We start from the raw sequence: 55,298 nt of genomic DNA on the forward strand, positions 1-55,298 counted from the left end.
ACTACCTTGCCCAGGCTGTCGCAGACCGAAGACCCTTAGCCACCAACGTCTTCCTCGGCCTGTGCGAGCTACGGAAGGCACACGTTGCGCATCTGGTCGAGACAGGTGCGCTGAGCCACGATGCTGACGATCTCCAGACAGTCATCGCCCCTGTGGTGCTAAGGCTGACCTCTTTGTTGTTGCACTCGCATATCCAGCGATGTGCAGGACTGTCGCTGTGGACGCCGGCCGGGGCCCGCCGAATGGATTCTGCCGCAACCCGATTCCTTCATACCGCCGACGACCCCACACGAAACGGACAACCATGAACGAGTACGAGCGCAGGGCGCAAGACCAAAAACACCACCTCACCACGTCCCTGCACAACCTGTGGGTCCGCGAAATACTCGGTCGGGCACTGGAGGCGGCTCGAGGCGGACGCCTGACGCTGAACTGGCGGGAGCAACTGACCAGTCCCGCCGGATGCCCACCCGACGTCGCGATGCTCGCCCTTGAAGAAGTTCGGCAGACGCCCGTCGCCGCGTGGGAGCCCGCAGCGAGAGCCGACTGGGAGGAGGCATTGGGATCGTGGTTTGCCAACACCAGGGAACTCCTGGTCCAGGACTACATCCAAAAGGCCGCCCAGCAGCATAGGGCGCTGGAGACGCGATCGACCCTCTTTCTCCATCCACATGTGTTCCACGACGGCAGACTCGCCGACATGGTCCGCAAGGAGGATTCCGCGTCAGACATTGCTATCGATAGCCTCATCCGGCAGCAGAGCAACCTCTACATCGCGGCCCGCGACCGCGCGTGCGCGTCCTACCTGGCTGGCCTGGCCGCCGGCGGCCAACCCAACGACTGGGTCGGCTGGTTTAGCCAGCGCATCGACACCTGGGACAGCCCAGAAATCGCCAAAAGCAACCGTATGCAACTGGACTGGATCAGCAGGAACTGGGAGCAGCTACCGCTCTACTGGACGTACTGAATCGAGCCGGCCCCGGCGATGATGAACGGGAACTCTGCATCAGCGCGGTCCATCACGGACTGGCCGAAAGCGCCTTATCCACCGTGGTGTTCGCCGTCCTGATCTGCTCCCGTGAGGATGCCTTGAGTGAGCGCCGACGGCGTAGTCCCCAGTGCGGCGGAAATGCGCGCCAGGAGGCCGACGGTGATGTTCCGGCGCCCGTTTTCGACCTGATTCACGTAGGTCCGGTGAACTTCGGCTCGTTCGGCCAGAACGCCCTGCGAGAGCCCCAACTTTTCACGACGCGCCTTGATCTTCGCACCCAGCCGCTCCAGGACGGCGGGGTCATCTTCGTCGGACATGCGGACCTGCTCTCTAGGGGCTGATGTTGCACATAGTCTACGGTCGTCCGGTCTGGCCGCGAACTCAGAACAAGCCTTCACCCGTCGCCTCCTGCCACCATTGCTCAAACCCCGAGCGCTTCTTGGACTGCGCCCCGGCCGGGGCAGCGACGAACAGATGATCGGCGCCGTCCTCGGACCGATCCCGCAGGATGTGGCGCACGATGCCGTCGGCCCCGAGCACTCGCCTGCCCGGGCGAGCCGCGAGTTGATCGGACATGGCCGCGCGAGTGCCGGTGGCCACGACCTCAAGCGCACGAGCTGTGATGCCCCGCCCTCCGTTCTTCGCCGGGCGGACAACCCGACGCACCTCGTACAGGGACCACTGTGCGGAGGCCAGGCGGCCATGGAAGAGTGCCAGTGCCTCGCCCAGCCCTGCGTGCGCCACCAAGTCCGCCACGCTGCTGCCCACGATCAGGGTCTGCAACGGATTGATGCTGCGCGCAACGTATTCCAGGAACAGGGCATCGACGGCCAGCTGCGGTTCGCGGCGATAGCGCTCGACCACCTGGTCGCGGCCCGCCGCGCTTGACATTGAATATGGGCAGAAACCGCAGCAGCTTTTGGGAATCTCAACTCCCAGCACGTCGAGGACATACTGCGCGCAATCCCGGCGTGTCCAGCCCCAATCTTGCAGGGGGTACCAACCGGCCCGTAGAGCCGTGTCGTGCGTGCGATCCTTGTCCGACCGTGACTTCTCATCGGCCTCGAACCCCACGGCATGCCGGTACAGCTGACCCTTGGTGATCCGCGCGATCACCGGGTCAAGGGCATCACCCTTCGAATGCACCGAGCACAATCGCTTACCGCCGAGCTGGGGAAGTGTTGCTGCCGTGAGCATTTCATCACCCAAGGTGTAGAGGCCGTCCGCGTAGAGACGAGATGGCGACCGGGAATCATCAAGGACCACAACCCCGGCTCCGGCGCGCGTGGTGCGCCGCTGCGAGCGTGCCACCTGAATGAACCGCACCGACTGTTCCGCGAGCATCGGAATGACGAGCTGGGAAATGGCGTCGATCGTGGCCCGACTTTCGTGGCCGGTCATCGCCGTCACCACAGCCAGCTCTGAAAGGTCGAAGTCCCGCGAGGCCGGTTCGGTCAGCCAGCGCACGAGCATCGACGTGGAATCTAGACCCAGGCCGAACGAGGCCACAACCGTCGGCGCGGTCGCGCTGTCATCGAGTCCGCTGAGCCGGTCGATTGGACTAGCGGAATTGAAATCAACTGTTGCTAAGTGCATTTCGAAAAGTCCGTTCGTGTGACGTGTTGCCTATAGTCTACATTTAGATGTAGACTATAGGCAACAGCTCGAATGGAAGGCCTCAGCTACATGAGCGATCTCACCACTGACCAGCGATGGCTACTTTTCTTCATGGGTGGATGGATGATCCGCGACTGCCTGATCGACTCCACTGGCACAGACCGCCTGATGCAGTCCATGGCCGGGGGTTGCAACCACCAGCACCCCACCGGTGGGCCGGAATGGATGACCAGCTACGAGACGCGCAACGGCAAAGTGGTCTCCCCCGGACACGGCGATGTGCGCGTCGTTGTCTCCAAAGCTCAGATCAATGCCTACGCCCGCACACTGCCGACCTCGATTCGCGACGAACTCATCGCCGCTCGACGCGAGGAAGCAGACGAACGCAACCGCACGCTGGGCTGGTGCCACTGCCCGCACGCCCACGCCGCTCCGAACGCACACAGCGGCCCGTGCACCCGCTACCACCCCACCGACGCCGAAGACCGCGCGCACTACGAGGAAGCGGACCGGCTTCGCCGCATCACCACGGACATCATGCGCCGCGCCCTGCGCCTCGATGAGCAGGCCGAACAACTCGACCTATTCGCGTCCTGACCGCACCAAATCGCCACCACGACAAAGGAGTACGCCATGACAACAACAACCTACGTCGCCACCGTCGCCCCCTTCGAGACCGCCGCCACCGAGGACAGCGCCCCACTGGCCCGGATTCGCTACGTCAATGACAACCACACATTCGTCCGCGTGACGCGAGTGCAGCACGACGCCCTCGCCGATGTCACCGGCTACGGCATCGACTTCTGGCTGACCGTCGACACCCTGGCCCGGCAGGTGCACCGACACATCCTGGAGCTGATCGCAGCCCGGAAAAGCAACCATGTCACCAGCTTTCAGGAACTGTCGCCCGAACACCGCGAAAAGATCAACACATCACCCGAACTCGCAGACCTCGGCCCCACCGGCCTGATCTACCTCCATTTGCGAGTCACCGATCTGCTTCGGTTCGGCTAGCCCGACGCCAACGCTTCGCTCCGATTACATCGAGCACCACACCGCCCCGGGCGACGACCACCCCTGAACTGCTTCTGACTAAGCCCACCCCTACCGATAGGACCGCCCATCATGGCACTGACCCACCCCGTCGACCCCACCGACATCAACCTCGCCCTCCAGATCGGCATTGGCCCACAGCTGGAATGGCAACTTGACGCATCCGAACTCGAGCGCCGGCTCGACGCCGCCGCCTATGCCGCTGCGGCGATCCTCAACGCTGCGTTCTACGAAGCCGACCTCAGCGCCGCCGAGCGCGCAGAAGCCGAGCGGGCATACGCCCAGGCGCCGTATGCGATCAAAGAGAGCGCCCGCTGACGTCATGTGCACGCTCGACCCCGACATCGACTACACCCATCCCTACGGCGCGCGCGGCTACGGCCAGACGCTCTCGGCCCTGGCCGAGCTGCTCGACGCCGACTGGCACGTCGCTGACTCTGGTGGCGGCTGTCAGCTCATCGTCTCCGGCGTCCCGCTGGAGGGCGGCTACCGCATCCAGGTCTCCGACCGAGACGGCCCACTGTCGCACTACCCGCGGCGAGCACGCGCCTGCCGAGCCGGCCAAACCATCGGTTGGGCAGTTGGAATCTACAGCGCCTCAACCGACTACGCCGAACTGCACGGCTGGGCCGACACCGCCGACAACCACGCCGACATCGCCGCACTCGTCACGGCCGCACTCCAGGACTACCGCCGCCATCGCGGCGCAATCTGCAACTGCCCCACCCCTGAAAGGAACTGATCACCATGTCCCTCGCAGCGTTCGACAAGTGCGCTCGCTGGCACTTCGCCAATCCGCCGGCCACCTGGACCGTGCACAAGATCGACACCCGCACCTGGCACATCCGCACCATCGATGGAGCCGTCATCGACCGCTTCACCACCAAGCGTGCCGCCGAGCAGGCCCTCATCGACGGCACCTATGTGAAGCTGTGGCACGAGAAAACCGCCTGGTACATGGGCACCAGCACCGACCCGCGCGAGCGCGCCCTCACCGACGAGGAACGATCGATCATCAACGAGATTGTCGGCTACCTGAACCGCAACGCGACCACCTTCGAACAGGCCGCCGCCGACCAGGTGCGACGCGTGCGATTCCGCGACCGCGATCCCGACGACAACGAGACCTGGGACGCGACGCTCTTGCCCGAAGGACGCTGGCTGCTCCAAGGCGTGCACTGGTGGACCTTCGACGAGGCCGAACTCGAGTTCCTGGATACGCCGCAAAAAGCGCTGGGAGAGCAGCAGGTGCCCGATGAGCTTGACGAGCTCGTGGCAGCCTGCGACCACTGGGACAAAGTCATCGAGAGCGACTTGGCGACCAATGATGCCGAACACGACGCGGCCTTGAGGGTCATCGAGATAGCACGGCGTGTCGCTTCCCGGTCCCGTTTGGGCGCGAACGCGTAACTCCCCCACCCGTTTCGGGGCCGAACCAACGAGCGGTTCGGCCCCGAAAATGGTGACCGAAACACGACAATTAGCCCCTCTAGCATGTTGCCTATAGTCTACATTGACTGTAGACTATAAGTAACACCCGGTGAGAGTGACCGGGACGAAAGAGGGGACACACCAATGACTTCCATCGCCGAATACCGCCCGGCCCTCGGCAAGCGCCGCTTCTCGCACGACGACCTGGTCGCCGTCGACCTCTTCTCCGGCTTCGGAGGATTGACCAAAGGCATTGCGCAAGCGGGCTTTTCGACCATCTGCGCGGCCAACCACAACGAATACAAGATCTCCTTCTTTGGACACTTCACGGCTGTTTAAGCCTAACCTATCCCAACCTTGTACCGAGTCGGTTCGGTCGCCCCTACTGACCCGCGGTCATTCAAGTGTGAAGCCAGCGTTCGCAACGGTGGTGGCGATCTAACGCCTCGGACAGGTTGCCACTCGGACTTTGTCGTGAGGGAGATCAGTCGGCGGCGCCTGTGCATCGGTGCAGCTCGGTTCGTGACCAGCCGATTGGCAGGACGGTTGCGTGTTGCTCGACAAGGCCTCGCGCCGTGCACCGGGAAGCGATCGCCGGGGCTGGCACCACCGGCCGGCTGCCGATCGAGCCGGTGGCCACCCGCGGCACCCACGACAGTGCGCTGCGCAAAGCCGACCCGAACCCGCCCGGGAGGGTCGTGCTTCTCATAGCCGAGATGCTCGGTCATCTCCTCGTTCAGCGAGGTCTCCAGGACCGTCTTGGTGAGATGTTTGAGGAGCCCCTCCGGACCTGTCAGCGACAGGCCCTTCTCCTGGGCCAGCCGAACCAGCTCGACGGCTGCCTGCTGCGCTGCGGACTGCTCAGCCTTCTTCTTGGCCACATCATCCAGTGTCGTCATCACGGCGACCTTTCCCGCCGAGTTATCAGTAGCTGGTTCGATGGTGTATCCGACTGTTACCGAAGCGGTTTGGCTCTTGCGGGTGATTGTCGGAGTCAGTGTTATCTGTAATGGTGTTACCGATGGTGCATACGTCGAGGGTTCGGAATTCGGATACTGTGTCGGCTCCGGTTGAAAAGTGAGCAGGTAGTTCCGGTCGAAAAGTGAGCACCCTTCTGATTGGAGAGTGATCACTGTGGAGGATTGGGCGGAGATTCGCCGGCTGTATCGGTCGGAGAACCTGTCGCAGGCTGCGATCGCGAGACGGCTGTCGCTGTCGCGGAACACTGTGGCCAAGGCGATCAGTGCTGAGGCGCCACCACGGTATGAACGCGCACCGTCGACGGTGTCGGCGTGGGCGCAGATCGAGATGGCGGTGCGAGTGCTGCTCGGGCAGTATCCGACGATGCCGGCTACGGTCCTGGCCCAGCGGGTGGGCTGGACGGGCGGGCATTCCTGGTTCGCCGAGAACGTGGCTCGGATCCGCCCGGAGTACGCCCCGTCATAGCCCAGGTGCTCGGCCATCTCGGCATCCAGCGCCGTTTCCAGCACGTTCTTGGTCAACTGGTTCAGCAGCCCATTCGGGCCGACCAGCTCGACGCCTTGTTCCTTCGCTTGTGCGAGCAGCTGCTCCGCTAGCTGCCGTTGATCCAGGTCAATCGCCATAGATTCGAGTGTTTCTGACATCGTCAGTCCTCCCCGCCAAGCTCACGCTCGGCGTGTCAGACCAAGATCAGATCCACCGTTGTTCGGACAGTCCCCCCTCAACTCGCATAATCACGGCTCGAAACGGCGGGGATAGATCAGGTGGACTCAGTATCGGGGACTCGCCACTACCTATATGGCAATAGGTACAGAGGGCACTTTGTTCAACTCTCAGAATCATCTGTATTTATCTTAGGATACATGTATCTTACATTGAAATGCCTTGAAAATAAAGATATTTGAGTCGTTTTGAACATGTTCTTACTGATAATCTGCGCATCGCCCAGCGTGTCAGGGAGCAATGATCAGAACCTGTGGATGAGCCTTGGTAGGGCGGCGTGAATGTGGGCGCGCCTTCCCGGGGATGATCACAAGTCCAGTTCGTTTCTGATCAAGACCGGCGTTGGCGCGCTGGTTGGGAAGGCACGCCCGTGCTCACCGTAGTTCACGATGTCGCGCAGGCCAACGACACCCGCAGCGGTGCCGGTCGGTCGTTGTTGGATGAGATTGTCCGCGACGGTGCCCGGCAGATGCTGGCCGCCGCTTTGCAGGCCGAGGTCGCCGCCTATGTCGACCAGTTCGTCGATCAGGTCGACGAGAATGGGCACCGGCTGGTGGTCCGCAACGGCCACCACAACGTCCGGGAGGTGCTCACCGGCGCTGGGGCGATCGAGGTGAAGGCGCCGCGGGTCAACGACAAACGGGTCGATCCGGAAACCGGTGAGCGGCAACGATTCTCGTCGAAGATACTGCCGGCGTGGGCGCGTAAGTCCCCGCAGATGGCCGAGGTGCTGCCGTTGCTGTACCTGCATGGCCTGTCCAGCAGCGACTTCGGTCCGGCGTTGGAGCAGTTCCTCGGCTCGGGGGCGGGGCTCTCGGCTCCGGCGATCACCCGACTGACCGCGCAGTGGCAGGACGAGGCCGCCGCGTTCGGCCGCCGGGACCTGTCGGGCACCGATTATGTGTACCTGTGGGTGGACGGCATCCATCTCAAGGTCCGCCTGGAGCAGGACAAACTGTGCCTGCTGGTGATGCTGGGGGTGCGCGCCGACGGCCGCAAGGAACTGGTCGCGCTGACCGACGGGTACCGCGAATCAGCGGACTCGTGGGCGGATCTGCTGCGGGACTGCCGGCGCCGTGGCATGCGCGCCCCGGTGCTCGCGGTCGGGGACGGTGCTCTGGGGTTCTGGAAAGCGGTCCGTGAGGTGTTCCCCGATACCCGTGAGCAGCGGTGCTGGTTTCACAAGCAGGCCAATGTCCTTGCCGCACTACCGAAGTCGGCGCATCCGGGGGCGATCGCGGCGATGCGGGAAATCGCGGGCGCCGAGGACATCGACCACGCGCAGGTCGCGGTCAAAGCCTTCGAACTGGACTACGGCGCCAAGTTCCCCAAGGCCGTGGCCAAGATCGTTGACGACCTCGATGTGCTGCTGGAGTTCTACCACTATCCCGCCGAGCACTGGGTACATCTGCGCACCACCAATCCGATCGAGTCGACCTTCGCCACGGTCCGGTTGCGCACCAAGGTCACCAAGGGGCCGGGTTCCCGCGCGGCGGGTATCGCCATGGCCTACAAGCTCATTGACGCCGCACAAGCCCGCTGGCGGGCGGTGAACGCCCCGCACCTGGTCGCCCTGGTCCGGGCCGGAGCGGTGTTCCACAAAGGCAAACTGCTCGAACGACCCGTCGACATCACCCCACCCGAACCGGCCGACAACCCGGCCACCCCGACCGGAACGGAGGTCGCCTGAAAAACACCAATCCACAGGTATTGACAATTACTCCGTGTCAGGCCAGAAACACCGTTAGATCCACAGTCCCCACCCCTGACAGCAACCCACGCTGGGAGTGCTGCTATAGCGATGCGCAACCAGTATTGACGTGCGGTTCGTCGCTACGTGACCGCCGATGCCTCGGTGATTGCGTGCCTGCGCCGGGGATCGTGCCGGCTGTTCTTCTACTGACCGGCTCGCCTAAGGTCATCAAACGATGGTGGCGCGATCGGTGGTGTTGTTCGTGGTCGCGGCGATCGCAGAGATTGGTGGCGCCTGGTTGGTGTGGCAGGGCGTCCGTGAGCACCGCGGCGGGGTGTGGATCGCCGGTGGTGTTGCTGCCTTGGGCCCGTACGGGTCAGCGGATAGTGGTGACGGCTGCGTCGTGTTCGCTAATGCCGTCGGTGGTGATGTGCCATACCTGTGCTGATGCGATGTCGAAGAACAGCCCGACGACGTGTAGGTTTCCGGCGCGCATGGCGGTTGCCAGGAGGGGGTGCTGGCGGAGGGTACGCATCTGGATAGCGACGTTGACCATGGCGAGTTGGTCTGCGGCAGTATCGAATCCAGCCGCCTGTGCCGCCCGGGCTACGGGGTGGTCGGCCTGGTATTCCAGCATGGTGGGCGTGGCGTGGCCGAGCCAGTCGTAGATGGAGTCTGAAACCCCGGAGCTGTTGTCGAGCAGGGTTGCCATCGCGGCGCATCCCGAGTGACCGCACACGATGATCGATCCGATATCCAGTTTTTCGACGGCGAAGGCGAGGGCGGCTTCGATCGAGTCGTCGGAGTGGTCTTCGGGGATCAGATTGCCGATGTTTCGGATGGTAAAGAGGTCGCCGGGTCCGCTGCTGGTGATGATGTTGGGCATGACGCGTGAATCGGAGCAGGCGATGAACAACGATGTGGGTCGTTGCTCGGTGTGCAGATCCTGCAGGTGCTCACGCAGCAGGGGTGCTTGCCGCCGGTGGTAGTGCGAGATTCCATCGAGCACCGGGCGCAGACCAGCGGGAATGTCGCTGGGCGTGGCTGCGGCGTTGTCGTTGGTGGGTTGGCGCGTTTTCCAGGGGGCCAGGCCGTGGGCGAGGGCGGCGCGCACGTGACGTCGTGGGGGTTGTTGCGTGGATGCGGCCAGGGCGGCCGCGCCGATATCGTCGATGAGGATGATCCCGCCGGACTGCTGGTGCCGGCGTACCCATTCTTCGATGACCTCGGCCGCCGCGTGATCGATGTAGTCGGCGGTGAGTTCGATTCTGACTGTCGATCCGGGGGGCACGGTGGCGAGCACCCCCGAGAGCTTGGGCAGTGCGAGGAAGCTACACGTTCCTTCGATGACCAGGTGCCAATCGGTGCCGGTATGAGAGCTGACCGGTTCGGCATAGATCACAGCGCTAGCCGCCCGCCACAGGACCAGGCCCACGGCCACGGCCAGTCCAATGAGGACGCCTTCGAGCAAGTTGAGGAACAGGACACCGGCGATGGTGCTGGCGTAGACCCACAGGTCCCCGGTTCGATGGGCGAGACGGATATGTGCGAGCTTGACCAGTTGCGCGCCGATGACGATCAGCAGACCAGCCAGGGCGGCTTTGGGGATTTGTTGCACCACGCCCAGGAGTAGGACGGAGAACAGCAGGACCCAGATGCCGTGCAGGATCGTCGATGCGCGGGTCTTGGCGCCGGCGGCGACGTTGGTGGCGCTGCGCACGATGACCCCGGTGATAGCGAGCCCGCCCAGCGCGCCGGACACCATGTTGGCCGCGCCCTGCCCGATGAGTTCGCGATCGAGGTCGGATTTGGGGCCGGAGTGCATTTTGTCGACCGCGACCGCCGACAGCAGGCTTTCGACGCTGGCGATCAGCGCCACGGTGAGCACGCCGGTGGCGAATGCGGCCCAGTTTCCGTCGGGCAGGCTGGGCAGGGCGATGGCATCGAAGATGGAGCCGTTGAGGGTGATGCGTTCGCTGCTGACCGGCAGGATCAGTGACAGCACGGTGGCGGTAACAACGGCGACCAGTGCTGCTGGGATTTGGGTGAGGCGGCTGGGCAGTCGTTTCCACACGACCATGATCGCGATCACGGTTGCACCGATGAACGCGTCGCTGAGGTGCATGTTGAGCAGCTGATTGGGCAACTGGGTGAGATTGAGCCATACCGAACTGCGGGAAGTGCCGCCCAACAGGACGTGCAGTTGCTGTAGGGCGATGGTCAGTCCGATCCCGGCTAGCATGGCATGAACCACCACCGGTGAGATGGCCAGCGCGCCGCGGGCGACCCGGCTGAGCCCCAGCAGGATCTGTATCGCCCCGGCGGCCACTGTGATCGCGCAGGTGACGCCCCAGCCGAATTGGTTGATCAGTCCGGCCATCACAACGGTCAGTCCGGCGGCAGGGCCGCTGGCCTGCAGCGGAGACCCGCCGACCGCTCCGGCGACCACTCCGCCGACCACCGCCGCGATCAAGCCCGCCATGATCGGCGCGTTGGAGGCCACGGCGATGCCCAATGACAAGGGCAACGCGACCAGAAACACCACCAGCGACGCCGGCACGTCGTGGCGGATGATGTCGCGCAGGCGCGCGCCCACTGACCGATCGTCAGAGAACGACGACGGGTTTGTCCGCGACGAGCGATCGTCGACTTTGCTTAGCATGGTCGTCCTTCATGGTCGGTTGGCCCCGGGCGGCGGACCCGTCCGTATTCGGGGACAACGCGTTGGATGCTGAGTGTGCTTACCGGCCGCGCTGGGTTGAGTGAGGCCGTGTGACTGTCGATCTGCGTCCAACGTGCGTTGGACTATGTTGCAAGACAGCGGATTTAATCTGCGTGTCTGTGAAAGATGTTGGAATGCGGTCAATCATCGAGCACAGTCAGCGTTGAATGCGCCGTCTTACTGCTGTGCGCGAGCGTATTGACGGCCCGCCCCGGGTGTCAATACTGCTGCGGCGAGCCCATAGCGAACCCATATCTTCAGTCCGCACAGGTCGGCGGAACGCGTTGCCGGCATACCCGGTGGGTGGGTCGAGTTTGTATGTATCCGACATGAGCTTGGCGTCGACGTTAGCGAAACTGCTTACGTTAGAAGCGCATAACGTGAGTTGGCTGACTGCTCACGCTCAAGTAGCGACGAAGGATGTGCATCGGTGCGCGTTGCGGGAACTATTGGCAAGGGTGTGGCCGCCGCCACGCTGATCGGGGCATTGGGCATACCGATGGCCGCGTCCGCTGCTGCCGTGCCGACGGCGCAGTCGTCGTCGGCGGAGACCATTAGCGAGCTGCAGGCCGATGGCTACAACGTCATTGTCAATAAGGTCGGAGATGCGGCTATCGGTCGATGCAACGTCGCTGCCGTGCGGAAAGGCCAGATTATCAAGGGGACGTGGTTGCAGCGCATACCCGGACGGGTCAGTAGTTCTGGCCGCTACTCAACGGTCTACGTCGACCTGATGTGCAAAGCCTGATCACCGCCTGCGTGATATGGAATTCGTACGGCCGCGGCACGTGATAGACGGAGCGGCAACGCTTTTAAGGCGATGATCGCCGGGGGCTGGACGCTGAGGGCGGTTACTGCTCCGTGTTGATGGTCCTCAAATTTTCGAACAGACCGGCTAGCCCTGACGCGGAATGTAGTGCGCAATACGGGGTGCGCCACGGCAGTGGTGTTCGTGTGCGGAGCTGGCGAAAAAACACCACGCCGCTGGCCGGGACGCCGAAAAAGTTCCATTTAAGCGGCGAAACCCATTGTCCGCGGTCACCTCTCGCTCGCCCCATGACGATGGTTGTCGAGCCGATGCGATCGGCCTGGACGGGACCTGCGTCGCGGAGGGCTTGGGTGGTCACGGCCCGAGCCCTCCGCTGCGATCAGTGATGACCGCCGTGGTGGCCACCGTGATGACCGTAACGTCCTGTGTCCCCGAATAATTGGCCGAAAAAGCTCTGTCGAGGACGTTCGTAGCCGGCCGGTGGATATTGTTGTGGGGCATATTGGGGCGTGGCTGGCTGTTGCGGGGCGGCGTAGAACCTGCCCTCCGCTTCGACAAGTGACTCTAGCTCGCCGCGATCGAGAAAAATTCCGCCGCAGCCGGTGCACTGATCGATGGTGACGCCGAATCGCTGCAGCGGCAGCATTTGTGACACACATCGCGGGCACAGCAGTGGTGACTCAACATCCCTCGCCGTCTTGTTGTCAGCCATTGTTCGTCGCTCCTTCGGTTCTATTCGTGTTGTCACCACAGTAACCATTCCTGTGGACCTTGCCAGGGTCGGAGCGGCCAGCAGCTGTGGTGCCGTGATCAATGCGGCGCCAGGGAGTTTCACGCGCGGGGCGAGCTGCACACGTGGCAACTGCTTGAGAGGTCAGGGGTCGGCGTCGAGTCCGAGCCTGGTGGTGATCGATTCGAGTTCTCGTGCCAGCACACTGGTCCATACTTTGAAGTTGCGCCCGCCGGGCAGCTCGAGAAATTCGAGGTTGATGCCTGCGGTGCGGGCGACCGGTATCACCGTCGCCGCGGCGGCGCGGCTGGTCGCGTCATCGGTGCCGACCACCACGGCACTCGCCGTCGCGGGATAGCGGTGGGTTGTCATCAAGGTCAGCGGAGCCACACGGTCGAATGCGGCGCCATCGCCGCCGAAGAGCTCGCTGATCGTGTCACGGCGGTCGCCCAGGCTCGGCTCGGCGTCGCCGGACAGATCCAAAAACGTCGGATAGACCAGCGGAAAATTGGTGGCCAACTGCAATGAGCAGGTGCCGCCATAGGAATAGCCGCCCACAGCCCATGCCCGGGGCTCGGTGTCGACCTGCGGGTGCGTCTTGATCCAGGCCGGCACGTCGAGAGCCAAATAGGTAGCCGCGCGGCCGCGGCGGGAATCCATACACAACGGATTGGCGAATTGGCTACCGGTGCCATCGGCGATGACAACCACCGGTGCCAGCCCGTTGTGCAGTGCGGCGTACCCGCCCATCGTCGCAGTCAGACCCCCCGCTGAGCCAATCCCGCGGGCCGCCGGGCTGGCTGGCGATGAGCACGAGCACTGGCAGCTGAGGCCGCGGATCATTGAAATACGCTGGAGGCAAATAGATTTCGGCGGGACGGCCGGAGAATTCGGAAATCGCGCCCGGAATGAGCGCGGTCGCCACCGTGCCACGCACTGGCAACCCGGCGGGTTTATCCCAGCGGGCGAGCAGCGGGTGGACGTCGTCGGAAGGAGCTGACCGCGACGGCGGTAGCGCGGTCAGCGGTATCTCCTCGTCCCGGTCGATCTGCAATGCATCGCGCACCGTCACGTAGGCGGCGAAGGAAGCATCTACCTGGTTGGCGCACTCGGTGACAACCATCAACACCGCAGCGACGCTGAGCAGACCCTCCCATGGGGTTGGGTGGGGCGAGCGCCCACACCAGCCCACATCAGCACCTGCGGATCCAGCTCATCGGGGAAGGGGCGCCATACCCGCGTGAACACCAACCCGAGCACAGCGGTGACCACGGCCGTTAGCAGCAGGCACGCCGTAGCAGTCCGCCACTGGCGCCGTAGCTCCCAGACAACCAGCCACACACCGGCTGCCATGCCCGCCGCGGCGATTGCGGCAGGAGTCGGCCCGCTGAGCAAGGACAGGTCCAGCAATCGATTCGCAGCCGAACCCATCAGAGGCGAAAACCTTTCCGGCCGCGCATCGCAACAGCTGGCGGCGGGGTCACACTCACCGGCGCCATGGTACGGGCGCGCGTACCGACCCCGATGGGGTCCATGGTCAACGCCGCGCGCCGGTCGGCGTCGACGGTGGGGCACCGCCGTGTCTTGGGGTGGGGGGTAGCTGACTTACGCAGCTCGCCGCCGAGAAAGGGCCGGCTGCTCCGGTCGCGCGGACCTCATCGGACCCCTAGGATGCACATCTGAATACATATTCAGTTTAAGGTGGGTACTGGTGAGCGTCGCGAACATGGACGGGTGTGCGCTGCGGGTAGTCGACGCCGAGCGCGTCGCCATGGTGCGCTCGACGATGCCCGGCCAGGCCACGGTCACGGCCCTGGCCGATGTGTTCGCTCTGCTGAGCGATCCGGGGCGTCTGCGGTTGATCGTGAGTTTGTTGGAAGCCGGGGAGCTGTGTGTCTGCGACCTCGCAGCGACCTCAGACATGACCGAATCGGCCGTCAGTCATGCCCTGCGACTGTTGCGGGCCAACCGCATCGTTAGCGTGAGCCGACGGGGTCGGATGGCCTACTACCGCCTCGACGACCCCCACGTACGGACGCTGCTCGCGCTGGGACTGAGCCACACCGCACACACCACCGCCATCGACCAGATCTGCATCGACCTGCCCCGCCCCCACCACCAGCAAGGATCGCGATGACCACAGACGCCCACGAGGACAGCCACGGCCACGGCCACGACGACAGCCACGGCCACGACGACAGCGACGGTCACAGTCATGGCGGCGATCAGTTGACCGCGCCCGGTAGAGGGCATGCTCACGGCGGCCACGGTGGGCATTCCCATGGCGTCAGCGCCGACGCTGACCGCCGGTTGTTGTGGATCGCACTGGCCCTGTTGGTCGGTTTCATGGTGCTCGAGGTCGTGGTGGCGACCTTGTCCAGTTCACTGGCTTTGTTGTCGGACGCCGGTCACATGCTCTCCGATGTCGGCGCGATCGGCGCTTCGCTGTGGGCGATGAACCTAGCCGCCCGCCCAGCCCAGGGACACATGACATTCGGCTACAAGCGCGCCGAAATTCTGTCAGCGGCCGGTAACGGCATCACCCTGCTGGTGGTGTCCGGCATCGTCACGGTCGAGGCGGTTCAGCGGCTCATCAAGCCCCCGGCCGTGGAGGGCGGCCCGGTGCTGATCGTGGCCTTGGTCGGCGTGGTCGTCAACATTGTCGCAGCGTGGGTGCTGGCCAAAGCCAACCGGTCTAGCCTCAACGTGGAGGGCGCGTTCCAACACATCGTGACCGACCTCTACGGGTTCATCGGCACCGCGATCGCCGGTGTAGTCGTCCTGACCACCGGATTCACCCGCGCCGACGCGATCGCCTCCCTGGTGGTGGTGGGATTGATGCTCAAAGCAGCCTGGGGCCTGCTGCGCGAATCCGGGCATGTCCTGCTCGAAGGTGCACCGAAAGGTATTGACCTCGACGAGATTCGTGCCCATCTGCTTGGTGTCGATCATGTGCTCGATGTGCACGACCTGCACGTGTGGACTCTGACTTCAGACTTGCCCGCTCTGTCAGCACATATCGTGATCGAGCAGGCCTGCTTCACTGACAGCCATGCCCCGCAACTGCTCGACACCTTGCAAGATTGCCTGATCGGCCACTTCGACGTGGAACACTCCACGCTGCAGCTTGAGCCCGCGGGCCACTCTGACCACGAGGTCGGCGCACATCCCTGACCTCGGCCGCGCAGGCGCCACACGGTGGGCAGACGCCGACCTTGGCAACCGTGACGCAACGTACGACACAGCCGGGTAGGGTTGATCGATCCGGGGCCGAAGACCCTCACGCCAGCGTCTGAGAGACGCCAACCCCGCGCTGGCGCGGGTGCCTAACAACAAGAGCACTGCATTTGGAGGATCTGTTGGTAGCCGAAGCGCCCCCAATCGGAGAACTCGAGGCTCGTCGCCCGTTCCCGGAGCGTATGGGACCCAAGGGCAACCTGATCTACAAGCTGGTCACCACCACCGATCACAAGCTGATCGGCATCATGTACTGCGTCGTCTGCTTCGTGTTCTTCTTCATCGGTGGCCTGATGGCGCTGTTCATGCGCACCGAGCTGGCCTTGCCGGGACTGCAATTCCTGTCTAACGAGCAGTTCAACCAGCTGTTCACCATGCACGGCACGGTGATGCTGCTGTTCTACGCGACCCCGATCGTGTTCGGGTTCGCCAACCTGGTGCTGCCGCTGCAGATCGGCGCCCCCGACGTGGCGTTCCCACGTCTGAACGCCTTCTCGTTCTGGCTGTTCCTGTTCGGCGCGATGATCGCCATCGCCGGCTTCATCACCCCCGGTGGTGCCGCTGACTTCGGCTGGACCGCCTACTCGCCGCTGACCGACGCGATCCACTCGCCCGGTGCGGGTGGCGACCTGTGGATCGTCGGCCTGGCCGTCGGTGGTCTGGGCACCATCCTCGGCGCCGTCAACATGGTCACCACCGTGGTCTGCATGCGCTGCCCGGGTATGACCATGTTCCGTATGCCGATCTTCACCTGGAACATCCTGGTGACCTCGATCCTGGTGCTGCTGGCCTTCCCGTTGCTGACCGCCGCGCTGTTCGGCCTGGCCGCCGACCGCCACCTGGGCGCTCACATCTACGACCCCGCCAACGGCGGCGTCCTGCTGTGGCAGCACCTGTTCTGGTTCTTCGGGCACCCCGAGGTGTACATCATCGCGCTGCCGTTCTTCGGCATCGTGTCGGAGATCTTCCCGGTGTTCTCCCGTAAGCCGATCTTCGGTTACACCACCCTGATCTACGCGACGCTCGGTATCGCCGCCCTGTCGGTCGCGGTGTGGGCGCACCACATGTACGCCACCGGCGCCGTGCTGCTGCCGTTCTTCTCCTTCATGACGTTCCTGATCGCGGTCCCGACCGGTATCAAGTTCTTCAACTGGATCGGCACCATGTGGAAGGGCCAGTTGACCTTCGAGACGCCGATGCTGTTCTCGGTGGGCTTCCTGATCACCTTCCTGCTCGGTGGTCTGTCGGGCGTGCTGCTGGCCAGCCCGCCGCTGGACTTCCACGTGACGGACAGCTACTTCGTCATCGCGCACTTTCACTACGTGCTCTTCGGCACGATTGTGTTCGCCACCTACGCGGGCATCTACTTCTGGTTCCCGAAGATGACGGGCCGCCTGCTCGACGAGCGCCTGGGCAAGCTGCACTTCTGGCTGACCTTCATCGGCTTCCACACCACCTTCCTGGTGCAGCACTGGGTCGGTGACGAGGGCATGCCGCGCCGTTACGCCGACTACCTGCCCACCGACGGCTTCACCACGCTGAACGTGATCTCGACCATCGGTGCCTTCATCCTGGGCCTGTCGACGCTGCCGTTCGTGTGGAACGTGTTCAAGAGCTGGCGTTACGGCGAGCCCGTCGTGGTCGACGACCCGTGGGGTTACGGCAACTCGCTGGAGTGGGCCACCAGCTGCCCGCCGCCGCGGCACAACTTCACCGAGCTGCCCCGGATCCGTTCGGAGCGCCCGGCGTTCGAGCTGCACTACCCGCACATGGTCGAGCGGATGCGCGCCGAAGCGCACATCGGTCGATCGCACCACTAGAAATCAGCCGACCCGCCCGCGCCTAAGGCGCGGTTGCCTGCATTGCGGCGGTGGTTTTTCGCTGATGGCGGGCGGCCAGTCATAGGCTGGCCCGCAGCGCTGTCAGCGTCGCGCGTTCGCGTGAGGCGTCGGCGACCATCGTGCGTGCCAACGCGATCGCCGGCGGATACTTGCCAGCCCGGATTTCTTCCTGAGCCGGCGCGGTCACGGAGTCTCCGAACGTCAGCATTCATTGGATGAACAACGCCCCGGCGGTACCGGGGTCCGCGGAGGCCAACGCGCGGAGATCGTCCTGCCCAGATGTCGCGCCGGGGCCAGCAACTGGCGCAGGAGCAGCTGGCGTAAAGCCCCACTGCAGCATCCAACCCTGCAATTGCCGCGGTTGCCCATCTTGGGTTGCCCGCACCCTCCGGGCCAGATCACGAATCCGGGGGTCGATGCCTGGTTTACCGAGAACGATGTCGCTGGCCGCCACAGCCGACGCGGTCAGCGTCAGTGCTTCCCGCGCGAACAGCACATCGGTGTGATCATGGCTTTCTCCGGCGGGGAGCGACACCGGCGCCGGCGCCCCGCGGTCGGCGGGCGCCGAACGCTCGCAACCCAGCACCGAGCTCGCCACCCCTAACACGGCCGCTGCCGCGGCGCAGCGATGAATCACCGATGCCTCCGTCATCGTGGGCGGGCCGATGGACGCCGGGGCGATCCACCCGGGATCGGCCAAGACCCACTGTGGTCGGGCAGGGGGGTCATTGGAGGTGTTTGCCTGAGCGCCCGTGGCGCGCCAGGATGATTCCAACTGCCGCCAAGCCGATCATGGCGCCGACGATAATCCCCAGTGTCGGGGCGCTGATCCCGCGGGCATTGCCGATGTCGGCGTCGTCATAGCTATGGGTGGTTGGCCGTGCCGGGATGCCTGCTGGCGGCGCAGGTGATGACGGCGCGGTTGTGTGCACACCAGGATCGGCTGCGACCGGTGGCGGCGCGGCCGCCGGCCACAATGCCAGCGTCGCCGCGAGCGCGGCCGCTGCCAGTACTCGCCCAGCCGGCCGGGCCGCGGGGGGCATCCTCGCTGATCTCACCGGTCCAGCGTAGTGCCGGCGGGTTTATCTGGGGTCGGATCGATCTTGGTGTGTACGGCTGTTCCCTGTTGGGGGTGCGGCGTTGTTGAGGCCGAATCGGAAACAGTTGGCGCCATAGGTGTTTCCAATTAGGTGTGTGCTGACCTGGAGAGGCGCCATGAACCAGTGCGGCTGGAGGTGTCTTACTTGGTTGGTTCGGGCCGGCGTAGGTGGTCTTGGTCGATCATGAAGGTATGGACGTGCTCGAACACTCTGTCACCGAGATGTGTTGCGTCGTGTCCGAGGTGGTCGTCGCTGGTTGTGGCGGAATCGTGCGTGTGGGCGATTTCTTCGGGATCGTGGCGTGGCCAGGCGAAGATGGCGGCGATCGCGTCTGCTGTGGCGATGCCGGCCAGGATCGACCAGGTGGTGGTGAAGCCGAGAAGCGATGCGCCCCAGCCGGCGATCGGATAGGTCAGTAGCCAGCACAGGTGTGAGAGCGAGAACTGGGCAGCGAAGATCGCGGGTCGGTCCGAGGGCGCCGATGATCGGCGCAATACCCTGCCGACGGGCGTGAGGATCAGGCTCATGCCTGAGCCGATGAGCCACCAAATGACCAGGGACATCTCCGAGAGGTGCGGGCCAGCGGCCATCGATAGTTTGATGGCGCCGGTAGCTCCGATGAGTAACGGTGCTGCGCCGCAGAACATCACGGTCTGTTCGGGGATGCGTTGTAGGACCGGTGGCAGCAGCAGCGCCACGATCATGGTGCCGGTGCCCGATGCGGCCAGTAGTCAGGCGACGTCGGCTTGTGGGCGGCCGAGAGCGTCGCGGACGTAGTTGACGGTGGTGACCATCACGATGGAGCCGCATCCGGCGACCACCAGGTCCAGGCTGGGTACTCCGCGCAGCCTAGGGGTGGCGGCGAAGATGCGGATGCCGGCGGCGGTGCGCTCCCAGATGTTTCCGCGGCTGCTGGGAGTGGCGTTGGGGATGTGGGAGCTGATCACGAGCGCAGCGGAGAGTAGGAATCCGACGACGGTGCCGGCGAACAGCCAGTGGAAACTCATCACGGTCAGCGCGAGCGCGGCGAGTACGGGGCTGAGCAGGCTTTCGATGGTCGATGCCAGTTGGGAGGCCGACAGTGCTTGGGTGTAGTCGTTTTCGTTGGTCACCACATCGGGGATCACGGCCTGGAAGGTGGGGACTAACCCGCGATGAGCACGAGCACTGGCAGCTGAGGCCGCGGATCATTGAAATACGCTGGAGGCAAATAGATTTCGGCGGGACGGCCGGAGAATTCGGAAATCGCGCCCGGAATGAGCGCGGTCGCCACCGTGCCACGCACTGGCAACCCGGCGGGTTTATCCCAGCGGGCGAGCAGCGGGTGGACGTCGTCGGAAGGAGCTGACCGCGACGGCGGTAGCGCGGTCAGCGGTATCTCCTCGTCCCGGTCGATCTGCAATGCATCGCGCACCGTCACGTAGGCGGCGAAGGAAGCATCTACCTGGTTGGCGCACTCGGTGACAACCATCAACACCGCAGCGACGCTGAGCAGACCCTGCCACAGGGTGGCAGGGTCTGCTCAGCGTCATCGCCAACGGCGTGCGCGCCGGCCGCGTCAAACCACTGACGACGATCCAATCGCGCGTCCCAGCGACAACGGTTTCTCAGGATCAATATGCGGGGTGAACCCAGCGCCCGTCACCGCACCCGTCCTCCCGGAATCCACGCTCTGGTGATGGCACGGACCATCAACCTCGGCACGCCGCGCAACCAGGTACCTACGCCCGATCACTCCCATTGGCCGGCTGCGATACCGTCCATCATCGTGGCCGCATCCCTGCTGGTGGCTGTCGGAACGGTTCTCGGGCCCAGCTCCTCATGGTCACGTCTGCTGATCGCTGTCGGCGGTGGATTGGCTGTGGTGGCGGCCAGTCGGCACGATGACGACTGGGCAGGTCGAGCCTTGGGCGCATTGTTGGCTGACGGAGCCCAGCATCAGTCCGGTGAATCCGCCATGGCCGCGCGACCCGACCACCAGGAGATCGGCGTCGGCGGCTGCGTTGATCAGGACCTGGGCGGGCGGGCCCTGCTGCACTATCGGTGTGACGCTGACGCCTTCGGTGTCGATGGAGGCGCCGGCGAGCGCTGCGCTCAGGGTTTGGTGGGCCGCCTCGGAGAGCGGTTCGTGAAGCCGCTCGAGCGCTAGGTGGCCGAGGTAGCCCTGGTGATAGGGCAGCTGCCAAGAGAGCACGGCGCGCAGATCGCAACCGCGGCGCCGGGCCTCATCGAGAGCCCAGCGTAGCGCCGCCAGCGAGCCGGGCGATCCGTCGACACCTGCCGTAATCGTAGACATCAAGTCTCCTCTTCCTCTGCGTTATCGAGCTGGATGCGGCGTGGGCTTGGCCGAGCCGACGCTGCTCATCGTTCGAAAATTCTTGCGGCTCAACGGTTATCCGGTGGAGCGGTGGGTCGGGCCCTGCGGGTCGTCGCAGTACGGGTCGGCGGTGGTGTCGCCGAATGGGATGGAACCGGGCTCGACGTGGTCGACCTGCTGCGTGGCAGTCGCGTCCGGGCTCGACAAGTACGTGCGCCGACAGTGCCGGTGAGCCCGAGGTGATCTCCCAGATGTGCAGGTCGTGCACCTCGACCACCGAGTCGCGCGTGGCCATGGCCTGTCCGATCGTGGTGGGGTCGAGGTGTTTGGGGGCGGGCCTCCAGGACGATCCGGGTGGACGCGCGGACCAGCCCGATGGCCCGATGCCGGCTTTGACCATCAGCGCGACCACGATCAGCGTGGCGATCGCGTCGGCCCGCCAGAATCCGGTGAGCAGGATGATCCCGCCGGCGACTGCGGTGGCCATGAACGCGAACAGGTCGTTGAGGATGTGCTGGAAGGCGCCTTCGGCGTTGAGGCTGGTGCGGTTGGCCCGCCTGATCATCCAGGACGCGGCGATCTTGACGACGATGCCCACCAGTGCGGTGATCAGCACCAGGGTGCCGGTCACCTCTGGGGGGTGGATCAGTCGGCGGATGGCCTCATAGTCAAGCCACGCCGCCAGCAGCAGCAGGGTCAGTCCGTTGGCTTGGGTGGAGAGGATTTCGACTCGTTTCCACCCGTGGGTCATCTGCCCTGCCGCCGGTCGTGCGGCAAGCCGGATCGCCCGCAGCGCCAACACAATCGAGGCCGCGTCGGTCAGCATGTGTGCGGCATCGGAGATCAACGCCAACGAGCTGGCCATCACACCGACGACCACCTCGCCGAGCATGAACGCCACGATGACGACCAGCGCCCCGGTCAACCAGCGTCGATCAGCATCGGCAGAGGCCCCGTGCGCATGCCCGCGCTCGGTGCTCACGGCCGACGCCCAATCCTCGAAACCACAGACACAAACTATGCATGTATTGCTATATATGCAATAGCTGGTTGGTTGATCTTCCGGCCGGTGGTCGGAATGTTTGTCGCCGCGGCGAGCCGACATCCCAGGTCAGATCGAGTAGGAATTGCACATGGGCCACATCCCTTCGATAGCACGCGGGATATCACGATGAGTAAACATCACACTGCGGCGGGGTCGAACCGGTGGAAGAAGCTGTTGACGCTGTTGGCTGCCGCGTCGTTCGCGGTCGGCCTGATCGCCAACGTGCTGAAACTGTCCCATGCCGACTGGGTGTTTGTGGTGTCGCTGGCCACCGGGGGTCTGCCGGTGGGGCTGGCGGCCACGCGCGGCCTGGTCCGGGGCAGAATCACGATCAATCTGCTGGTGACGGTCGCTGCGCTGGGGGCGTTGTATCTCGGCGAGGTCGTCGAGGCCGCGGCGGTCGTGTTCTTTTTCGCGTTGGCCGAGGCGTTCGAAGAGTTCGGGGAAGCGCGGTCGCAGCGGGCCGTGGCCGCGCTGATTGAACACTCTCCCACCGTCGCCCGCCTCACAGACGGTCGTGAAATGCCGGTCGATCAGGTCCAGCCGGGCACCATCATCGCCGTTCGCCCCGGCGACACGGTGCCGCTGGACGGCGTCGTGGTTGCCGGTGAGTCGTCGATCGATGAGGCGGCTATCACCGGAGAAGCCGTACCGAAGGAAAAGTACCGGGGGCAGACCGTGTTTGCCGGCACGTCGAACCAGAACGGCTATCTGGAGATCGAAGTCGCCACCAGCGCCGCGAACAGTGTGTTGGCGAGAATCGTCACGCTGATCGGGCAGGCCCAGAAATCGCGGCCGGACATACAGAATTTCCTGGACCGGTTCGCCAGTTACTACATTCCTGCCGCCGTCGGCGTGGCGGTGCTGGTGGCGGTCGTGCCGCCGCTGCTGTTCCACCAGCCCTTCGGCGCGTGGTTTACCCGGGCCTTGATTCTGCTGGTGCTGGCCTGTCCGGACGCGCTGGTCGTGTCGGCGCCGGTGGCGGTGGCCGCAGCCATCGGCGGTGCGTCCAGGAAAGGCGTTCTGATCAAAGGCGGCCGTTCCCTGGAGGTCCTGAGCAAGGTCAAGGCCGCTGCCTTCGACAAGACCAAGACGTTGACTGTCGGCGTACCGGCCGTCAGCGACGTCGTGGCCTTGCACGGCGCTACCGAATCTGACGTGCTCGGCGACGCCGCCGGCCTGGAGAAGTTCTCATCGCACCCGCTGGCCGAGGCCATCGAGCAGCGCGCCGCAGAACGGGGCGTGACGGCGCACGACATGGATACGTTTGCCAACGTCGCCGGGCGCGGGGCGAGCGCCAACTGCCTGGTCTGCACCACCACCGAACACGCCATCGGCAACCTGGCCCACATCGGCGCCAACGCCACCACCTGTGAGGAGGTGCTGCGGGAAGTGGACCGGCTCGAGTCAGCCGGGCAGACCGCTGTACTCGTCAGCGAAGGCTCAACCGTCATCGGCGTGATCGGCATCACCGACGAGCTGCGGCCCGAAACGCCGGCCGTGATCACCGCGTTGCGCAAGCTCGGCGTCACCCCGGTCATGCTCACCGGCGATAACCAGCGCGCGGCACACGCCGTGGCCCGACGTGTCGGCATCAGCGACGCGTACGGCGGGCTGCTGCCTGAGCAGAAGGCCGATCTGATCGACACCCTGCAAACCACCTACGGCACGGTGGCCATGATCGGCGACGGGGTCAACGACGCGCCCAGCCTGGCCCGCGCCGACGTGGGCATCGCCATGGGCGGCGGATCCGATGTCGCGATCGAGACCGCAGACATCGCCCTGATGAACGACGCGATCGCGGCCATCCCCTACCTGCTGCACCTGGGGCAGACCACGTTTCGGGTGATCAAACAGAACGTGTACGGATCACTGATCGTCAAAGCACTGATACTCATCACCGGCATCGCCGGCCTGACCGGGTTGAGCCTGGCCGTCGCCATCGACGCTGTCACAGCGATCCTCGTGGTACTCAACGGATTACGGCTCTTCGGCACCGGTAGTACGCCAGTCCGCGGACTGGCGGCTGTTCCTCAATTTCGCCAGCTATAGCAAAGGTTGGTGTGTTGCGACCGTGGCTGGTCGCGACTGGCGGTGGGATGGATGTCGTGGTTGGTGTCCGCCTGCGCGGATTCAACGTCGCAGTTTTCGCGAGCCGTGGCGTTCTCAACATAGACCGACGGCGTGCAGGTCGTTGGGACCGCGAACAGCTCATCGGAGGCAAGCCCCTTGGGGCTCATAAGTAGAGCGCTGCGTACCCACGCGCGTCAACGCCCGAATCCCTATCCGTAACAACCGCGTTGGAGGTAACCGTGTTAGGGGCCGCGCCCTGGTCGCGCAGGAAGGCCAGGTACTCGCGGGCCGGGGAAACGAGCATCTCGTCGGTGCCCACCACCGGCTAGGTAGGTGGGCGGTCGGCGAAGCACATCCGCTGTACCGCAGCCATCGTCAGCAGCGCCCCCACGCCGAGATGGTCACCGCGGTCGGCCCTTGCGGAAATCATCGAGCCGCACTACCCGCGACGGCTGCCGTGGCGCCGTGCGCGGCCCACCGATATGGCCGCCACCTGAGGCGCTCCGACTCGGGAGCGGGGCGCTGGGTGACCAGGAACCAGTCCAGCACGTCCGCCGGGTAGATCATCGACTCACGGGCCGCCAGCATCGGCACCGACGCACCGCTAAAGCAGCGCTCCACCCACTTGCGCAGCAGAACACGGAAAATCAGGCAAAAATTTGAACTTAACGCCAGATAAACCTGGAACCGCTGGCATCGTTGCTCGTGGTGTTCCACGAATGCATCGCCGCAGTGGACAACGTCACGGCGGTAAGCGCCCGCGCTGCGGGTAGCCTGTGGCCGACAGCCGGGGCCGGTCCAAGCTCGGTTCTACCCGCGCAGCGCCGCTAGGGCTGTCGGGTGTGACGCGGTGATCCACGAGCAGGACGGAGCATGTGTGAGTGACGGGTTGATGACGCCTCCACCGGCACCGCCGAGCATCACCTCGATGCTGACGTGGGACCCGCCCGCGATTCCGGTATTGCCGACGATCGCGGTCCTGATGGCGCTGTGGTACATGTGCGCCGCGGCGCGGGTGCACAAGAGTGGGCGCCGCTGGCCCTGGCCGCGCACTGTCAGCTTTATCACTGGCTGTCTGGTGCTGGCGGCGGTGAACGGGTTGGCCATCGAAGGCTACGGGCTGCGCCTGTTCAGCGCATTCATGTTCCAACAGCTGACCTTGACGGTGTTGGTGCCCCCGCTGCTGGTGCTCGGCAGCCCCGGGCGGCTGCTGCTCCGCTCCACCGCGCACCGCGGGCTCGGTCGGCTGGTGCTCATCGCCGCGCTGGCGGGATTGCGCAGCCGCACCGCCCGCATATTGCTGAACCCCGGCTTGACCATCCCGCTGTTCCTGTTCAGCTATTACGGCCTGTATTTGTCGGACCTGTTCGACCACCTCGCCGCCACCTGGCTGGGCCACACCGCGCTGGAGGTCTTCTTCCTGGCTACGGGGATCCTGTTCATCGTTCCGATCCTATCGACCGATCCGCTGCCTGTCCGCCAGTCCAATCTCGGTCGTCTTTTCGACGTGTTCGTCGAGATGCCACTACACGTGTTCATCGGCGTGATCTTGATGATGGCACCGACGCCGTTGGTCGCTACGTTCGCCGATCCGCCCTCCACCTGGAACGTCAACCCGGTCAAAGATCAGAGCATCGCCGGAGCCTTGGCATGGTCCTACGGCGAGCCCATCGCTCTGGTCACCACCGTGCTCCTGGCGATGCGGTGGCGCCGTGACGAGGAAAGAGAAGCGACCGTCCGCGAAGCATTCACCGACGACCACGACCCCGATCTAGCCGCCTACAACGCCTTTCTGCAGCAGTTGCACGGCCGACCACCTCAGGCCCCGCCGGTGTCGTCCCGATGGGCGCGGTGGCGGTGACGGCAACCGCAGGCACCCTGACCGAGGTCACCATGCTCGACGAACGGGGCCACCCTTGCGGGGTTGACGACGGGCGCAGAGATCAACTCTGCTAACACGGACCCGCACGCGAATACCCCTGCCCCGCCGGACCAACCGGGGCAGGTCAATCCCCCAGGGGGCCAACCAAGTTCACCTGACAGGACCCGATGAGCTCTGGGGGAGTTGGACGCTGGGACCGCCAAAAGCTCGACATCGGGCACCGCGCCGCCGGGTCCTGGGCAGTCCTAGACCTGCGACGATCGTGGGGTTTAAAACGCGAAACCTCGCTACAGATATCCGCACAGCTCGCTGCGGTCAAGATGACCGGCGACGCGCTTGGCGCGGCTTGGGCGCTCCGTAACCTCGCTAAAATGCGGCCCGGCATGCCGCTTCGGAAGTCTCCATCGGGGTGCGTGCTGCGGCCGGCAACGCATATCTGCAGGTGTGCGAGGACGGTCCGGGTATCCCGCTCGCCGAGCGGGATCGGGTGTTTGAGCGTTTTGTCCGGCTGGATGCCGATCGTTCCCGACGCGGCGGTGGGAGCGGGCTGGGTTTGGCGATCGTCGCTGAAATCCTTGCCGCCCATGGGGGCACCGTGGTCTTTGGGAACCCCGTCGGTGGTGGGACGACGGTCACCGTTCAATTGCGGTTGGAGTACTCACCCGAATCAAGCCGGTAGCCCGCACCACGGACGGTTACGATCAGGTGGGCGCCGATCTTGCGGCGCAGATGCCCGACATAGACTTCGACTGCGTTGTCGGGGCCGCCGTAGTTGGCTATCCCCAAACATTTTGCAGGATATCGGTTTTCGTGACCGCGGCACCTTTGTTGCGCAGCAAATATTTCAGCAGGCTGTATTCCGCTCGACAACCTCGCGCGTGGGATCGAGCGAGATCTCATGAGTGTGTGGCCTTTCTGTCGAATGCTGGCCCGTTCGGGGTGCGTCGTTCACCCAGTGACGGCATCAGAGCCGCATCCGGGTGCTGAGAAGAGGCCGAGTGACAGGATGCAATAGCTAAGCGCCGTCACGGGAGGTGTGCTCTCAGGGAGCTTTCAGCAGCACACGGGTAGCTGTTAAGGCATGCCTTGGAACACTCTGCCGAAACATGAAGCGACTAAAGACGTTAACGCACCTGCTTTGCGATCTCGTACCCGTGCACATCTCCGTCTCATGCGGATGGGAATCGAGAAATAGTCAAATCCTGTGGATCGAGGGTCGTCAGGCGACCTCGGACACTGGGGTGTCGGGCGATGGTTCCGGGGTGATGTCGACCGGACGTTCGAGGAGCTTGCCCTGGTGGAACACTGCGCCGGCCCGCACCAACGCCACCAGGTGTGGTGCGTTGACCGCCCGCCACCGCGACTGCGCTGCTTCGATCAGCTTGTAGGCCATCGCCATGCCCGCCGCCCGTGATCCCGGGCCCTTGGTCACCCTGGTCCGAAGCCGAACCGTCGCGAAGGTCGATTCGATCGGGTTCGTGGTGCGTAGATGCACCCAGTGCTCGGCGGGATACCGGAAGTACTCGAGCAGCACGTCGGCGTCATCGACGATTTTCTTCACCGCTTTCGGGTACTTCGCGCTGTAGTCACGTTCGAACGCTGCGATCGCCAACTGCGCCTTGTCGATGTCCTCGGCCCCGATGATCTCCTTCATCGCCGCCAACGCACCCGGATGCGCCGATTTCGGGAGTGCAGCAAGAACGTTGGCTTGTTTGTGGAACCAGCAGCGTTGTTCGCGGGTGGCGGGGAACACCTCCCGCAGTGCCCGCCAGAATCCCAAAGCTCCGTCCCCGACCGCGAGCGCCGGCGCGCGCATCCCGCGGCGGCGGCAATCCCGCAGCAGGTCCGCCCAGGACTCGGTGGACTCTCGGTAGCCGTCGGCCAGGGCGACGAGTTCCTTGCGGCCGTCCGCCCGCACCCCGAGCATCACCAACAGGCAGAGCTTTTCCTGCTCGAGCCGGACTTTCAGGTGGATGCCGTCGACCCACAGGTACACGTAGTCGACCTGCGAGAGGTCCCTGGTGCCGAAGGCCTTCGCCTCGTCCTGCCACTGGGCCGTGAGCCGGGTGATCGAGGATGCGGACAGTCCGGCGCCGGTGCCGAGGAACTGTTCGAGCGCCGGCCCGAAGTCACTGGTTGACAGGCCGTGCAGGTACAGCAGCGGCAGCACCTCCGATACCTGCTCGGACTTGCGAGCCCAGGCGGGCAGGATCGCCGAGGAGAACCGCTTGCGCTCGCCGGTATCGGGGTCGATCCGCTTGTCGTTCACGCGGGGCGCCTTCACCGCCACCGCACCCGCCGAGGTCACGACCTCACGTTCGGCGTGGTATCCGTTGCGGACCACCAGTCGGTGGCCGTGTTCGTCGACCTCACCGGCATACCGGGCTACATAGTCGGCGACCTCGGCCTGCAACGCCGCGGCCAGCATCTGCCGGGCACCGTCGCGGACGATCTGGTCGAGCAACGACCGGCCCGCACCGGCCGCATTGCGGGTCTCGTTGGAGTCGTCGTTGTTGTCTACTACCGTGAGCACGGGCGTGCCTTCCCGCCAGCGCGCCAACGCTGGTCTTGATCAGAATTCGGATTCCTTGCAGATCATCTTCCGGGAAGGCACGCCCGCCCGGGATCCACAGGTTCTGATCATTGCTCATGGGAATCGTAGCGATCCTGGCGGGAGCGGCGTTCTCTAGCCCGATGATCAGCGGGCCGCTAGCTGCGGCCACCCCGTCACCGCCGGAGGTCTGTTACGCCGCCGAAACCGGCATGAGAGTCCGCGACATGACCGCGTGTCTAGCTCCGGGTGGTATCGAGTATCAGCAGGGTGCTCATCAGCCGACCTACGACGGAGCCAATCCTCTGGTTCCGTATGGCACTAGTCCACACGTCCCGTTGGGTACCAACACCAACAACGCTGGGTAGCGGCCTCCTCAGCGGATTCTCAGGCTTTCCCCGTTACGTTGCGGGCGAAAAACGTTGACACCTACGACAGATTTGGCGGGTTCATGTCTGCATCGAGTTACAAGCTGCCTCAGGTCACAGCTGTGTTCTGGGTTCTGAAGATCGCAGCGACTACGCTCGGGGAGACAGGCGGGGATTTAATTGCCCAAACTCTTGGGCTCGGCTACGCCGCCGCCTCGATCCTGTTCCTCGTGATCTTCATCGTGAGCCTGCTTGCGCAGCTGCGGGCCCGCCAGTTCCATCCAGCGCTCTACTGGACGGTGATCGCCGCCACCAGTACCGCTGGCACCACGATGTCGGATCTGATCAACCGTGGTCCTGGCTCGGACACCGCCACGGACGGCGGTCTGGGCTACGGGGCGGGTGCGGTCCTGCTGGTGACCGGTTTGGTCGTCGTGTTCATCGTCTGGAAGCTGACCCGAGAAACCTTCGACGTCGCCAACATCAGCACCGTCCGCGGAGAGGTGCTCTACTGGGCTGCCATCCTGCTGTCCAATACACTAGGCACCTCTCTGGGCGATTACCTGGCCGACAGCTCTGGGCTGGGCTACTGGGGCAGTGCAGCACTTATCGCTGCGATCATGGCTAGCATCCTGGCCGCCCACTACCTCACCAACATCTCTGGCGTGCTGCTGTTCTGGGCGGCGTTCATACTCACCCGACCCCTGGGTGCCACCGTCGGCGACTTGCTGTCCAAACCGTTGGAGAAAGGCGGGCTGGCGCTCGGTACATGGGGCACCTCGGCCGCGCTGCTGGCTGTGCTCATCGTCGGAATTGGCTTCGGATACCGCAAAACTCGCGCCACCACACTCGCGGATGGCCCAGAGCCGGAACTACGAGATCTTGTCCGCGACTAGCGCCAACACGATCGCGGCAAGCTTCACCCAGACGGGGCTGGCATCGCCTTGGAAGGTTTCGTAGCCGATCTGTTGCTCCAGGTTGCCGTAGACGTCTTTCAACTCCGCGGCAGTGGAGGCGTCGTAGTGGTTACCGCCGGAGATTTCAGCGGCTTTCTTCATAGTCTCGTTGTCCACGGGCACAGGTTGGCGCAGGACCGCGCCGGCGAGGTAGGCGCACAACAGATTCTGCGTTCCTTCACTTGAGGTGGCCACCGATCCCAGCTGCGTGCCGAGGCGGCGCTTGGCCCGGCCCAGGATCGGCATGACGATCAGTGAGGTGATCGACAATCCGATGCCGACCCAGCTGGTCTGCGGGTGCTCACCCGCGACCAAGGTAGTGATGGCGTCGTAGGCGATGTACGGGGCCAGCAGGAAGAACGTGATGGCGACCGCTTTCTGGGCCCGCGCCTCGGCATGTTCAGATAGGGTGCGTGACCCGGTGAAGCGCCACACGATGATGATCGACGCCAGGCCCTCGAGATCGTCGACTACACCACTACAGATAATCCCGCTCTCGACGGATCGCCACGGACAACTCGACATCGTCAGCGACAATCGAGTACGCCCTGAATTGACCTACAGATAAGGGGTCAGTCCAATGAAATCTTGCTCTACCCGCCGCGAATACCCGAAGAGTGATACCCGGCGCGAAGAAGGAGCGCCGCGGGTTCCCCCAGCACCACGGTGACCAGGGAAAGCATCGCTTCTCGGAATTCCGTTCCATGCCAACGGGTTCCGCTCCGTGTGGAACTAAGCCCAGCGCTCACCGAGAGGTGGTGCGCCAACTCATGCAAAACCGTGCTCTCGCGGCCAAATTCCCTGTTCGCCAATGGGATTGCAATGGTCGCTGTCGAAGGCGCGTAATGCGCCTTGCTTTGCCCACGGCGTTCTCTGACGCGGACGGGGCCAGCATTCGGGTAGGCCTCTCGGATGGCATTTAAGGCCAGCACCGCATCAACGTACCTTTGCACCGACGTTATGTCGGCGAATCGTTTCTGCAAGGGAATGTATATGTGCGAACCGTGGAAGTTCACCAGTCCGCCCCTGTCGAGCACTGCGGACCACTGGTATTCGGCCCCGTAGACCGCCGATGCACTCACTTCCGGGGCCTGTTGACAAGGGGAGAGACATTGAGGCCCAGCTCCGGTGCGAGGTTTTCCCGGGCAGTATCGGAGATGATGGCGTCCAATCGTGCGCTGGCTGTGGTATAGAGCATTTGAAGTGCCGCAACAGTTCTCGCGAGGTCGCGGGCAGCACCCTCCCAGTGAGTGGCACGCGTCTGAAGGTCGCGGTTCCGTGCCTTCAGTTCGTCGACCTGCTCTTCGAGAGCTGCCTCGTTCGGGGTACGACGGTCTCGCGCCTCCTGTTGCCGCTCTGCGACACAATCGAGGAATAGGTCCTTGAGATCAATATGCCTGTGGGTGAGAGCCGACCGGGTCACGCCCGCTTCCCGGCGAAGCGTGTCAATCACGAGACGGTTCTCGGGCGCTACAACTCGGGGCTTCCCGATGATGAGGAGTCGGCGCATAGCAGCGACGATTTTCTTCCGTTCAGCATCGTTTTCGGCCGCGACCAAGGGGATTGTGTCGCGATGGAGCGTCATCTCCGGCGACCAGCCTTCCTATTGCGTGCCAGTGGAATCCCCGAATCGGTGATCTGTTCCTCGTAGGCGTTTATGAGGTGGTCAGCCCGAATCACCTCTTCGGTAGTGGCGCCTTGCTTAGATGCTTCCAGTTCCTGCTGGCGCTGCCGCAGCCCTCGGACAGAGTCCATCGTCAGCGCCTTGTTTGGGCACGCAATCTTGCAGCCGGCAACATCGGGCTCCTCGCCCTCCTTAGTGCAGGCCGACCACGGCAGGTGGAAGATGCAGTAGGCATGCGCGCCACCGGCGAGCGGAACCTCGTAGACGGATTGTCCGACCGACTTGGTGATCCGCTTCCATTCGTTGCTGAGTACCGGGGTCATCAGGTTGGCGGGATCGACCAACTCCAGCTCCCCGGCTGCCAGGTTCGCTACGCCGAGGGCGCGATCTGCTGCGGGTCCACCGACAACGCCTTGGCGCGACTCGACAACCAAGTGCGCCAGTGCCTGTCCGGTGCGGTCTGACGTGCGACGTCCCAACTTTGATTGTGTGGCCAGTCCGCCGTAGCCCTCTGTGACCCGGCTGTCGTAGGGGTCGCGAAGGCGGTGTCCTGCCTGATGCGCGCCCGCAAGGACGCCGCCGATCTCTTGCTGGGTGAGAACCTGGGAGGTGCGGCGAAGCACGCGCAGAGTCATGAAATCTTCGGCGTCCTCAGGGAAGTGGTACTCCTCGGGAAGCGCTAGTTCTGTTGCGAGGCAGCGCATTCGCCCTATGAATTTTCGCAGATTGTTGATTGCCCACATCGTTGTCGGTGATTGAGCCGGACCGTCTGTGGTGGATGCCCGGGAGGCCACGAAGAGCCGTCCGTGCCGTTCGTTGAGCCGCTCAAGGACCTTGACGGCAGTAGCGCCTAGCTCAGTGATCGCCCATGTGCGTACGACGCCATCCGCCCGTTGTTTTCCGTCCACGCCATCCTGGCCTTTGAATGTCCTCCCGTACAACAGGTGTCGGACCTGACCGTCGGGGGCTTCGATACGTTCAGTCACGGGCTTGCATACCCCGTCATCGTGCCGCGTTTCCAACTGGAGGTTGAGCAACTCATCGGCTCTCATTGATGAGTTCAGGCCAATTACAAACATGCAGGCGCTTTGTAGATCGATCTGGTGCGTCGTCAGGCGGTAGTAGTCCAGGCCTGTGGCCTGCCAGGACTTGCCGTGAACTTTTCCGTTGACTGGAGTCGGAACAGGACATGAAGGGGACTTACTGACCGAGATCTCCGGGTACCCGGTTAGGAACCTGGGTAGCCCACTGCGTTGAAAGCGGATAGGCCAATTCAGGATGAAGCTCATGTAGCCCACCGCTATTCCCGTACCACTGGTGTCGGTGCAAGGCAGATAGTTCCCATGGTGCTTCCTCCACGCGAATACGATCTCGTTGGCCTGCTGTGCATCCATAGGGGCGTCCTGCACCGTGGCGGGCGTGTAGGCGTTCACAGCATCCCGTGCCGACAGGATGTCCTCGGCGAATTGCTCAACGAACGCCACACACCACAGAAGCATCGGTGTAAGGACGTTGTCAGGCATGGGTGGCGTGGCGTTGTCGGAGTGGCCGCCACGGTTCACGAACACCTTGTCATCGACCCATGACGGTGCCGTGAGTCTCTCGCTTGCGGAAAAGTGCGCTGTGAGGTCGTGGAGAAGTCGAATGCTGCCGTAGTGCGCAATCGCGGAAACCTTTCCTTCGAGGCTATCCACATACCTATCCATGGTTTCGCGGACAATCCCAGCCAGCGAGCGGACCTCGGGGGTCTCCTTTGTGACGTAGGTCAGAAGCGTTCGGATGTGAGATACGAATTGCGTGATGGCGCCCACGGCAACCCATCTTTTGGTCCTCGTGCCGCCCCGACGAACTGTGTGGCCTGGCTTTCCTTCATTGATCAGGAGCCACACGGCCTTCTTGACGGGAAGCCTGAACTGGCGAGGGATCGAGTCGAAGTTGCAAACGAGAGCGTGGCGCAGCCGCGGTGGTGCCATTGCCTCCAGGTTCCACACGTTCTCGTTGAAGGTGGGGATCGGTGCGCCCTCGCGGAGGATGCGCTTGGCATTCGCGATAACAGGGGCGCCCTGGTTCCAGGATGCAGGCGAGCCAACAGCAGAAGGTTGCACAGTCATGATTCGCCCCCGTTCACAATGACCGTTGTCCAGACGTGTGACCGCAACTCCGGACTGATTTTTGCCCGTGCCGTAACGATGGTCTCCGGATCTACGTCGGCCAGAATCGCCCTGAGTTGTTGCCATGGAGTGAGGTACTCCCTGCGCCAACGCTCTCGGTCGTCATCGTCCCGCTGCTTAGCGTCCAGCAGATCGAGCAGCGCGATGAGCGGGGGAAGATTGCTCGTGACGATGTAGGCGTTCCTGCAGCCCAAGCAAGAGAGCCACGATTTCGAGCAGTAGGTGCCTGTCTCCGGGTTGTGAAGTATGTCCTGACATCGCGTGCGAGTAATTGTCAATACCTGTGGATTGGTGTTTTTCAGGCGACCTCCGTTCCGGTCGGGGTGGCCGGGTTGTCGGCCGGTTCGGGTGGGGTGATGTCGACGGGTCGTTCGAGCAGTTTGCCTTTGTGGAACACCGCTCCGGCCCGGACCAGGGCGACCAGGTGCGGGGCGTTCACCGCCCGCCAGCGGGCTTGTGCGGCGTCAATGAGCTTGTAGGCCATGGCGATACCCGCCGCGCGGGAACCCGGCCCCTTGGTGACCTTGGTGCGCAACCGGACCGTGGCGAAGGTCGACTCGATCGGATTGGTGGTGCGCAGATGTACCCAGTGCTCGGCGGGATAGTGGTAGAACTCCAGCAGCACATCGAGGTCGTCAACGATCTTGGCCACGGCCTTGGGGAACTTGGCGCCGTAGTCCAGTTCGAAGGCTTTGACCGCGACCTGCGCGTGGTCGATGTCCTCGGCGCCCGCGATTTCCCGCATCGCCGCGATCGCCCCCGGATGCGCCGACTTCGGTAGTGCGGCAAGGACATTGGCCTGCTTGTGAAACCAGCACCGCTGCTCACGGGTATCGGGGAACACCTCACGGACCGCTTTCCAGAACCCCAGAGCACCGTCCCCGACCGCGAGCACCGGGGCGCGCATGCCACGGCGCCGGCAGTCCCGCAGCAGATCCGCCCACGAGTCCGCTGATTCGCGGTACCCGTCGGTCAGCGCGACCAGTTCCTTGCGGCCGTCGGCGCGCACCCCCAGCATCACCAGCAGGCACAGTTTGTCCTGCTCCAGGCGGACCTTGAGATGGATGCCGTCCACCCACAGGTACACATAATCGGTGCCCGACAGGTCCCGGCGGCCGAACGCGGCGGCCTCGTCCTGCCACTGCGCGGTCAGTCGGGTGATCGCCGGAGCCGAGAGCCCCGCCCCCGAGCCGAGGAACTGCTCCAACGCCGGACCGAAGTCGCTGCTGGACAGGCCATGCAGGTACAGCAACGGCAGCACCTCGGCCATCTGCGGGGACTTACGCGCCCACGCCGGCAGTATCTTCGACGAGAATCGTTGCCGCTCACCGGTTTCCGGATCGACCCGTTTGTCGTTGACCCGCGGCGCCTTCACCTCGATCGCCCCAGCGCCGGTGAGCACCTCCCGGACGTTGTGGTGGCCGTTGCGGACCACCAGCCGGTGCCCATTCTCGTCGACCTGATCGACGAACTGGTCGACATAGGCGGCGACCTCGGCCTGCAAAGCGGCGGCCAGCATCTGCCGGGCACCGTCGCGGACAATCTCATCCAACAACGACCGACCGGCACCGCTGCGGGTGTCGTTGGCCTGCGCGACATCGTGAACTACGGTGAGCACGGGCGTGCCTTCCCAACCAGCGCGCCAACGCCGGTCTTGATCAGAAACGAACTGGACTTGTGATCATCCCCGGGAAGGCGCGCCCACATTCACGCCGCCCTACCAAGGCTCATCCACAGGTTCTGATCATTGCTCATCGCGTGCCCTTGGCGGTGGGTGCGGTGTTGAGGCCCTCTTTCGCAGCTTCTTCTTCGGTTAGGAGTCGTACCGCGAGGCCTCGCACCGCATCGAGGGCTTTTTGTTGCGCGGCGCGGTGAATATCCTCCAATTCTTGAATCCTCTTGGGGTCCTTGAGGATATAGGCATCAATCCATGTGAGATACCGATTGTCTACAGGGTGCTGCGCCACCCGCGTTAGGTACGTTCTGTGAAGCCGTCGGAGGTCAAGATGCAGCCCGGACGGCATCCAGTCGAGAGACTTGGGAACGTGAGAGACACTGTTCACTAGCGCTCGGGCCTTGACCCCGCGGGTTGGACACGCTTGATCCTGGTCTCAGACCAGGGAAAGCGAGAAGATCTAACCCGATGGCAAAGAAAAATTACTCCGAAGAATTCCGCCGCGACGCAGTCGAGCTGTACCGCGACACCGGCGGCGCGACCGTAGCCGGGATCGCCGCCGATCTCGGCGTATCCCACGGCTCCCTGACCACATGGCTGAGAAATGCGGGTATCCCGATCCGCAGACCCGCCGCCACCGCTCCGGGGCCCGGCACCGGCGAGACACCCGAGCAGGAAGCCGCCAGGCTCCGCGCCGAGGTCGCACACCTACGCGCGGAGAAAACCAAGCTCGAAACCGAACGAGACATCCTGCGGTCGGCGGCCAAATATTTCGCCGGAGAGACGAACTGGTGAACCGCTTCCAGTTCGTTGCAGACCACTCCGACACCTACCCGGTGAAGCGGTTGTGCCAGGTCATCGATATCGCCCGCTCGTCGTACTACGCATGGATCAACGCCGCCGAGAAACGAGCCGCCCGGGCCGCAGCCGACGCTGAACTCGCCGACAAGATCCGCGCCGTCCACACGGTGGACAACACCTACGGGCGGCCCCGGATCACCGCCGAGATCAATCACGGACAACCCGCCGACCAGCGGATCAATCACAAACGGATCGCACGGATCATGCGCGCCAACAACATCGAGGGCCTGCGACTGCGCCGAAAACACCGCACCACCATCGCCGAACCAGCCGACACTCCGTCGCCGGACCTGCTCAACCGTGATTTCACCGCGATCGCACCGAACACCCGATACGTCGGTGACATCACGTATCTGCCATGCGGGGACAATGAGTTCTTGTATTTGGCCACGGTGATCGACTGCTTCTCCCGCCGCCTGGTGGGCTGGTCGATCGCCGAGCACATGCGTACCGAACTCGTCGAAGATGCCTTAGGTGCCGCAGCACTGACCCGCGGCGGTCTTGCCGGTGCAGTGTTCCACGCCGATCGCGGAAGTCAATACACCTCAAAGGGTTTCGCGATGATCTGCGCGGATTTGGGTGTTGCGCAATCGATGGGAGCGGTGGGCACGAGCGCGGACAATGCCCTGGCCGAGTCGTTCAATGCGACACTCAAACGCGAAACGCTGCAAGGCGCAGCCCGCTGGGAATCGCCCCGGGCGGCAAGGCTCGCGGTGTTCCGGTGGATCACCCGCTACAACACCCGACGCCGGCACTCGTACTGCAACTATCTCAGCCCTGCCGACTACGAAAACGCTCACACATCCGATAGCCTGCAGAAAGCCGCGTAATCACAAACCCCGTGTCCAGTTTCCGGGGTCAAGGCCCCTCCGTTTCGCCTCATGAACAGGATGAGGCTTTCGCTCGAGGAGTCCTTCACGGACTGGTGTGCACCCGCATGACTATCCAGCAGCGCTTCCGGATTGAGGTGAGCTGAATGCCGTGCCGGCGCGGTGCAGTCCATGACCAATTGCAAGAGTTTGCCGAGGGGCGAGGTGACGGCTGCATTCTCCGCCATCAACGACTTTCCGCCGCTTCGGCGGCGCTTGTCCCGCTCAGATGTGAAGATCGTGATGCTCTCAGAGCCGGCCGACGCGGCGGTACTGGGTGTCCTGCGGCGTGATGTTGTCGATGAGTTCTCGCCTGTCGCAGCAACGATTGCGCCATAAGCTGCCAGCCCTTCGTTCGTCGCGAGGAAGAGCAAGCACCGTGCTTCCTCCATTTGAACATTGCGGTGCTGATCTAGCACGCCGAGTGCGTGACCGTCTTCTTTGCGCAAACTTTTGTGGGGTGCGCGAAGCAGCGCCTGGAGTGCCTCCCACCGGGCGCGTTGTTCTGCGGGAACCGATTCCTTCGGCCGTTGTGCCAGTGCCCAATTGGGCTCGATCCGGCGCCACGCAGTGCGTAAGGCCCGAGTGGCGGCGGATCGAATCTGCTGAAGCTCGCTCGCGGTGTAGTGATCAGGGTGGACGTTCTCGTTGATCTCCGAATACCGTTGGGCGAGAGCCTGTCCGAATTCATATGACAGCGCGCCGTACTGAGCGAGCAAGACACGCACCGCAGCAAGTCTGGAGTTGCGGGACTGCGGCGTGGTGTCGGGGTACGCGTCACGGACCCACGAGACGAAGTTGGACCAGTCGTCGGCCGTCAGCGAATCAAGGCTGCCGATTCCCTGATCAGAAGCCCACTTGAGAAACACGCGACTGCGTGAGGAGCCGCCGCGCGCACTTTCGATGGAACGCCATGAGCCGGCTGGCCCGTTGGCGCTGGCTATGCAGGAAACCCATTGCTTGCGAAGCTTTTCGGAGCCAGCCTCGGCCGCGAAGTCCAGCGGCATGTGTTTGGTACCGTTCTCGTCCCAGATCGTGACGCTCAGTCCGTCTGCGCTCACACGATTCTTGCGTTGTCCGTCAGGTAACGACGCGAAGCGCCCCTTAGCCATCAAGGCCTGCCCGATGGTCCAAGCTTGGTAGGACGCTTTCATGGCGGGAATGGAGCGCCTCGTAGACGGACTTGAACGTCGCTTCGCGGAAGATGTTGATGCCGCGCAGTTCCTTCACTGCGAGTAGGTACGCGTCCATCGTCGTTTGTAGGTCGCGATGGCCAAGTTGCCATTGGACAGCGGTGTAGGCGTCCTCGTATCTGCTTGGGCTGTAAGCGACAGGCGGTGATCCCAGCTCCTCATCAATGACCTTGTGCCAAGCGATGAGCCAATTCAACGCGAACGAATACCGTAGGGTTTTCGCCGTCAGATAGGGGACGCTTCCTGTGAAACCTACTGCCGTGCAGAGGCTTACCCATTTCCTCGTGGCGCGTTGAATAACCTTGATCATGTTGCGCTCATCGGCAGGTAGTCCGCTCTCGGTGAGCCACAACATCGCCGGCTCCCAACCATCCTCTGCCTCCACGAGCAGCCAACGGCGTGCAGGGCCGAGCAGTTGGTCATGGCTCACCCAGGTGTTGCGGCCGTCGAGCTGGGTCTCGAGTTTTCCTCGTTTGACCCGGTGGTCGGTGATCTTGTGCCATCTGGCGTCGTTGTAGCTTCCGTGCCGCCGCCCCAACGCGACGGCTCTGCGTCGGTCTTGCTGGATGTACCGCCGAAGTAACCCGTCGACCAGCCACGGCACGACAATTGTGCGCGAGCGACCCGTCTTGGTGATAGAACCAGGCAGGCGCATCTCAGCGAATGCGTGAGTGCTTTTCTGCGGCAACTCCAAAGTCAGTAACAGGCTCGTTTCGCCTTCGCGTGTGCCACAGAAGTACAGCGTTTCAACGAATGTTGCATTGCGTTGGGTGTTACGGCCTCGGAACGATGGGTTCTCGCCCGCGCCGACGAGCTTGCCATCACCGGAGGTCTTTACTGCGTATCCCCGGAACGCCACGTTGGACCAGAGGCGGAAAGTCTCGGGCTCTATCCAATCAATGCGGCGCACGCGTGCGTTCTTGCTTTTCCATCCGCCTGCCGTGGCCCGATTGGTGTTGTCGCCCTTGAACTTAAGTTCTGGTCCATACTCTTCGATCGGGTTCTCGACGGTGTATTTCTTTGTCACTGCCCATTTGAAAAAGAGCGACAGCGCTGCAACCTCCTTGTTCCACGTCGCACCGCTGATCGATTTCTCGTTCGCGATGGGATCGGTGCGCCATTCCTTCCACTCGGCGATGTCGTTGGCGTCCATCTCGTGGAGCGCCTTCGGAATAGAACGGCTGGCGAGCCATCGAATAATCGGGGGATACACGGTCGCGTAGGTCGTGCGCGTTCCCTGCTTCAGCCGTGACCAACGGGAGGTTCGCAGAAACTCGGTGAAGACACGTTCCGTTCGGTAATTCTCTGGGTCGGCGTGCAATCGGCCAAGGTCGATGACAACTGGGGTGCCGGGCTTGATGCCTGCTTTGGCTTCTAGACCTTCGAGTGAGTCGAACCATGCCAATTCGGCCAGAAGCTTCGGCGGGGCGGACGGCGTGCCACCGGAGAGCACCGTCAGCCATCTCTCACCCATAGCACCCCGTTCGTCGCAGGTAGATAGTTTGTCCGTAAACACCATGTATGTCCACAGAAGTCGTCGTTCACGAGGCCAACCACCCAGAAGCGGAACACTGGATCGCCGACCTGGTCGACCGCAAGTCCACGGCCTACCACTCCGTGCGTGATCTGCCCAAAGCCGATCTGCTGGCCGCAGGCGTGAGCTGCGTGAACCACTCCCAGGCGAACACCAAAAAGGCCTACGAGCAGGGCCTGTCGCTGTTCGATCTGGAGGACACCGAATTCGAAGAGAGCGTTACCCGCTCCGAGCGTGACCGGGCCACCGCGAATTGCGTTCTGCACTACGCTGCCCAGCACCACCCGCGCCTGATCCTGGTCGAGTGCACCACCGAGCTGACCTCGTGGGGACCGGCCATCCAGGGCAAGCGCAAGGTCGGCGACGGCAGCACCTACCGCTGGTGGCTCAAGCAATTCGACCTGCTCGGCTACAACCACCGCGTGCTTATCCGGACTACCGGGGCGGGATTTGTGACCATCCACGACCGACGATGCGGGAGCAGACCCCGGTATCGGTCGATCCACACCTTGACGCACTTGCGCGATACGCCGGTGGCGGCGTGCGATGTGCGCCTGCTTCCATCCGATCTGGCGGCGTTGCACGATGAGGAGCCGACCGTGGGTGGTCAGACGTGCGCTCGGTGGGACATGAAACCTCCGAAAAGTTCAGGCGGGAAGGTGCTCTGGTCATGGCACGCCTGAGCCGGGAGCCCGTGCGGGACGCCCGGCTCTGTTTGAAATGGGTGATGTTGGTCGGTGCGCCGGTGATCAGCTGGCGGTGTGCCACGCTTTGTGGACGAACTCCAGTTGGTTTCTAGGTCCAGTTGCGTACGTCGGCGCAGTGCCGCAGGAAGCCGAGCGGAACGGTCGGCTGCAGCACGGACGGTTTCCACCCCGTCGCCTCCTGCACGAAACCGCCCTTGTCACCCCGCCCCGGCCGCCACACCTTGTCGGCGACGGGGAGACAGTTCCAGTTGATCGGGCCACCATCAGCCGTCGACGTCGGCGGATCAAAACTCGCGTCGTACCGGCTCGCGTTGTCGGCGCCGTGGTCACCAAAGGCCGGCGCACCCGTGAGGAACCCGGAGCCCTCAACGAACCAGTGGATCGCGACGAGGCCGTACTGGCTCACGCCATGCCTCTGCAGATACTTGTCCCACTCCCGGAACAGGTCGTAGGCCGAGATCTCATCGGGTGTGTACTCGTCGGAAATCGGGTGGCAGTCGGCCTCCCAACGCCACCGCAGCGGGAAGTCGGAGCGGGTGTATCCGGTGTCCAATGACACGACGTTCCAGCGGTTCTCGGCTTCGGTGTACAGGCTGCTCTCATCGCTCATGTCCACATCCTGCCGTGGTGCCATGCCGCGTAGACCGAAGTTCACTCCAAGCGCAGTCGCTCAGTCCCCCGGCTGGACCTGTGCGAGTCCGATCCAGATGCGGTACTCCCACTCCTCCGGCTCAGCGTGGCGACCGACGTACATGCTCCGGACCCGCTCGATCGTGGCATCAGCGGACAAACCCCAGTCGGGGACCTCATTCCCGTCGCCCGGCAGATCCCCGACGCTGACCAACCCCTCATCCAGCAGCGCACGCAACACCGTCGTCACCACGTCGAACCGTTCGCTGTCGCCCGCCGCGAGGCGCTGCTGCGTCACGATCTGATCGACCTCGATCATGGGCACCCAGTCGTAAGCCGCGGCGTTCAGGATCTCGCTGCGCAGCGTGTCCTGCGCACCACCCACAGGTTCCGTCATCGCTGGCTGCTCCTCATGTTCGCCATCATCTCAGTGCCCCTCGAAGTCACGGGGACTCTCATTCGGGTTGTCCTCCCCGAGGATCGGAAACGGGTGGTTGATGCTCCCCGGCGGGTGCACCGGCTGCGGCCCGAACGGCTCCGCGGACGGCCCGCCCCAGCCCCCGATACCCGGCGTGGGTTTCACCGCGGGTGCAGGCTCGACGACCGGTGCCGGTTTGGCGGCGGGACCGCCTTCCACTGCTGGCGGTGATGCCGCCCGCGGCGCTTGCGGTTCCGCCACCTTCGGCGCCTCGACCGGTGCCTTCGGAGCCGGGATGCTCGGTTCGGCGCCCTTGTCGGGGTTGATGTGCACCTTGATGTAGCCCCGTCCGGGCACGTTCACGTCCAGCGCCGACTGGCCAGTGGACCGCGCAGCGGCACGCTCGCCCACTGACGTGCCATCGGGCAGGTCCACCGAAACCCCGTTGGTGCCGCCGTACCGCCCCGGATTCTCCACCCCGTTCTGCTTCATCCACTGCCAGAGCCGATCGATATCCGCCTGTGAGCGCACCACCTTGATGTTCGGCCTGCTGTCACTGGGCAGCTGATCGAGCACCTTGGCGATGTCCTGCCCGTTCGGCCCGGGCGGCGGCGGAGGCGGGACCGGACTGTCCTGCTTGAAGCTGTAGTCCACCATCTGCGTCGCGGGATCACCGTGCTTCCCGTCCTCGGGGAACTGCAACGTCTCCAGCGGCGCGAGCGCCGATGTGATCTGCGCGGCGACCTTCTTGTCCAACGCGGCGAGGGCCTGCACTTTCGCGTGGATGTCCTGTCCGAAGGCGATCGCCTGCTGCCGCCGCGACGGAGGACCGAACACCGTCGAATCGCGGACCGACAGGTCCTGCTCGACGATGAACCCCGCGGCTTCAGCCTCCTCGATCGCGGTCAACGCCTGCTGCTTCGCCCAGGTGAGATCGCCGGCGCCCACGGTGGCGTGCCCCGCGGCGGTGTAAAGGGCGTCACCCACACCACGCACCTTCACCACGTCGCGCCAGCTGCTCTCCACGGCGGTGTCCGCCGCGGTGCCCGCCCATTCGGTGCCGCCGGGGCGCAGCATCCCGGAGTGGATCGTCGTGAACTGGCCCTCCGCTTCCCGCGCGGCGGTGGACCAGTGGGTGGCAGCGGTCTCGAGGTGGGTGAAGTCCCATGCCTCGATGTCCGAGCGGGTCAGTGCCCCGCTGCCCCACGCAGCCATCTCAGACTTGCAGCGTGCGGATCGACTGAGCCGAGTCATCGTCGGTGGCCGCATACGCGCCCGCGGCGGCCCGCAGCGTGTCACCGGTCGACGTGGCCCGGACGGCCAGCGCGGTGAGCACGCCCCGCACGGATGTGTGGCCGTGCTGAACCGCGGAGACGGTCGCCTGCGTGAGATGACCGGTAGGCGCCGGTGCCGCAGCGGCGGACAGCGCGGCGGCGGCAATATCGCACATGGCAGCGTGCGAACGGAGACCTTCCGCGTCGACCTTGATGGCTTCTGCCACGACCGATCCCCCTCCCCAGGAGATCCAAGGATAAGGCCAGATCCGGTGCGGCTCCGACGCTGATTTCGATGGAAACCGGGGCCAGGCCGGCGAAGTGGAACCGATTCGTCGGTGCGGCGCTGTAGCGTCCCGACCGTGCGCGCCGACGAAGTAACGGACCCGCTGCCCGAGCTCAGCGCTGACCAGATCGATGAGATCCGCCGCGGGGTCCGTAATGCTGCGGCCGCATCCCACACCGAACGAGAAATAGTCAAATCCTGTGGATCGAGGGTCGTCAGGCGACCTCGGACACTGGGGTGTCGGGCGATGGTTCCGGGGTGATGTCGACCGGACGTTCGAGGAGCTTGCCCTGGTGGAACACTGCGCCGGCCCGCACCAACGCCACCAGGTGTGGTGCGTTGACCGCCCGCCACCGCGACTGCGCTGCTTCGATCAGCTTGTAGGCCATCGCCATGCCCGCCGCCCGTGATCCCGGGCCCTTGGTCACCCTGGTCCGAAGCCGAACCGTCGCGAAGGTCGATTCGATCGGGTTCGTGGTGCGTAGATGCACCCAGTGCTCGGCGGGATACCGGAAGTACTCGAGCAGCACGTCGGCGTCATCGACGATTTTCTTCACCGCTTTCGGGTACTTCGCGCTGTAGTCACGTTCGAACGCTGCGATCGCCAACTGCGCCTTGTCGATGTCCTCGGCCCCGATGATCTCCTTCATCGCCGCCAACGCACCCGGATGCGCCGATTTCGGGAGTGCAGCAAGAACGTTGGCTTGTTTGTGGAACCAGCAGCGTTGTTCGCGGGTGGCGGGGAACACCTCCCGCAGTGCCCGCCAGAATCCCAAAGCTCCGTCCCCGACCGCGAGCGCCGGCGCGCGCATCCCGCGGCGGCGGCAATCCCGCAGCAGGTCCGCCCAGGACTCGGTGGACTCTCGGTAGCCGTCGGCCAGGGCGACGAGTTCCTTGCGGCCGTCCGCCCGCACCCCGAGCATCACCAACAGGCAGAGCTTTTCCTGCTCGAGCCGGACTTTCAGGTGGATGCCGTCGACCCACAGGTACACGTAGTCGACCTGCGAGAGGTCCCTGGTGCCGAAGGCCTTCGCCTCGTCCTGCCACTGGGCCGTGAGCCGGGTGATCGAGGATGCGGACAGTCCGGCGCCGGTGCCGAGGAACTGTTCGAGCGCCGGCCCGAAGTCACTGGTTGACAGGCCGTGCAGGTACAGCAGCGGCAGCACCTCCGATACCTGCTCGGACTTGCGAGCCCAGGCGGGCAGGATCGCCGAGGAGAACCGCTTGCGCTCGCCGGTATCGGGGTCGATCCGCTTGTCGTTCACGCGGGGCGCCTTCACCGCCACCGCACCCGCCGAGGTCACGACCTCACGTTCGGCGTGGTATCCGTTGCGGACCACCAGTCGGTGGCCGTGTTCGTCGACCTCACCGGCATACCGGGCTACATAGTCGGCGACCTCGGCCTGCAACGCCGCGGCCAGCATCTGCCGGGCACCGTCGCGGACGATCTGGTCGAGCAACGACCGGCCCGCACCGGCCGCATTGCGGGTCTCGTTGGAGTCGTCGTTGTTGTCTACTACCGTGAGCACGGGCGTGCCTTCCCGCCAGCGCGCCAACGCTGGTCTTGATCAGAATTCGGATTCCTTGCAGATCATCTTCCGGGAAGGCACGCCCGCCCGGGATCCACAGGTTCTGATCATTGCTCACACCGAACTCGCCCGCGTATGTGCGGGCTACTGCGAGCACTTCAATATCAGCTACCAGACCATTCGGAAACTCGCCGATGTGCCACTGCCGAACTACCTCGACATTGGTTCAACGACCCGCGCTCGGCAACCCGTGCAGCCGCCCACTTCGTCGCTGACCGCGGAGCAAACTGCGGCTCTACTGGACGCGTACCGCGACACCTTCTTGACGTCGAAACCGACTGCGGCCGCACGGGAGTGCATCGAAGCGTTCGCACTCCAATTCGAGGTGCCAACGGCGGCGATCAGGGAGGTACTCGCGACCGACGAGCGTGCTAACCGCCAGCAGTACGGGGCGTTGCGAGAAGCCGGGAAGCGCCAGCGTGCGGCGGCGGCCGAGAAGGAGCAGCAGCAGCGCGCCGAGGCGAAGCGTCGCGCAGCTGAGGAGGCACAGCGGAAGAAACAGCTGAAGGACATGCCCAAAGGCATGCGCGTCGAGGACTACGTGAGCAGGGCGACTCACTGCCCGGTGTGCGCCCGGGACTTCGGCACCAACCGCATCCCGCCGCACGGCAAGCCTCATGCGTGCCGAGGATCAGGACGACTCGGAGCGACTCTATGCTCGATCCACCAGGCCCGCCGCGAGAACGACAAGTCACGCCGCGCAAGCGGTAGCCGTAGCGTACGGACCGTTGGGGGCGGCCTGCCCGGCCTGGGCCACCGGGCTTAACGGCGACCCGGGAGGCCGCAGCATGACACCAACCGAGCGACTTCTGACGATCCTGCGATTTCTCGGCGAAGCGCGCGGGGCCGACGCGGCGGACGCGCAAATGATCCGCGACGAGATGGGCATGTACGACGGGATCGCCGGTGCCCGTAAGTGGCGCCGTGACATCCGCACACTCCGGGACCGCGGACTCATCGAAACCGACCTGACGAAACCGATGACTCCCAACAGAACCGGCATTCGCCTCCGTGTACCCAAGAAACCGGACCGTCTTCACCTCACCAGTGACGAGCTCATGGCGATCTGGCATGAGTGGCGAGCACGACGATCTGGAATCGGCAGCGTGTCTCCGTTCCTGACCTCGCTAGACAGCGCTACTCACGAGATCGACGACGTGGGCCGTATCCTGCGCTTCCTGGAGCACAGCGAAGACGAGATCGAACTGGTCCAACTCGCAGAATGGATGCAGGTCCCCGAAAGCCGCGCGGTCGAACTTCTCAACGTCTTGAGCATGGAGAGCGTCTTCAACGGTGGACTGGTCGTCAGTGTCGAACTCGCCTCCGGAGACGATGACGGCGATGATCCGCAGGTGACCGCCGTGCGAGTCTTCCGGGGACGTCCGTGCGCCGGGAGCCCGATACGCGGCCGCGGCATGGATGAACTCGGATTCTTCCCTTACTCGCTGTCCGAGACTGTGGAGCGCCTGGCACTCATCGAGCAAGCTCTCGCCTCGGACGACGTCGGCGAGGGGCGACGCCGCGTCCTGCGCAACGCGCAACACAAGTTGTTCGAGTGGCGCGACACCTTGACCGACAGGCCGATGTCCTAACTCTCCGGATCGTGGTGTGAGTCAGGAAATTCCACACCGAATCGAGGACCGTCATGCCTACCGAAGTCACCGCGAACATCATGATCGGCGCTGTGTCCAACAGCTCCCACCACGGCGCACCTTCTAGCGGCGCTACTGGAAAGTTGTTCTGCCCCAGCCACATTCTGGTCCTGATGGAGGGGACCCGCGCTACGTGGGTGGTTCAACGCTGCCCGTCAGTGGGCCGGCCTACCCACGGCCCGCAGACCCGGCGCATCTGCCCGTCCTCCCCCGATCATCTGCTGGCCGCCGCTGTGCTCGGGTACACCGCGATGACTCAACCCGACGCGGTGAGTGCGTCAGCCGAACTGCGGGATGCCGTCATCGAGGATGCTTCCACCGGGGACGTGCGCATCGTGCCGCTGGACCGCGATCTCGCTTCGCAGGTGTTCGACACCTGCGGCGCGTATGTGTACGCGATGGTCACCGCCCTTCCCGGCAGCTCGATCAACGATGACGAGCTGCGACTCGCCGCAGATGCAGGCATGCAGATAGCCGTGGCCGCACGTTCCGTTGACAACGCGGCGGTTATGCAGTGAAAGTCGCCGGTGCGGAACCGATCATCCGCGGCGTGCGTCTAAATGGTCATGGACGAATACGCGGAGGACCTGTCGGGACCGCGGCTACCCGACGACGTGGAGCAGTTCTTCGCACGGGAGCGGGCGTGGCACCGGCAGCTGCGCGGAACGGGCTTGGTGACGCCGGCGGAGTCGACCGCCGAACTCCTACGATGGGTAGAGCGATGACAGCTACTCGTGCTGAGGGTTGAGCCGGCACTGGTGTGTGCCCGCGAAGCAGTCGAACGGGTCGTAGGGCTTGGTGGTGACCTGTTTGAGCAGCGGAACGTGTGACTCCCAGTCCCAGCTGAGCCACCGCGCGACGCACAGCCCTGTGACACTGACGGCCCCGGCAGCCTTGAGTGCAGCGGCGGTCGACTGGATCGATGTACCCGTCGCCCACGTGTCGTCGACGAGGAGGACCCTCTTCCCTTCGACCCTGGACCGCCACTTTTCGGGTACCGCGAAGCGGTCGGCGTTGGCGACGCGCGGCAAGTTCACGGGACCGGGTTCGAGGGCCACGCGCTGGATCTCGTGCGGACCGCCAGAAGCGGGGTCATCCACCGCGAGCCGTGCCACGTTGCGCGCGATACCGGCGACCGGGTGCAGCCCCTCCCGCGGTGTTCGCGACGGAACGAACGCGGCGGCATCCCACCCGCCGTCCACGGCAAGCATGCAGGCGTCATGGATCCAAGTGACGACGAATGCGAGCTCGTGCACATGCTCCACGCAGAGCTCGGTGGGAGGGATCTCCTTGTAGAGCCGCATCGTCTGCGCGCTCTGCGACCAACCTCCGGGATTCTGTCCGTCGGCGTACGCGAGGAAGAACGTCTGATCACAGGTCGCGCCGTCCAGGGCCGCCTCAGTGGACTGGCACCGGGAGCACACGTCGGAGCCCGACGCGGGTCCGCGGCAGACACGGCAGATACCGGGACCGGCTGCGATGTTGTGGAAGTACGCGACTTTGCCCAGAGCGACGGCGATGTCGTGACGCAGCTGCACGTCGGTCTGCCGGTCGGTCACCAGGCGGTGCCCACCGGCTGACGAGCCAGGTGGGATCGCACCGTCTGATCCGCGGCGGCGATCTGTTCCAACTGCGCAACCGCTTCACCTGCGGTGCTCGCCACGAACACATCAGGCCGGTCACGGAGCTCCCTGCCCCATGTCGTGCCGGTCGCGACACTGCTGTGCAGCACCAACCTGCGACCATGGGCGACCGCCTCCGTCGCCTGGTGCTTGGTACCGGACTTCTCGGAGGCCTCGGCGATCACCGTCACGCCGGAGTAGGCGCTCATGGTCTTGTTGCGAGCAGGGAACGCCCACGGAGCGCCCCGGAATCCCGGAAGGAACTGCGTGAGCAGCAGTCCGCGTTCAGCAATGGTGGCCTGCAGCTTGGCATTCGGCGCCGGGTACGCATGGTCGATACCGGTGCCGATGACACCCACCACACGGCCGCCCAGTTCCAGCGCGGCGGTCATCGCGGCCGTGTCGATTCCCTCAGCGAGCCCGGACACCACAGTGACATCGTGAGCCGCGAGACCAAGCGCGACACCGCGGGCGAAGTCGATGCCGGCGGCTGACGCCTTGCGAGAGCCGACGATTGCAACGCTGTAGGCATCCGTAGCGAGGGTGCCCTCTGTCATCAGCAGTGCCGGCGGACGCCGTGCTGCCCGCACCCGATCCGGGTAGGCGGTATCGAGAACCGTCAGAGCTCGCCAACCGCGCGCAGTCCACTGCTCGACGTCACGGGCCGCAGCATCGCGATCCGGCTCAGTTCCCGGTACCGACACGAGGGTCGTGGCAACGTGTTCTTCCCACAGCTGATCAGCGGAGCCGACGTCGAGTAGCGCCTCTCCGATGCCGGCCAGCGTCAGCGTCTTCGGCAGATCGCGCATCAGGGCCACCACGGTGGAGGCAGCTGAATACGCCATGCTGCACCTCCGTTCCCTGATCAGCATGCTAGGGCGAGGCTATCCCGCCCTGCGGGTGACGGCACCCGACACTCCGTCTACGACCAGCAGTGTAGAGAGCAGGTCTGACAGATCGCGGTGGTCGACGAACTGCCGGGTTACGGGTATGCCATGCCTTCCGCGGCGAACAAAGCCTCGATCAGGATCCCGTTAGTCGCTCCCAACAGCCGTTCGTCGATACCGTCGATCTTCAAGTCGAGCGCCTGCAGCGCCCCACCGACCTTGATGACGGCCAAGCATCGACGGACACGATCGGAGTGGTCCTGCGCGTAGCGCGCGAGCGCCGACCACTTCGCGGAGGTGTCGGCGAGGTCGTAGCGATGCGGGTCCACGATGTCCATGACGAACTCGCCGCTCGCATCGTCGTGCCAGAACAGGAAGTCCGGGTGCATCAGCTGGTACTTGTCGCCGAACAGGTACGGCACCGCAAGCGCGTGCTGCCCCGACGACGGGTTCCGGTACCAGCCCACCAATGTCTGCGCGGAGAGCTCCGCTTTCAGCACGGCGGACTCCCACGACGACCGGGACGTGTCCACCGGGAATCCGCCGGCGTCCGGCTTGCTGTCAGGGATCACGTACAGGTGGTACGGGTATGTGGTGATCGGTTCGGTGGTCTGCCCGCGCACCTTCTCCGTCGCCGCCGGGTACACGTCGCGCACCTCGACCGTCGTCGGCAGCATCGGCATCCCTCCCAGATGCCAGAGCGGCTCGATCTGATCACGCACATGTCGCGGACGCCGCGACACCTCCGATCGGTGCTGCTCCTTCCAAGAGCTGATCAGCGCGGCGGCCTGCGTGTCGATGATCTCCTTGAAGCCCAGTTCGGCCATGGCGGTCAGGCGTGCGGCCGCGTCGACCTCATCCTCTCCGGCATCGCACAAGTCGTTGTAATACCAGTTGGCCGAGCCGTCCGGCAGGACCCGTTGGGCGCGGCGGAAATACCCATCCAAGTCGCGTTCGTTGGTCGCAGTGTCCGCCTTGCCGACGCTCTCCATGATCGTCTCGCCGTACGCGACCATGGTGGTACTTACGGTCAACGACAGGATGTCCGCGACCTTGGCGTCGATCTCGTGGCTCCGCTGGCCGTCCGCTGCGCGCATCTGGTCGACGATCCACTGCTTGGCCTTCGCCGAACCCTGAGCCACGAGGCCGTGCTCGGTAAGCGCCGCAGCGAGACGCAGAAGCTGCGCCGTGCGGGAGCTGAACGTCGCCCTCTGCCGGGTGTACGACGGCGTCGTGTCGAGCAGGTCGAACACCTCCGACGGAACCTTCGACGAGCGTCCGCACATCACCGGGGCCACGACGACATCGACCTCGACTGTCTCGTCCTCAGTGAGCGCGTTGACGACTCGCGCCACGTGCTCGGTGCGGAACCCGGGCAGGTACGCGGCCACCTCGTTCAGGCGGTCATCGCCGCCTTCGATCCGCTTGGCCAGCGGCGTCCGGACTAGTCGCCCGATCAGCTGGGCGATCTCGGTGTAGGAGTCCTTGCCCTGAAACGAGACCAGCACCTCGGCTCGTGGGCAGTCCCAGCCGGTGGTGAGTGCTGACTTGAAGAGCACCACCCGGGCACGGTCGTCGTCTGAGATCGCCTCGGGTGGCAGGTAGCGGACGGTGCGATCTCCCACCTTCAATGGGCCGTGGGGGTCGCCGAAGGCGTGCGCGACGGCGTAGTCGCTGAGCTCCGGCCACGTGGACTCGATGACGGAAAGTATCTCCGGCAGTTGACGATTCGCAGGGTCCTGTGCGACCTGAACTACCAGCAGCGGCTCCACCAGCCGGTCGCCGGTGGTCTCGTGGTGCGCCCTCCAGGCCGCGTCCGCGCTTTTCAGATCCTCCACGGCGAGCGCCAGCATTGTGTTGTTCGCCGACTGTGACTCCCCCAGGCTGCGAAGCAGAATTCGGTCCTTGAGGAGTCCGGATTCGCGCACGTCCCCGGCCTTGACCTCGACCAGTCGCATGGTGCGGTCCGCGGCCTGCATCGCGGCTTGGAACCGGTCCGGGGTGGCCGAGATTCCGAGCACCACCGGTGCGGCGGGCTGCGTGGTCCCGATGTTCGTCACGCCGCCGCCGACGATGGTGCCGGCGATCGACTTCCGCTCGGTACTTCTCGTCCCCGAACCGCGGTGCGCCTCGTCCCAAATCACAACTAAGTCTTCGCCGCGCTCCCGGACGGTGTTGGCGATCATGTCCCAGCCGCCGTACGTGCGCCGGTCGTTGTGAGTGCCGTCGGGTCGGGTTGCGTGCAAAGTCGAGTTCTTCTGCATCGCCTGGATGTGGACGAAGTAGATGAAGCCTGGAGCGAGGGTGCGGTAGTCCTCTTCACCCAGGTACCTGATCTGGGTGAGGTCGATACCACCACCGGACGCCTGATGGATCTTCTTGATCGTCTGCGCGTTGAGGGAGCGGTCGTCGGTGATCCACAGCACCGTCATGTTCGGGTTAGCCAGCCGCGTCGGGGTGCCCTTGTAGATGCCTTCCAGCACGGCGGTTGCGATGACTGTCTTGCCCGCTCCAGTAGGGGCTGTGAGGCCAACAGCTGTGCGTTCACCGTCGTCGAGGTACCCGGCTCGGGCCTTCGCCAGGTTCGAGAGCACCGACTCCACGGCCTTGGTCTGATACGGCTCCAGCGCGAATCTCACCGCGTACCGCCGACCGTGTTGATGGTGTAGTTCGACAGGTAGTCCTCGTACAGCTGGACCGTTTCGATGCCGACCGGGAGTCGTTCGGCGGCCTGCTGGTACTCGGCGGGCGAGTCGGTGATGATGAACAGCACCGACGGCGCGCAGTCGGCGATCGAGGCATCGGCCACCGCGGTAGCGAACCCGGTGAGCGCGTCGATGTCGAAGAGGACCCCGTAGTTTTCGGTCAATGCCCAGCCCTCCGCTGGAAGCTCTTCAATCCGCTGGCCCCGGGCTCCGCCTTCCAGCCAGAACAACGGAGCCACGGCGGGGAACTCCTGGCCGCGGCGCACCGAAGATGGGTCCAGGTAGGTGAGGTCGAACATCTCCACATTCGCAGCGAACCCGTCGGAGTACACCGATCCGTCCGGGCGCTTACCGGTGACCACTGTTGAGATACGCGGGCGGCAGACGTACTCGAACACGCCGCGAGCCTCCCACTCTTCATCACCCGGATGCAGACCGGCCGTTCGAAGTCTCCTGGCCTCGCCGGAGCCGACCTCGTTGTTGGTGACGAGGATCGACTGGCGAGTTCCACCGTCCTGCTCGTTGAGTCGCATAACAGCTTCGGTCGTCGTTCCAGAACCGCCGAAGAAGTCGAGCACGACCGCATCCTCGGACGCGACTATCCCGATCCACCGAGTGATGATTTCCACGTCCTTCGGGTTTGGGAACCGGCGATCACCCAGCACAGCCTCCAATCGTCGCGATCCCGGCATGCGCGGCTCGGAAAACGTCGGGTACGGCACGCGGTCTTGCTGATCAGCGAGGTACCGCTTCAGTCTCGGGGTCGTGGATTCGTCGGCGCCGAACAGGATTCGACCATCGGCGATGAGCTCCGCCATCGTGTCTTTCGCGTAGCGCCAGCCGTTCATCGGGGTGGGAACCGGGCGACGGGTTCGCGGGTGCTTGACCTTGTAGATCAGGTTGGGTCGGCGGTTAGGGCTGGTCAGGTTATCAGCTTGGAACACCCGTCCTTCCGCGTCGATCTGGTCGTAGCGGAACACCGACGGCTCCAGCTGTCCGCGCAACGGTCGGAGCGCTGCGCGGTACAGCCGGGTGGCTTCCTCCGGATCACCCGCTGCCTCGGTCCAGGCTTCCTCCGCGGCCGCAAAGGCGTCTTCGATCCCGGGCTTGCGTTCCTTCCACCGGCACTCGGTCTCCGACAATCGGGACTCATCGCGTGCGTACACGAGCATGTAGTCGACGCCGCCGGCGGTGTAGCGCGCATCGTTCTTGCCGCTGCCCTGCCAGGTGATGTTGGCGAGAAAGTTCTGGTCTCCGAAGACCTGATCCAACAGCATTCGGAGGCGATGATGCTCCTCGTCGCCAATCGCGACGAGGAGCACGCCCGTGGGCTTGAGCAGGTCTCGGGCGATGAGCAGCCTGCGTTCCAGGAACGACAGCCACTTCGACGACTTCGCACGGTCGTTCTGGTCGACGTAACGGTCGTTGTAGATCCACCCCTCGTTGCCGGTGTTGTATGGCGGGTCGATGTAGATCAGGTCGACCTTTTCGCGGTGGGTGGACCGCAGCGCCTGCAGGGCGTGGAAATTCTCTCCGTTTATCACTAGATGCCACGGAGCGTCCTCGGGACCGTTCGGGATCCGGTCTACCGAGTGCAGACCGGGGTAGATCGGCTCCCCGAACTCGCGGATGACGATCAGTTCAGACACCGGCCGCTCGCCGCCGTCACCACTGAGCACCGCGACCTCGCGGGTCCGGTCGGTGAACCGTTCCACCGTCCACGTCACTGCGGTGGATTCGTCACGTAGGGCGACACGGATGCCCTTACGGATCGGGTGGTCGGTCAGGCGCACAGACTCTGGTAGGTGACGGTCGAAAACAAGTCCGAACCGACGGGAACCGCGTAGCAGTTCAACCTCGCTGGCGAGCCGATTGCGCAGAGACCCGTCCTGGACCCGGCCGATCAATTGATCGAGGACATTGGTCTCGTCTGCCATCTAGCCGCCCCCTCCAGCGCCGTGTTCATCGATCCCCGAAGCCTATGTGGCCTTATGTTGGGGATGCCCGGCTGCTCCCGGTTTCTCGCGTTTGTCATGGTCCGGTGACCCGCCCGATGCCGAACGGCTATGGGGGCACTGTTCGGGCATGTCGATCGAGGCACCCGGCTACCGAGCGCATAGGTTCGGTGCTGTGACCTCCGTGCCTCCGTATCAGGACCTGCTCTGGCCCGCCGTCCAGGCGATACGCGACCTCGGCGACTCCGGGGCCATCGACGAGATCACCGAACGCGTCTTGGAACTCGGGGACTACTCCGACGCGCAACAGGCGGTCCTGCACGGCGACGGACCCGGGACCGAGATCGCCTATCGACTGGCCTGGGCGCGGTCGTACCTCAAGGGCATGGGCCTCGCCGACAACTCACGCCGCGGCATCTGGAGCCTCACAGAGAAGGGCCGCACGGTCACCGAACCGGAGATCGAACCCCTGCGGCAGCTGTATGTCGCCACGTCTCGCAGGGAACGCAAGCGCAAGGCAACATTGGACGAACTTGTCGAGTTGTTCGAGACGAACCCGGAGACGCCTCAGCTCGAAGCGGAGGAATCTTGGCAGGACCAGCTCCTCGAAGTCGTGATGACGATGGAGCCCGCCGCGTTCGAACGCCTCGCGCAACGGCTCCTACGCGAGGCCGGGTTCACCAACACCCGGGTCACAGGGAAGACCGGCGACGGTGGGATCGATGGCGTCGGGGTGTACCGGCTCTCCTTGGTGAGCTTCCCCGTGTTCTTCCAGTGCAAGCGTTACGTCGGCTCGGTAAGAGCCGGGGCGGTTCGCGACTTCCGCGGCGCGATGACTGGACGCGGTGACAAAGGCCTGCTGATCACGACCGGAACCTTCACGGCCGACGCCAAGGCGGAAGCCGCACGGGACGGCGCGCCACCGCTCGACCTCATCGACGGCGCCCGGCTGTGCGAGCTGCTCAAGGAGTTCGACATGGGAGTCACGACGCGGATTCGGCAAGTCGAGGACGTGTGGGTGGACGCCGCATTCTTCGAGGGGATCTAACTGGCCCGTCCGGTGCGACGACTGCGCACGCTGCTGGGAAGAGATCGACCGGCAGGTGCATGAGCACCGGCAATCACGGTAAACCGGTCGGCCACACGGACCGCGCCAGCCACGGCGTGGTAACTGCCGTCTACGCGGGTTCCGCGTCGTAGAAGTCGTCGATCGTCCACGCCTCCGTCGAGATCGGCAGCTGCTCCATCTTCGTTCGGGTACCCCGGCGGTCCATGGCACGCGCAGTCATCTCGACGTTGATCGGCTCAGCTACCGCGGGACCGGGGATGACGGTGATCGCGTAGCCGTCCGCCGATTGACCAGGTCTGAGGTCGCCGACGGTCCACGTCACCTCGTAGACGTCGCCTTTGTCCTCGACCGCGCCCCCGTGCGGAGAGAAGTCGACGGGTCGAGACCACGCTGCGTTCGCGAGGGCTCTGTTGCGCATCTCGTCCAGCGGTTCCGGCCATCGCGGCCGCGGTGGGAGATCGTCGACGCTCGGCGGGGTTGTGTAGGCCAGCAGACCC

The 55,298-nt window shown here is 64.3% G+C and carries 58 protein-coding genes and 7 pseudogenes (2 of these 65 cut by a window edge); 27 read left to right on the forward strand and 38 right to left on the reverse strand.

What is annotated here, in order from left to right; all coding sequences use genetic code 11:
• On the forward strand, positions 1 to 308 hold the 3' portion of the coding sequence (locus ACNQVK_RS04050; protein WP_016895283.1) for a TetR/AcrR family transcriptional regulator. Its footprint begins 301 nt before the window's first position; the window shows 308 of its 609 coding nt (coding positions 302-609); the start codon falls outside the window, past its left edge; its stop codon occupies positions 306 to 308.
• Positions 305 to 967, forward strand: coding sequence for a hypothetical protein (locus ACNQVK_RS04055; protein ID WP_016895282.1), 663 nt, complete (start codon positions 305 to 307; stop codon positions 965 to 967). Before ACNQVK_RS04050 ends, ACNQVK_RS04055 begins: the two co-directional genes overlap by 4 nt.
• Positions 968 to 1,041: 74 nt before the next feature.
• Here ACNQVK_RS04055 and ACNQVK_RS04060 read toward each other — a convergent pair whose 3' ends face one another.
• Together ACNQVK_RS04060 and ACNQVK_RS04065 are read right to left on the reverse strand one after the other, a co-directional pair.
• On the reverse strand, positions 1,042 to 1,308 hold the full coding sequence (locus ACNQVK_RS04060; RefSeq protein ID WP_016895281.1) for a helix-turn-helix domain-containing protein: 267 nt from the start codon (positions 1,306 to 1,308) through the stop codon (positions 1,042 to 1,044).
• Positions 1,309 to 1,372: 64 nt separating this feature from the next.
• Positions 1,373 to 2,464, reverse strand: a complete 1,092-nt coding sequence (locus ACNQVK_RS04065; RefSeq protein ID WP_079261746.1) for a hypothetical protein — start codon at positions 2,462 to 2,464, stop codon at positions 1,373 to 1,375.
• 213 nt (positions 2,465 to 2,677) lie between these two features.
• Here ACNQVK_RS04065 and ACNQVK_RS04070 point away from each other — a divergent pair, with 213 nt between their 5' ends.
• The 6 genes from ACNQVK_RS04070 (at position 2,678) to ACNQVK_RS04095 (ending at position 5,431) form a co-directional block, all read left to right on the forward strand.
• Positions 2,678 to 3,205, forward strand: a complete 528-nt coding sequence (locus tag ACNQVK_RS04070; protein ID WP_016895279.1) for a hypothetical protein — start codon at positions 2,678 to 2,680, stop codon at positions 3,203 to 3,205.
• Positions 3,206 to 3,241: 36 nt separating this feature from the next.
• A complete protein-coding gene (locus ACNQVK_RS04075; RefSeq protein ID WP_016895278.1) occupies positions 3,242 to 3,622 on the forward strand; it encodes a hypothetical protein in 381 nt (126 codons plus the stop codon).
• Positions 3,623 to 3,733: 111 nt separating this feature from the next.
• On the forward strand, positions 3,734 to 3,979 hold the full coding sequence (locus ACNQVK_RS04080) for a hypothetical protein (protein WP_016895277.1): 246 nt from the start codon (positions 3,734 to 3,736) through the stop codon (positions 3,977 to 3,979).
• 4 nt (positions 3,980 to 3,983) lie between these two features.
• Positions 3,984 to 4,403 carry a hypothetical protein gene (locus tag ACNQVK_RS04085; protein ID WP_016895276.1) on the forward strand — a complete coding sequence of 140 codons (420 nt, stop codon included), beginning with the start codon at positions 3,984 to 3,986 and terminating at the stop codon, positions 4,401 to 4,403.
• 71 nt (positions 4,404 to 4,474) lie between these two features.
• A complete protein-coding gene (locus tag ACNQVK_RS04090) occupies positions 4,475 to 5,071 on the forward strand; it encodes a hypothetical protein (protein ID WP_418028595.1) in 597 nt (198 codons plus the stop codon).
• A 165-nt stretch (positions 5,072 to 5,236) separates the two neighbouring features.
• Entirely contained in the window at positions 5,237 to 5,431 is a 195-nt protein-coding gene (locus ACNQVK_RS04095; protein WP_016895274.1) for a DNA cytosine methyltransferase, read from the forward strand.
• A gap of 296 nt (positions 5,432 to 5,727) precedes the next feature.
• Here the strand turns inward: ACNQVK_RS04095 and ACNQVK_RS04100 are convergent.
• Positions 5,728 to 5,994 (reverse strand): annotated as a pseudogene (locus tag ACNQVK_RS04100) (transposase); the annotation flags it as partial.
• A 232-nt stretch (positions 5,995 to 6,226) separates the two neighbouring features.
• On the opposite strand from ACNQVK_RS04100, the pseudogene ACNQVK_RS04105 reads away from it, so the two are divergent.
• A pseudogene (locus ACNQVK_RS04105) lies at positions 6,227 to 6,535 on the forward strand (IS21 family transposase); the annotation flags it as partial.
• On the opposite strand, the pseudogene ACNQVK_RS04110 reads toward ACNQVK_RS04105, so the two are convergent.
• Positions 6,532 to 6,696: pseudogene (locus tag ACNQVK_RS04110) on the reverse strand (IS256 family transposase); the annotation flags it as partial. The pseudogenes ACNQVK_RS04105 and ACNQVK_RS04110 sit on opposite strands and share 4 nt — an antisense overlap.
• 470 nt (positions 6,697 to 7,166) lie before the next feature.
• Here ACNQVK_RS04110 and ACNQVK_RS04115 point away from each other — a divergent pair.
• Together ACNQVK_RS04115 and ACNQVK_RS04120 are read left to right on the forward strand one after the other, a co-directional pair.
• Positions 7,167 to 8,486, forward strand: coding sequence for an IS256 family transposase (locus ACNQVK_RS04115; protein ID WP_016894482.1), 1,320 nt, complete (start codon positions 7,167 to 7,169; stop codon positions 8,484 to 8,486).
• A 238-nt stretch (positions 8,487 to 8,724) separates the two neighbouring features.
• A pseudogene (locus ACNQVK_RS04120) lies at positions 8,725 to 8,865 on the forward strand (hypothetical protein); the annotation flags it as partial.
• On the opposite strand, the gene ACNQVK_RS04125 reads toward ACNQVK_RS04120, so the two are convergent.
• On the reverse strand, positions 8,866 to 11,151 hold the full coding sequence (locus ACNQVK_RS04125) for a SulP family inorganic anion transporter (RefSeq protein WP_025997235.1): 2,286 nt from the start codon (positions 11,149 to 11,151) through the stop codon (positions 8,866 to 8,868). It lies immediately after the preceding pseudogene.
• 490 nt (positions 11,152 to 11,641) lie between these two features.
• Between ACNQVK_RS04125 and ACNQVK_RS04130 the strand changes: the two genes are divergently transcribed.
• Positions 11,642 to 11,959, forward strand: coding sequence for a hypothetical protein (locus ACNQVK_RS04130; RefSeq protein WP_235621854.1), 318 nt, complete (start codon positions 11,642 to 11,644; stop codon positions 11,957 to 11,959).
• A 400-nt stretch (positions 11,960 to 12,359) separates the two neighbouring features.
• On the opposite strand, the gene ACNQVK_RS04135 is transcribed toward ACNQVK_RS04130, so the two are convergent.
• The 4 genes from ACNQVK_RS04135 to ACNQVK_RS04150 form a co-directional block, all read right to left on the reverse strand.
• Positions 12,360 to 12,692, reverse strand: coding sequence for a zf-TFIIB domain-containing protein (locus ACNQVK_RS04135; protein ID WP_079261741.1), 333 nt, complete (start codon positions 12,690 to 12,692; stop codon positions 12,360 to 12,362).
• Between the two features lie 162 nt (positions 12,693 to 12,854).
• On the reverse strand, positions 12,855 to 13,460 hold the full coding sequence (locus ACNQVK_RS04140; protein ID WP_025997234.1) for an alpha/beta hydrolase-fold protein: 606 nt from the start codon (positions 13,458 to 13,460) through the stop codon (positions 12,855 to 12,857).
• Positions 13,393 to 13,833 carry a hypothetical protein gene (locus ACNQVK_RS04145; RefSeq protein ID WP_052584159.1) on the reverse strand — a complete coding sequence of 147 codons (441 nt, stop codon included), beginning with the start codon at positions 13,831 to 13,833 and terminating at the stop codon, positions 13,393 to 13,395. The genes ACNQVK_RS04140 and ACNQVK_RS04145 overlap by 68 nt, the downstream gene beginning before the upstream one ends.
• Entirely contained in the window at positions 13,833 to 14,141 is a 309-nt protein-coding gene (locus ACNQVK_RS04150; protein WP_052584168.1) for a hypothetical protein, read from the reverse strand. Before ACNQVK_RS04150 ends, ACNQVK_RS04145 begins: the two co-directional genes overlap by 1 nt.
• Positions 14,142 to 14,421: 280 nt before the next feature.
• Between ACNQVK_RS04150 and ACNQVK_RS04155 the strand changes: the two genes are divergently transcribed.
• From ACNQVK_RS04155 to ctaD, 3 genes are all read left to right on the forward strand, one after another.
• On the forward strand, positions 14,422 to 14,847 hold the full coding sequence (locus ACNQVK_RS04155) for an ArsR/SmtB family transcription factor (RefSeq protein ID WP_198528231.1): 426 nt from the start codon (positions 14,422 to 14,424) through the stop codon (positions 14,845 to 14,847).
• A complete protein-coding gene (locus ACNQVK_RS04160; protein WP_016895268.1) occupies positions 14,844 to 15,884 on the forward strand; it encodes a cation diffusion facilitator family transporter in 1,041 nt (346 codons plus the stop codon). The genes ACNQVK_RS04155 and ACNQVK_RS04160 overlap by 4 nt, the downstream gene beginning before the upstream one ends.
• A gap of 185 nt (positions 15,885 to 16,069) precedes the next feature.
• Positions 16,070 to 17,767 (forward strand): cytochrome c oxidase subunit I, encoded by a 1,698-nt coding sequence (ctaD, locus tag ACNQVK_RS04165; RefSeq protein ID WP_025997232.1) that lies wholly within the window; start codon positions 16,070 to 16,072, stop codon positions 17,765 to 17,767.
• 79 nt (positions 17,768 to 17,846) lie between these two features.
• On the opposite strand, the gene ACNQVK_RS04170 is transcribed toward ctaD, so the two are convergent.
• From ACNQVK_RS04170 to ACNQVK_RS04205, 8 genes are all read right to left on the reverse strand, one after another.
• Positions 17,847 to 17,975: a hypothetical protein gene (locus ACNQVK_RS04170; RefSeq protein ID WP_255789124.1), complete on the reverse strand. Its 129-nt coding sequence runs from the start codon at positions 17,973 to 17,975 to the stop codon at positions 17,847 to 17,849.
• A 21-nt stretch (positions 17,976 to 17,996) separates the two neighbouring features.
• Positions 17,997 to 18,488: a DUF305 domain-containing protein gene (locus ACNQVK_RS04175; protein ID WP_016895265.1), complete on the reverse strand. Its 492-nt coding sequence runs from the start codon at positions 18,486 to 18,488 to the stop codon at positions 17,997 to 17,999.
• Between the two features lie 25 nt (positions 18,489 to 18,513).
• Positions 18,514 to 18,846: a hypothetical protein gene (locus ACNQVK_RS04180; RefSeq protein ID WP_131722428.1), complete on the reverse strand. Its 333-nt coding sequence runs from the start codon at positions 18,844 to 18,846 to the stop codon at positions 18,514 to 18,516.
• Positions 18,847 to 19,028: 182 nt separating this feature from the next.
• Positions 19,029 to 19,592, reverse strand: a complete 564-nt coding sequence (locus ACNQVK_RS04185; RefSeq protein WP_016895263.1) for an MFS transporter — start codon at positions 19,590 to 19,592, stop codon at positions 19,029 to 19,031.
• Between the two features lie 27 nt (positions 19,593 to 19,619).
• Positions 19,620 to 20,015 (reverse strand): hypothetical protein, encoded by a 396-nt coding sequence (locus tag ACNQVK_RS04190; RefSeq protein WP_016895262.1) that lies wholly within the window; start codon positions 20,013 to 20,015, stop codon positions 19,620 to 19,622.
• A gap of 17 nt (positions 20,016 to 20,032) precedes the next feature.
• Positions 20,033 to 20,365 (reverse strand): hypothetical protein, encoded by a 333-nt coding sequence (locus ACNQVK_RS04195; RefSeq protein WP_100511992.1) that lies wholly within the window; start codon positions 20,363 to 20,365, stop codon positions 20,033 to 20,035.
• A 348-nt stretch (positions 20,366 to 20,713) separates the two neighbouring features.
• Positions 20,714 to 21,184 (reverse strand): universal stress protein, encoded by a 471-nt coding sequence (locus tag ACNQVK_RS04200; protein WP_052584160.1) that lies wholly within the window; start codon positions 21,182 to 21,184, stop codon positions 20,714 to 20,716.
• Positions 21,114 to 22,187 (reverse strand): cation diffusion facilitator family transporter, encoded by a 1,074-nt coding sequence (locus ACNQVK_RS04205; RefSeq protein WP_235621855.1) that lies wholly within the window; start codon positions 22,185 to 22,187, stop codon positions 21,114 to 21,116. Before ACNQVK_RS04205 ends, ACNQVK_RS04200 begins: the two co-directional genes overlap by 71 nt.
• Between ACNQVK_RS04205 and ACNQVK_RS04210 the strand changes: the two genes are divergently transcribed.
• On the forward strand, positions 22,167 to 24,302 hold the full coding sequence (locus ACNQVK_RS04210; protein ID WP_131722419.1) for a heavy metal translocating P-type ATPase: 2,136 nt from the start codon (positions 22,167 to 22,169) through the stop codon (positions 24,300 to 24,302). The genes ACNQVK_RS04205 and ACNQVK_RS04210 overlap by 21 nt on opposite strands.
• 447 nt (positions 24,303 to 24,749) lie before the next feature.
• Here ACNQVK_RS04210 and ACNQVK_RS04215 read toward each other — a convergent pair whose 3' ends face one another.
• A complete protein-coding gene (locus ACNQVK_RS04215) occupies positions 24,750 to 24,917 on the reverse strand; it encodes a hypothetical protein (RefSeq protein WP_418028596.1) in 168 nt (55 codons plus the stop codon).
• A gap of 298 nt (positions 24,918 to 25,215) precedes the next feature.
• On the opposite strand from ACNQVK_RS04215, the gene ACNQVK_RS04220 reads away from it, so the two are divergent.
• On the forward strand, positions 25,216 to 26,184 hold the full coding sequence (locus tag ACNQVK_RS04220) for a cytochrome c oxidase assembly protein (RefSeq protein WP_418028618.1): 969 nt from the start codon (positions 25,216 to 25,218) through the stop codon (positions 26,182 to 26,184).
• 290 nt (positions 26,185 to 26,474) lie between these two features.
• Positions 26,475 to 26,884, forward strand: a pseudogene (locus ACNQVK_RS04225) (ATP-binding protein); the annotation flags it as partial.
• On the opposite strand, the pseudogene ACNQVK_RS04230 reads toward ACNQVK_RS04225, so the two are convergent.
• A pseudogene (locus ACNQVK_RS04230) lies at positions 26,845 to 27,103 on the reverse strand (winged helix-turn-helix domain-containing protein); the annotation flags it as partial. The pseudogenes ACNQVK_RS04225 and ACNQVK_RS04230 overlap by 40 nt on opposite strands.
• Positions 27,104 to 27,424: 321 nt before the next feature.
• The gene (locus ACNQVK_RS04235; protein ID WP_019344575.1) at positions 27,425 to 28,738 is read right to left on the reverse strand and encodes an IS256 family transposase; all 1,314 of its coding nucleotides are present in this window, start codon (positions 28,736 to 28,738) and stop codon (positions 27,425 to 27,427) included.
• A gap of 116 nt (positions 28,739 to 28,854) precedes the next feature.
• Here ACNQVK_RS04235 and ACNQVK_RS04240 point away from each other — a divergent pair, with 116 nt between their 5' ends.
• Entirely contained in the window at positions 28,855 to 29,124 is a 270-nt protein-coding gene (locus tag ACNQVK_RS04240) for a hypothetical protein (protein WP_016895302.1), read from the forward strand.
• A gap of 83 nt (positions 29,125 to 29,207) precedes the next feature.
• Positions 29,208 to 30,020, forward strand: coding sequence for a membrane protein (locus tag ACNQVK_RS04245; protein ID WP_016895301.1), 813 nt, complete (start codon positions 29,208 to 29,210; stop codon positions 30,018 to 30,020).
• Here ACNQVK_RS04245 and ACNQVK_RS04250 read toward each other — a convergent pair.
• The 6 genes and pseudogenes from ACNQVK_RS04250 to ACNQVK_RS04275 all read right to left on the reverse strand — a co-directional run.
• Positions 29,997 to 30,212 (reverse strand): annotated as a pseudogene (locus tag ACNQVK_RS04250) (hypothetical protein); the annotation flags it as partial. The gene ACNQVK_RS04245 and the pseudogene ACNQVK_RS04250 overlap by 24 nt on opposite strands.
• 461 nt (positions 30,213 to 30,673) lie before the next feature.
• Positions 30,674 to 31,162, reverse strand: coding sequence for a TIGR04338 family metallohydrolase (locus tag ACNQVK_RS04255; protein WP_016895299.1), 489 nt, complete (start codon positions 31,160 to 31,162; stop codon positions 30,674 to 30,676).
• Positions 31,159 to 31,665, reverse strand: coding sequence for a hypothetical protein (locus tag ACNQVK_RS04260; protein WP_016895298.1), 507 nt, complete (start codon positions 31,663 to 31,665; stop codon positions 31,159 to 31,161). The genes ACNQVK_RS04255 and ACNQVK_RS04260 overlap by 4 nt, the downstream gene beginning before the upstream one ends.
• Positions 31,662 to 33,815: a hypothetical protein gene (locus ACNQVK_RS04265; RefSeq protein WP_016895297.1), complete on the reverse strand. Its 2,154-nt coding sequence runs from the start codon at positions 33,813 to 33,815 to the stop codon at positions 31,662 to 31,664. Before ACNQVK_RS04265 ends, ACNQVK_RS04260 begins: the two co-directional genes overlap by 4 nt.
• A 358-nt stretch (positions 33,816 to 34,173) precedes the next feature.
• Positions 34,174 to 35,493, reverse strand: a complete 1,320-nt coding sequence (locus ACNQVK_RS04270; RefSeq protein ID WP_016894482.1) for an IS256 family transposase — start codon at positions 35,491 to 35,493, stop codon at positions 34,174 to 34,176.
• Positions 35,494 to 35,626: 133 nt separating this feature from the next.
• Positions 35,627 to 35,842 (reverse strand): hypothetical protein, encoded by a 216-nt coding sequence (locus tag ACNQVK_RS04275; protein ID WP_418028597.1) that lies wholly within the window; start codon positions 35,840 to 35,842, stop codon positions 35,627 to 35,629.
• Positions 35,843 to 36,018: 176 nt separating this feature from the next.
• Here ACNQVK_RS04275 and ACNQVK_RS04280 point away from each other — a divergent pair.
• Positions 36,019 to 37,241, forward strand: a protein-coding gene (locus tag ACNQVK_RS04280; protein WP_085989823.1) for an IS3 family transposase whose coding sequence is annotated in 2 segments (ribosomal slippage) — positions 36,019 to 36,325 and positions 36,325 to 37,241 — 1,224 coding nt in all. Because the reading frame shifts where the segments join, the coding sequence is not laid out codon by codon here.
• Here ACNQVK_RS04280 and ACNQVK_RS04285 read toward each other — a convergent pair.
• Together ACNQVK_RS04285 and ACNQVK_RS04290 are read right to left on the reverse strand one after the other, a co-directional pair.
• Positions 37,208 to 38,434, reverse strand: coding sequence for a hypothetical protein (locus ACNQVK_RS04285; RefSeq protein WP_418028598.1), 1,227 nt, complete (start codon positions 38,432 to 38,434; stop codon positions 37,208 to 37,210). The genes ACNQVK_RS04280 and ACNQVK_RS04285 overlap by 34 nt on opposite strands.
• Complete coding sequence (locus ACNQVK_RS04290; RefSeq protein ID WP_016894733.1) at positions 38,385 to 39,947, reverse strand: hypothetical protein; 1,563 nt, start codon at positions 39,945 to 39,947, stop codon at positions 38,385 to 38,387. The genes ACNQVK_RS04285 and ACNQVK_RS04290 overlap by 50 nt, the downstream gene beginning before the upstream one ends.
• Before the next feature lie 47 nt (positions 39,948 to 39,994).
• On the opposite strand from ACNQVK_RS04290, the gene ACNQVK_RS04295 reads away from it, so the two are divergent.
• On the forward strand, positions 39,995 to 40,690 hold the full coding sequence (locus ACNQVK_RS04295; RefSeq protein WP_016894734.1) for a hypothetical protein: 696 nt from the start codon (positions 39,995 to 39,997) through the stop codon (positions 40,688 to 40,690).
• Between the two features lie 112 nt (positions 40,691 to 40,802).
• Here the strand turns inward: ACNQVK_RS04295 and ACNQVK_RS04300 are convergent, their stop codons facing one another.
• The 5 genes from ACNQVK_RS04300 to ACNQVK_RS04320 form a co-directional block, all read right to left on the reverse strand.
• Positions 40,803 to 41,324 (reverse strand): hypothetical protein, encoded by a 522-nt coding sequence (locus ACNQVK_RS04300; protein WP_088295427.1) that lies wholly within the window; start codon positions 41,322 to 41,324, stop codon positions 40,803 to 40,805.
• A 60-nt stretch (positions 41,325 to 41,384) separates the two neighbouring features.
• Positions 41,385 to 41,741: a hypothetical protein gene (locus ACNQVK_RS04305; RefSeq protein WP_016894737.1), complete on the reverse strand. Its 357-nt coding sequence runs from the start codon at positions 41,739 to 41,741 to the stop codon at positions 41,385 to 41,387.
• A gap of 30 nt (positions 41,742 to 41,771) precedes the next feature.
• The gene (locus tag ACNQVK_RS04310) at positions 41,772 to 42,977 is read right to left on the reverse strand and encodes a hypothetical protein (protein ID WP_016894738.1); all 1,206 of its coding nucleotides are present in this window, start codon (positions 42,975 to 42,977) and stop codon (positions 41,772 to 41,774) included.
• A 1-nt stretch (position 42,978) separates the two neighbouring features.
• Positions 42,979 to 43,263 (reverse strand): type VII secretion target, encoded by a 285-nt coding sequence (locus ACNQVK_RS04315; protein ID WP_016894739.1) that lies wholly within the window; start codon positions 43,261 to 43,263, stop codon positions 42,979 to 42,981.
• A gap of 274 nt (positions 43,264 to 43,537) precedes the next feature.
• Positions 43,538 to 44,851 (reverse strand): IS256 family transposase, encoded by a 1,314-nt coding sequence (locus tag ACNQVK_RS04320; RefSeq protein WP_019344575.1) that lies wholly within the window; start codon positions 44,849 to 44,851, stop codon positions 43,538 to 43,540.
• Here ACNQVK_RS04320 and ACNQVK_RS04325 point away from each other — a divergent pair.
• From ACNQVK_RS04325 to ACNQVK_RS04340, 4 genes are read left to right on the forward strand one after another with little or no spacing between them, the layout of a single operon-like run.
• The gene (locus tag ACNQVK_RS04325) at positions 44,844 to 45,677 is read left to right on the forward strand and encodes a hypothetical protein (RefSeq protein WP_418028599.1); all 834 of its coding nucleotides are present in this window, start codon (positions 44,844 to 44,846) and stop codon (positions 45,675 to 45,677) included. The genes ACNQVK_RS04320 and ACNQVK_RS04325 overlap by 8 nt on opposite strands.
• Positions 45,678 to 45,699: 22 nt before the next feature.
• On the forward strand, positions 45,700 to 46,503 hold the full coding sequence (locus ACNQVK_RS04330; protein WP_016894741.1) for a hypothetical protein: 804 nt from the start codon (positions 45,700 to 45,702) through the stop codon (positions 46,501 to 46,503).
• Positions 46,504 to 46,556: 53 nt separating this feature from the next.
• Entirely contained in the window at positions 46,557 to 47,081 is a 525-nt protein-coding gene (locus ACNQVK_RS04335) for a hypothetical protein (protein ID WP_078332058.1), read from the forward strand.
• Between the two features lie 42 nt (positions 47,082 to 47,123).
• Positions 47,124 to 47,288 carry a hypothetical protein gene (locus ACNQVK_RS04340; RefSeq protein WP_016894743.1) on the forward strand — a complete coding sequence of 55 codons (165 nt, stop codon included), beginning with the start codon at positions 47,124 to 47,126 and terminating at the stop codon, positions 47,286 to 47,288.
• Between the two features lie 3 nt (positions 47,289 to 47,291).
• Here the strand turns inward: ACNQVK_RS04340 and ACNQVK_RS04345 are convergent, their stop codons facing one another.
• The 4 genes from ACNQVK_RS04345 to ACNQVK_RS04360 all read right to left on the reverse strand — a co-directional run bounded on the left by ACNQVK_RS04345 (position 47,292) and on the right by ACNQVK_RS04360 (position 53,714).
• Entirely contained in the window at positions 47,292 to 48,122 is an 831-nt protein-coding gene (locus tag ACNQVK_RS04345; protein ID WP_016894744.1) for a phosphoribosyltransferase, read from the reverse strand.
• The gene (locus tag ACNQVK_RS04350; RefSeq protein ID WP_016894746.1) at positions 48,119 to 49,030 is read right to left on the reverse strand and encodes a DNA processing protein DprA; all 912 of its coding nucleotides are present in this window, start codon (positions 49,028 to 49,030) and stop codon (positions 48,119 to 48,121) included. The genes ACNQVK_RS04345 and ACNQVK_RS04350 overlap by 4 nt, the downstream gene beginning before the upstream one ends.
• Before the next feature lie 137 nt (positions 49,031 to 49,167).
• Positions 49,168 to 51,711, reverse strand: coding sequence for a DEAD/DEAH box helicase (locus ACNQVK_RS04355; protein ID WP_016894747.1), 2,544 nt, complete (start codon positions 51,709 to 51,711; stop codon positions 49,168 to 49,170).
• Positions 51,708 to 53,714 (reverse strand): site-specific DNA-methyltransferase, encoded by a 2,007-nt coding sequence (locus ACNQVK_RS04360; protein WP_043988209.1) that lies wholly within the window; start codon positions 53,712 to 53,714, stop codon positions 51,708 to 51,710. Before ACNQVK_RS04360 ends, ACNQVK_RS04355 begins: the two co-directional genes overlap by 4 nt.
• A 148-nt stretch (positions 53,715 to 53,862) precedes the next feature.
• Here ACNQVK_RS04360 and ACNQVK_RS04365 point away from each other — a divergent pair, with 148 nt between their 5' ends.
• Positions 53,863 to 54,780 carry a restriction endonuclease gene (locus tag ACNQVK_RS04365; RefSeq protein ID WP_078332057.1) on the forward strand — a complete coding sequence of 306 codons (918 nt, stop codon included), beginning with the start codon at positions 53,863 to 53,865 and terminating at the stop codon, positions 54,778 to 54,780.
• Between the two features lie 130 nt (positions 54,781 to 54,910).
• Here the strand turns inward: ACNQVK_RS04365 and ACNQVK_RS04370 are convergent, their stop codons facing one another.
• Positions 54,911 to 55,298, reverse strand: the 3' portion of a protein-coding gene (locus ACNQVK_RS04370) for a hypothetical protein (protein WP_176126543.1). The gene runs 1,022 nt beyond the window's last position; the window shows 388 of its 1,410 coding nt (coding positions 1,023-1,410); its start codon lies beyond the right edge, outside the window; it ends in the stop codon at positions 54,911 to 54,913.

The organism is Mycobacterium sp. 134, assembly GCF_048282715.1.
Taxonomy (GTDB): Bacteria; Actinomycetota; Actinomycetes; order Mycobacteriales; family Mycobacteriaceae; genus Mycobacterium; species Mycobacterium septicum.

Excerpts from the sequence above, each read along its gene's own strand:
- ACNQVK_RS04360 (WP_043988209.1), bottom strand. The coding sequence starts at position 53,714 with ATGGCAGACGAGACCAATGTCCTCGATCAATTGATCGGCCGGGTCCAG.
- ACNQVK_RS04305 (WP_016894737.1), bottom strand. The coding sequence starts at position 41,741 with ATGACGGAACCTGTGGGTGGTGCGCAGGACACGCTGCGCAGCGAGATC.
- ACNQVK_RS04200 (WP_052584160.1), bottom strand. The coding sequence starts at position 21,184 with ATGTCTACGATTACGGCAGGTGTCGACGGATCGCCCGGCTCGCTGGCG.
- ACNQVK_RS04265 (WP_016895297.1), bottom strand. The coding sequence starts at position 33,815 with ATGACTGTGCAACCTTCTGCTGTTGGCTCGCCTGCATCCTGGAACCAG.
- ACNQVK_RS04290 (WP_016894733.1), bottom strand. The coding sequence starts at position 39,947 with ATGGGTGAGAGATGGCTGACGGTGCTCTCCGGTGGCACGCCGTCCGCC.
- ACNQVK_RS04080 (WP_016895277.1), top strand. The coding sequence starts at position 3,734 with ATGGCACTGACCCACCCCGTCGACCCCACCGACATCAACCTCGCCCTC.
- ACNQVK_RS04285 (WP_418028598.1), bottom strand. The coding sequence starts at position 38,434 with ATGAAAGCGTCCTACCAAGCTTGGACCATCGGGCAGGCCTTGATGGCT.
- ACNQVK_RS04335 (WP_078332058.1), top strand. The coding sequence starts at position 46,557 with ATGCCTACCGAAGTCACCGCGAACATCATGATCGGCGCTGTGTCCAAC.
- ACNQVK_RS04095 (WP_016895274.1), top strand. The coding sequence starts at position 5,237 with ATGACTTCCATCGCCGAATACCGCCCGGCCCTCGGCAAGCGCCGCTTC.
- ACNQVK_RS04365 (WP_078332057.1), top strand. The coding sequence starts at position 53,863 with ATGTCGATCGAGGCACCCGGCTACCGAGCGCATAGGTTCGGTGCTGTG.
- ACNQVK_RS04240 (WP_016895302.1), top strand. The coding sequence starts at position 28,855 with ATGGGAATCGTAGCGATCCTGGCGGGAGCGGCGTTCTCTAGCCCGATG.
- ACNQVK_RS04220 (WP_418028618.1), top strand. The coding sequence starts at position 25,216 with ATGACGCCTCCACCGGCACCGCCGAGCATCACCTCGATGCTGACGTGG.
- ACNQVK_RS04150 (WP_052584168.1), bottom strand. The coding sequence starts at position 14,141 with ATGGGTTCGGCTGCGAATCGATTGCTGGACCTGTCCTTGCTCAGCGGG.
- ACNQVK_RS04065 (WP_079261746.1), bottom strand. The coding sequence starts at position 2,464 with ATGCTCGTGCGCTGGCTGACCGAACCGGCCTCGCGGGACTTCGACCTT.
- ACNQVK_RS04185 (WP_016895263.1), bottom strand. The coding sequence starts at position 19,592 with ATGATCGTGGCGCTGCTGCTGCCACCGGTCCTACAACGCATCCCCGAA.
- ACNQVK_RS04135 (WP_079261741.1), bottom strand. The coding sequence starts at position 12,692 with ATGGCTGACAACAAGACGGCGAGGGATGTTGAGTCACCACTGCTGTGC.
- ACNQVK_RS04210 (WP_131722419.1), top strand. The coding sequence starts at position 22,167 with ATGCCCGCGCTCGGTGCTCACGGCCGACGCCCAATCCTCGAAACCACA.
- ACNQVK_RS04125 (WP_025997235.1), bottom strand. The coding sequence starts at position 11,151 with ATGCTAAGCAAAGTCGACGATCGCTCGTCGCGGACAAACCCGTCGTCG.
- ACNQVK_RS04055 (WP_016895282.1), top strand. The coding sequence starts at position 305 with ATGAACGAGTACGAGCGCAGGGCGCAAGACCAAAAACACCACCTCACC.
- ACNQVK_RS04350 (WP_016894746.1), bottom strand. The coding sequence starts at position 49,030 with ATGGCGTATTCAGCTGCCTCCACCGTGGTGGCCCTGATGCGCGATCTG.
- ACNQVK_RS04300 (WP_088295427.1), bottom strand. The coding sequence starts at position 41,324 with ATGAGCGATGAGAGCAGCCTGTACACCGAAGCCGAGAACCGCTGGAAC.
- ACNQVK_RS04060 (WP_016895281.1), bottom strand. The coding sequence starts at position 1,308 with ATGTCCGACGAAGATGACCCCGCCGTCCTGGAGCGGCTGGGTGCGAAG.
- ACNQVK_RS04310 (WP_016894738.1), bottom strand. The coding sequence starts at position 42,977 with ATGGCTGCGTGGGGCAGCGGGGCACTGACCCGCTCGGACATCGAGGCA.
- ACNQVK_RS04085 (WP_016895276.1), top strand. The coding sequence starts at position 3,984 with ATGTGCACGCTCGACCCCGACATCGACTACACCCATCCCTACGGCGCG.
- ACNQVK_RS04075 (WP_016895278.1), top strand. The coding sequence starts at position 3,242 with ATGACAACAACAACCTACGTCGCCACCGTCGCCCCCTTCGAGACCGCC.
- ACNQVK_RS04145 (WP_052584159.1), bottom strand. The coding sequence starts at position 13,833 with ATGGTTGTCACCGAGTGCGCCAACCAGGTAGATGCTTCCTTCGCCGCC.
- ACNQVK_RS04245 (WP_016895301.1), top strand. The coding sequence starts at position 29,208 with ATGTCTGCATCGAGTTACAAGCTGCCTCAGGTCACAGCTGTGTTCTGG.
- ACNQVK_RS04340 (WP_016894743.1), top strand. The coding sequence starts at position 47,124 with ATGGTCATGGACGAATACGCGGAGGACCTGTCGGGACCGCGGCTACCC.
- ACNQVK_RS04160 (WP_016895268.1), top strand. The coding sequence starts at position 14,844 with ATGACCACAGACGCCCACGAGGACAGCCACGGCCACGGCCACGACGAC.
- ACNQVK_RS04140 (WP_025997234.1), bottom strand. The coding sequence starts at position 13,460 with ATGGGCGGGTACGCCGCACTGCACAACGGGCTGGCACCGGTGGTTGTC.
- ACNQVK_RS04070 (WP_016895279.1), top strand. The coding sequence starts at position 2,678 with ATGAGCGATCTCACCACTGACCAGCGATGGCTACTTTTCTTCATGGGT.
- ACNQVK_RS04330 (WP_016894741.1), top strand. The coding sequence starts at position 45,700 with ATGACACCAACCGAGCGACTTCTGACGATCCTGCGATTTCTCGGCGAA.
- ACNQVK_RS04295 (WP_016894734.1), top strand. The coding sequence starts at position 39,995 with ATGTCCACAGAAGTCGTCGTTCACGAGGCCAACCACCCAGAAGCGGAA.
- ACNQVK_RS04260 (WP_016895298.1), bottom strand. The coding sequence starts at position 31,665 with ATGACGCTCCATCGCGACACAATCCCCTTGGTCGCGGCCGAAAACGAT.